Here is a 55739-nt window from a genome sequence, read left to right as displayed (position 1 = left end):
GGCCAGGTCACAGCGGTAAGCATGGGCGCGGCCACCGTCGGCGCGGATGTCGTCCACGGTGTCCTGCAGTTTGTCGAGGGAGCGGGCCACCAGAAGGACGGTGGCGCCGGCGCGGGCCAGGCGGTGGCTGAGTCCGGCGCCGATGCCGGAACTGGCGCCGGTGATCAGAACCACCTGGCCGGCGACGCGGCGGCGCAGCGCGCCACGGGGGGAGAAACGCTGCCGCCAGCGCCAGCCGGCGGCGGCGGAGATGCGTTTGATATGCGGCCGGAGGTCCGGCCGCTGCCATTCGATGTCGTTCATTGGAGGCACCCCACGAAGATGGAAGACCTCCTAAGATTGCATTCAAACAAGCGTTTGATCAATGACCGCCGTTGCCCGGCGGCCCGGTGTGGCCGGCTTACCAGTGAATCCCCTTGAACAGCCGGGAGAAGGCGGCCTGTTCGCGGCTGATTTTCTTCGGCGTTTTTTCCTTGCCGCCCATGGCGGCGGCGGAGTCCGAGAAGATCTTGTAGCCGGTGTTCATGATCGTTTCGGTGACCTTGGGTGTCAGGAAGTGCATCACCTGGCCCATGATGCCCAGGCTGGTGGCGATGCGCTTGGGGCGCCGCACGATGGCGTCGCAGATCATGTCCGCCGCCTGGTTGGGGCTGATCGTCGGCACATGGTTGTAGAGCTTGGTGGGCGCGATCATCGGCGTGCGCACCAGCGGCATGTTGATGGTGGTGAAATGGATCCCCAGGTGCGCCATCTCGCTGGCCGCGCAGCGAGTGAAGGAATCCAGCGCCGCCTTGGACGCCACATAGGCGGAGAAGCGCGGTGCGTTGGTCAGCACGCCGATGCTGGAGATGTTGATCACATGGCCGAAGCCCCGCTCGATCATGCCCGGCATCAGCCGCATGATCAGCCGCAGCGAACCGAAGTAGTTGAGCTGCATGGTGCGTTCGAAATCGTGAAAACGCTGGAACGAGTGCACCACCGAGCGGCGGATCGAATGGCCGGCGTTGTTGACCAGGATATCCACCCGGCCGTAATCGGCCAGCACCTGCTCGACCAGTTCGTCCACCGCTTCCAGATTGGACACGTCGCAGCGGTAGGCGCGGGCATTGCCGCCCACCTGCTTGATCTCATGGAGGGTCTCTTCCAGCTTTTCCGGGGTGCGCGCCACCACCAGCACGGTGGCGCCGGCGCGCGCCAGCTTGAGGGCCGAGGCCTTGCCGATCCCGGAGGTGGCGCCGGTGATCATCACGATCTTGTCTTCGGCGCGCTCCGGCAGGGAGGGCAGTGGCTGCAGTTCGTCCTCGCGCTCGTCGCGGTCCGGGTCCAGATGGTTTTCCCAGAAGTCCCACAGCTGCTGCACATAGCTTTCCAGCTCCGGCACCTCGATGCCGCTGCCTTCCAGCGCCGCGGCGGCGCGGCGGTTGTCGTATTCGGTGGGGAAGGTCAGGAACTTGATCAGCGACGGCGGAATGTCCAGGTTCTCCATCGCCTGATTGATCAGCAAGCGGGGCGTCATGGCGCTGACCCCGCGGCGCACGAAGCCGGGCACCGCGTCGAACATGCGCTGGTCGATGCGCACCGGCATGCGCGGCGCCTGGGCGGCGCTGGCGATGATGTCCATCACCTCACCCAGGTTGTAGCTGCGGTCGGCGGTGAGGTGGAAGCACTGGCCGTTGCCTTCCTCCTGGTGGGCGATGTGATCCAGCGCGTCGGCCACGAAGTCCACCGGCACGATGTTGAAGTGGCCGCTCTCCACGCCGATCAGCGGGATCCAGTTGGGCAGGAAGTCCTTGAGCTTCTGAATCAGCTTGAAGAAGTAGTAGGGGCCGTCGATCTTGTCCATCTCGCCGGTCTGGGAGTGGCCGACCACCAGTGACGGCCGGTAGATCCGCCAGGGGATGCGGCTTTCCTGGCGCACCAGGGCTTCCGATTCGTGCTTGGTGAGCAGGTAGGGGTCGTTCAGTTCGCCGGCTTCCTCGAACATGTCCTCGCTGAAGGTGCCCTCGTAAAGCCCGGCGGCGGCCACGGAAGACACATGGTGGAACGCCTTGGCGTTGACCTTCTCGGCCAGTTTCAGCGTTTGCCGGGTGCCCTCGATGTTGATGTAGCGCTGGGTGTTTTCATCGGCGCTCAGGTCATAGATGGCGGCGAGATGGAAGAAGTGGTCGATCTGGCCCACCAGATCGTCCTGGTCGCGCTTGCTGACACCGAGCAGCTTCTTGGTCAGGTCCCCGGTAATCGGCACCAGACGGCTCTCTTCCACGCACAGCCGCCGGCGCATGGCGTCCAGCTTGTATTCCGAACCGGGCCGCACCAGTGCGAACACCCGGGCACCTTCGCGCTTGAGCAAACGCGCCACCAAGAAGCGGCCAATGAAACCGGTCGCGCCGGTAACGAAGTAGTTCATGCGAAAACCCCTTTGCTGTCATCTCTGGTGGCCACGGCCGAGCCGGCACCGGGTATTGTTCTTGAATATGGCGACCGTTTGATAATGCGCCGCCAACGCCTAAAGGGCCAGTGTTGACGCCCTTTTTTGCCCGTTACAACTAACAAGTGTTCGGCATTCTGTTCTATGAACAGTTGTTAGTCAAACGGTTTTTGATCGCTTGCGCTGGGGTTGTTTTCTGTGGCTATATGCAAGGCCTCTGAACTAACGAGTGTTCGTGAAATGAGCGAAGGTGCCCGGCAGCAACAAAAAAAGCAGACCCGCGAGCGGATCCTGGACGCCGCCGGCCGTTTGATGGCCGACGGGCGCGGCCTGGACAGTCTGGGGCTGCGCGAGGTGGCCCGCGAGGCGGGGCTGGCCGCCACCTCCCTGTACAACCATTTTCCGGATATGGAGGCCCTGGGCCTGGCGCTGATCGACCGGGCCTGTTTCCACCTGCGCTCCTCCATGGCGGAGGGGCGGCGCAGCATGATCGAAGTGGGCGCGGCGCGCGCGGTGCGGGAACTGGTGGCGCGCTTCGTGCGCTTTCAACAGGACTATGAAAATGAGTTCCGCCTTCTGGTGCAGCAGCGCCTGGGGCGGCGATCCAGTTATCGCCGGCGCATCCACGGCGAGCTGCAGCTGATGGTCAACGAGCTCGCCGAGGACGTGCGCGAGGCGGTGGCCGCCCAGGACCGCCCGCCGGTGCCCGCCCAGCGCGAGGCGGAGGCGGCCATCGCGGTGATGTTCGGCCTCGGCATCGCCATGCTGGATGTGTCGCCGGCGCGGCGGCGCGAGCTGGCCGAGAACGCCGGTGATCAGGTGGAGATCATTGCCCTGGGCGGGCGTTGCTGGGCCGCCGGGGACCGTTTGTAGCCGCAAGGATCGAAATCCCCGACGTCAGGCGCTAGGATGGAACGCTATTCCATAAGTAGAAGGTAGGTTCATGAGCGCTGAAACCCAGTCCCTGGCCGACGCCCTCCGTTCGCGTCGCTCAGTGCGCGGCTTCCTGGATAAGCCGGTGCCGGAAGAAACCCTCAAGGCAATCTTCGAACTCGCCCAGCTGGCGCCCTCCAACTGCAATATCCAGCCCTGGAAGGTGTTCGTGGCCTCCGGCGAGGTGCGCGACGAATTGCGCCGCCGGATGGTGGAGAAAGTCACCGCCGGCGTGCCCATGGAGCCGGACTTCGAGCCCAACGCCGGCAAATTCAGCGGGGTCTATCGGCAACGGCAGGGGGATTGCGCGGTGGAGCTGTACAACAACATGGGCATCGCCCGGGACGACAAACCCGGACGCATGCGCGCGCAATTGCGAAACTTCGAGCTGTTCGACGCGCCCCATGTGGTGTTTATCGGCATGGAGCGGGAATTCGGCCCCACCGTGGCGCTGGACGTGGGCATGTACATCCAGTCCCTGATGCTGGCGATGACCGCTTACGGCGTCGGATCCTGCGCCCAGGGCAGCATGCGCTACTTCCCCAATGACGTGCGCGAGATCTTCGGCGAGCCGGCGTCCACCGCCATCCTGGTGGGCATCAGTTTCGGCTATGAGGATCCGGACGTGGCGGCCAACCGGACCCGCGTGGGGCGGGCCCCGCTGGCGGATTCGGTGGCCTTCAAGACGGCGCTCTAGGCGCTGTCCGGCCGCGCACCGGGGTGAGGAAGAGGGCCGTTCGTGTTATACTGGTCGGCTATTTTCCTACCCCCGGGGCAATATGGTCATCGTAAAAGGTGTGATTCCGGTCCGTGATACGTTGCGCGACAGCGCCGTGGCACTGGCCCAGGAGCTGGCCACCCAGGCCCGCGCTGAACATGGCTGTGTGTCCTACGAGGTGTACGTCAAGGCGGACACCCCCAGGGTGATCATGCTGTGGCAGCAATGGCAGACCCTGGACGATCTGGAGCGTCACTTCGATTCCGATCACCTGGACGCTTTCCTGGACCGGATTCCCGACATGATAGACGGCGAAGTGCATTCCATGCGCTTTGACGTTACCGACGAAGACGGCGAGCCGGTGGTGGAACCGCCCGCCGTGGAAGTGGCCGAAGGCACCACCCTGCACTGAGCCGGGCGCCGGCGGCCGGGAGCCTGACCCATCATGAAAACCCGAATCGATTCCCTCGACGACGTTATCTCCAGCTTCGCCGGGCAAGGCTACATCTGCGACCAGCGCACCGCCCTGGCGGTCTATCTGGCGGCGCAGCTGCACAAGCCGGTACTGGTGGAGGGCCCGCCCGGGGTGGGCAAGACGGAACTGGCGAAAGCCGCCTCCGCCTTCCTGGAAGCGCCGTTGATCCGCCTGCAGTGCTACGAAGGCCTGGACGAAAGCCGCGCGCTGTACGAGTGGAAGTACGGCAAGCAGCTGCTCTACACCCAGTTGCTGCGTGACAAGCTCAGCGGGATGCTGGCGGACACCGACAGTCTCGAGCAGAGCATGGAACGGCTCGGCGATCTCGGCGATGCCTTCTACAGCGACACCTTCCTCGAGCCGCGGCCGCTGCTGCGCGCCCTGCGCGCCGACGAACCCGTGGTGCTGTTGATCGATGAGATCGACAAGGCGGATCAGGAATTCGAAGCCTTTCTGCTCGAGCTGCTGTCCGATTTCCAGATTTCGATCCCGGAGATGGGCACCGTGAAGGCCCGGCATCAGCCGCTGGTGTTCCTCACCAGTAACGACCAGCGGGAGCTCTCCGACGCGCTCAAGCGGCGCTGTCTGCATCTCTATATTCCCTATCCCGACGCCGCCCTGGAGCGCCGCATTCTGGCCGAGCGCGTGCCGGAGCTGGGCGAGCAGCTGCGCGATCAGCTGGTGGCGTTTATCCAGCACCTGCGCGAGCAGGACATGAAGAAGCTGCCGGCGATCTCGGAAACCCTGGACTGGGCGCGCGCCCTGGTGCTGCTGCACGCGGACACCCTTGAGCCGGAGCTGGTGGAGCAGACCCTGGCGCTGGTGCTCAAGAACGAGCAGGACGTGGCGCTGGCCCGCGACCTGCTGCCGCACTGGTTCCGTAAACCCCGTTCCGCCTGAGGCGCCACCATGGCCGACCGCCGTTTGCATGAGTTCGTCCGCGCCCTGCGCGGCGCGGGCGTGCGCGTTTCGCCCACGGAGGCGGAAGAAGCGTTTCGCGCCGCCGCCCTGATCGGCTACCACCCCCGTGACCAGTTCCGCGAGACCCTGGCGCTCACCCTGGTGAAAAGCCAGCAGGAGCGCCCGGACTTCGACGCCTGTTTCGAGGCGTTTTTCCAGTTTGAATCCGCCGAGGACGAGGACGCCGGCGATCACGACGAGGCCGGCGAACCGCTCTCGCCCCAGGAAGGGCAGGGCCTGTCCGAGCAGGCCGCGGAGCTGGTGGCGCAGGACGCGGGGCAGCTGGAGCAGACCCTGGCACGCAACGCCGGTGAGATGGACTTCACCGATATGCAGGTGATCACCCAGCAGGGTCTTTACGCCCGCCGGCTGTTGATGAACATGGGCATGGGCGCGGTGGACGATGAGATCCTGCGGCTGGACGCTTCACCGCGCGGTGCCGACCAGCGCCGAGCCGGCGAGCTGCGTGAGTGGCGCCAGCAGGTTCGCGAGCTGGCGGTGCGCCATGTGCGGCGGCAGTTCAATTTGCACGGGCGCGCCCATGGACGCGCCCTGCGCGAACACACCATGCGCGCGGCCCCGTTCCGCGATCTGCGTGAGTTCAAACAGGTGCAGACCCTGGTGCGGCGCATGGCGCGCCGGCTCGCCAGCCTCCATCAGCGGCGCCAGAAAAAAGCCAAGCGCGGCACCCTGGATGCGCGCCGCACCCTGGCGTCCAGCCTGCGCTATAACGCCGTGCCGGTGCAGCTGCACTGGCGCCAGAAGCGCCGGCTCAAATCCAAGGTGCTGGTGATCTGCGATGTTTCCAGCTCGGTGCGGGACGCCGCCCGGTTTCTGTTGCAGTTCCTCTACGCGATGACCGATGTGCTGCCGCGGGTGCGCAGCTTTGCGTTCGCCGCCCGCTTCGACGAGGTCACCGATGATTTCGACCGCTATCCGCCGGACGTGGCGGTGGGCCGGATTCTCGACCGGGTGTCCGGCAGCGGCACCGATTACGGCACCATGTTCGAGGAGTTCGTGGCCTTGTGCGGGTCCGAGATCGACCGCCACACCACCGTGATCATTCTGGGCGATGCGCGTAACAACGATCTCCCCGCCGGTGAGCAACATCTGGCTGAGGTGTCGCGCCGTGCCAAACAGGTGTTCTGGCTGAATCCGGAGCCGCCTTCGCGCTGGAACAGCGGCGATGCCATCATGGCCCGCTACCAACCCTATTGCCGCGCCGCGCGGCGCTGCGCCTCGCTCAATGATCTCAGCCGCTTCACCGACTATCTGCTGAAAAGCGTCTAGCGGCTGTTCGCCATGCCCCTCAATGCACCGCTGAGGGCCTCGTCCAAGCGGCGCAGGTTCACCGGCTTGGCGATATGCCCGATCATGCCGGCGTCGTGGCAGGCGGCGATCTTGTCCGGCACCGCGTGGGCGGTCAGGGCGATCACCGGGATCACCGGCAGACGGCCCTGACGCTGCAGGCCCTGAATCGCGCGGGTGGTTTCGAAGCCGTCCATGTCCGGCATCTCGCAATCCATCAGAATAAGATCGAACTGCGCCGGCCGCGACAGCAATACCGCCAGCGCTTCGGCGCCGCTTTCCGCGGTTTCGCACTGGTGGCCGAGCTTGCGGCACAGCCCTTCGGCCACCAGCAGGTTGATGTGGTTGTCGTCGACAATCAGCAGCCGGGCGCCGACCACGCTGGCGGGTCGTTCCTGCTCCGGCACCGCGGCCTCCGCCTGGGCCTTGCCGGCGGGAAGCGGTAGCCGCACCCAGAAACAAGAGCCGCCCGCCTCGCTGCTCTGGAAGCCGATCTCACCGCCCATGATTTCCGCCAGCTGCCGGCAGATCGCCAGCCCCAGGCCGGTGCCGCCGTAGCGGCGCCGGCTGGTCTGATCGCCCTGGTGGAAATAGTCGAACAACCGCGACTGCTGGTCGGCGGGAATGCCGATGCCGGTGTCGGTGATTTCGAACAGGACATAGTCCCGGTTGGCCTCGTCCCGCCGCGCGGAGACCTGGATGCGGCCGTTCTCGGTGAACTTGACCGCGTTGCTGATCAGGTTGACCAGGATCTGGCGCAGCCGCACCGGATCGCCGACGCAATACTCACCGAGATCCGGGTCCAGGTTCTCGCTCAGGGCGTTGGCGTTGAGGCGGGCGCGGTGCTCGAACAGCGCCACGCATTCGCCGATCAGCGCCGGCAGATCCAGCCCGGTCTGCTCGATGGGCATCTTGCCTGCGTCCAGCCGGGAGTAGTCCAGCACGTCATTGATCAAATCCAGCAAGGTGTTGCCGGACTGCTCAATCACATGCAGCTGGCGCCGCTGCGCCTCGTCCAGATCTGAATCCCGCAACATATCCACGGTGCCGATAATGCCGTTGAGCGGCGTGCGGATTTCATGGCTCATAACCGCGAGGAACTCGCTGCGGGCGCTGAGGGCCGTGTTCAGTTCATGGGTGCGTTCCTCGACGCGGCGTTCCAGCGCTTCCTGGGCCTCCTTGTGGATGCGCTCGTTCTCCGACTTCAGGGTGGTCATGCGGTGGGCCAGCGCGAAGGAGAGTAACAGCGCCTCGGTCACGGTGCCCAGCTGCAGCGCGTTTTCGATCAACCAGCTGCCGCCGATCAGGTTGAAGGTTTTTAGAATATAGATCACCGAGGCCAGGCCCACGGCGGTGAACGCCAGCAAGAAGAAGCGCGCCGGCTGGTAACCCTGGCGGATCGACCAGATCGCCAGGGCGATGGCGATAAACGGCCAGGGGAAAATAATCGCCGAAGAAAACTGAATAAAAAACGTGAAGTTGAGCAGGGTGAAAGGGGCCAGCGCGATCAGTGCCAGGCCCACCAGCATGAGAACGCGGTTCAGCCCCGGGGCCGCTTTTTTGAGCTCCAGGAACGAGCAGGAAAAAAACATCGAAAAGGCCAGCGTCAGTAAATTCAGTACCGGCAAACTGCGATGGTTCCATTCGCTGGCGCCGGGCCAGAGCCACTGATAGGCGAGCCCCTCGCGGGCGAAAAGGTTCAAACCGAAAAAGCCCAAATAGAGGACGTAAAGCAGATAACTGGGCTCGCGGATGGAGAAAAAAATCAGCAAATTGAACAGGCACATGATCAGTACCGAGCCGAAATAAAAGCCGTAGCTGAGCTTCAGGTAGCCGTCATGCTGGTTGAATTCGTCCGGGGCGCGAATCGACAAGGGAAAGTCGATCACGTTGTCGCCACGGGCCCGGAACAGAACCGACCATTGCGCCTGCTGGGGAATGGCGAGCGGAAAAACCAGTTGGTGATGAGGGAAGGGGCGTTCCGCGAAGGGCACCCGGTCGCCGCTGCGTTGGTGGCGCAGCAGGGTGCCCGCGGTGTCATAGATATACAGGTCCAGATAATCCAGATGCGGCCGCCCGGCGCGCAGGTACCAGAGCCCGGTGTCGGACTGGTTGTCCAGGCTTAGCAGGAACCACTGGTCCTGTTCCCGAAACCCCATCGCCGGATAACGGCTGCCCAGCCGCTGGCCCTTGCCGCTGCGCAATGCTTCCAGGGCCTGCTCGGGCGACAGTTCACCGGGCGCCGCTTCCAGCCAGCGCAGGTCCGGTGACGCCTGATAATCAGAGCGCTGCTTCCCCAATTCCAGAGCCTGCACCGTGCCCGCGAAAAGAAGAAAGCAGAGCGCCGCCAACCATGAAGCTCCCTGCATTAGTGTTCCCCGTCGCAAAGCGTGAACTCCGTCACTGCCCTTTTACCGTATTTAACCGGGCCGGAGGAACAGCTCCAAGCGCCAATGTTCAAATTACTGACTTCTAACGCAAAGGAGAGGCACATGAAGATCCGAATCCTGAGTAGTGCAATGGTGTTGTCCTGTTCGGTGATGGCCGGCGGCGCTTTCGCGGCCGGGCCCTACATCGGCGCCAACTACAATCAGATTCAGTACGACAACGACGACGTCGATGAGGACACCCTGAAGGTGGACGGCGTCACGTTGCGGGCCGGCTTTGAGTTCAATGATTTTATCGCGTTGGAAGCGCGCGGCGGCACCGGTATTGACGGTGATTCCAAAAACGCGCCCCTGGGTACCTTCGAGTACGACATGGACCACATGTACGGCGGCTACCTGAAACTCTCCGCGCCGCTGTCCGATTCCATCCACCCCTATGTGATCGGCGGCTACAGCAAAATGAAAGCGGACGTTAAGTACACTGTGGCCGGTGTCAGCACGGACGAAAGCGAGCGGTTCGAGGACGAATCCTATGGCGCCGGCCTGGATTTCAATATCACCGACACCCTGGGCGCCAATCTGGAATACATGCGCTATTACGATCAGGACGAGGAGGAAATCTCCGGCGTCAGCGTGGGCCTGCGCTCCGCTTTCTGATCCTCTCTTACTCCGCCCCCGACAACGCCGGCGCAAGCCGGCGTTTTGCTGTCCGCGATAACGGTCAGCCCGCGCGGGTCAGCAATTTCTCCAGTCTTGGCCGGAAAGCGGTCGCCACGCCCAGGTTTTTCATGGTCCAGTAGTGGCCGCCCACCACCCGCTGTACCAGCAAGGTGCGTGAACTGGGCTGGAACTTGAGCATCTCTTCCAGCGGCGTGCGGCGAGCCTGCTGCACCACGTCCTGATGCAGGCTGGCCTGGGCGAAGTCGAAGGGGGTTTCGGCGAACGCCTTGAGCAGCAGTGGCACCCAGGCCTGGTAGAGACGGTCGGACACCTCGCTGTCGCTGCGCCGCGCGCCGATCGCCAGCAAGGCCCGGTCCAGGGCCCGCCAGTCCCCATCCAGTGAGGCGCGCACCAGGGTGGCCATCAGGCGCACGTCTTCTTTCGGCAGCCGTTTCACCGCGCCGAAATCGTACAACACGATGCTGCCGTCGGTGCGGAACGCGAAATTGCCCGGATGGGGATCGCAGTGCACGGTGCGCAGTTCGAAAATCTGCCGCCCGATAATATCGAACAGCCGCTCGCCCAGCCGGTTACGCAACGCCTGATCAAAGCCGTTGGCGTCGCTGACGTTCTCCAGGGGCACGCCGTCCTCGAAGCTCAACGTCAGTACCGTGGCGCCGGACAGGTCGGCGAACACGGTGGGGATCACCACATCGTCGTCCTCCGCATGGAACGCCTGGAACAGGCGCACGTTGTCCGCTTCGCGCAGGTAATCGAGTTCCTCTTCCAGCTGCGCGCGGATCTCCTTGAATACCGCGTCCAGCGCGCGCTCGTCGACGCGCAGCAAGCTGCCCAGTTTGAGGATGCGCTTGAGGTGCTTCATGTCCGAGTCGATCGAGGCCTTGACCGCCGGGTACTGAATTTTCACCACCACGTCGTCGCCGGCCAGCGTGGTGGCCCGGTGCACCTGGCCGATGGAGGCGGCCGCGAACGGCGCCTCGTCGAACATCTGGAAGTAGTCGCCCACCGGGCCGCCCAGCTCCTTCTCCAGTTGCCGGCGGATCACGTGGAAGGGCATCGGCGCCGAGGCGTTCTGCAGCACCGCCAGCTGCTCGCTGATCTCGCGGGGCAGCACGTCCTGCATCTGCGAGGCGATCTGCCCGACCTTCATCACCGCGCCTTTCATCTGCCCGAGCGTGGCGGCCACCTCCTGGCCGATATGGCGCATCAGCGCTTCGCGGCTGGTGGCGCGGTCCTGTTCCGACTGAAACAGCCCTTTCACCTGATGCGAGGCGACACGGGTGGCGATGGACGTCGTCATGCCGGTCAGTTTCCAGAGGCGCCCGGTGGTGGAAGCGGGGCGCCGTTCCCGTCCGCGTTTTGCCATGCTGCGTGGTCCCGTGGTCGAAAAAGCGGTGGCGGAATCGCACACCGTGCTGAAATGCAGAGACTAGTCCGCTGTCCGGTCCCTGTCATGGGGTATTCGGGCCAAAGCCGGGCAAAAAAAAGGGGCCCGGGAGGGCCCCATTAAAGGAGAGTAGGCAGAATTTCAGAAATCAGGCGCGCTCTTTCTCGCCGGTGCTGACCAGATCGTCGAACAGTTTCTGGCTCTGTTCGCGCAGGGTGCTCACGGCGCCCAGGCCGGCGAGCACGAATTCGTTGGTTTCCTCGGCTTTCTCGCCGCGCTCCTGCTTGCCGCTGGCGACGAACTGCTCGTACAGCTCATGGCGCTTCCGGGGCGCTTCGTCGATCAGTTTGCGAGTGCTTACTACCAGGCCACGGCTTGCCAGCAGGGCCTTGGATTTGCCTTCGGCGTCGTCGCCATAGGCTTCCTGGCCGGCTTGTACGTACTTGTCGTACAGCTCTTCGGAGCTGTCACCGGCTTTGCTGTAGGCACCCAGACCGGCCAGGTACAGTTTGTTGCCCAGGGCCTTGGCACGCTGAATCAGGTTGTCTTGCTGGTCGCGAATCTCTTTCAGTTCACCCATGATCGTTCCTCTCTCTTGCTGAGAATGTCGGCGACCCGGGAGGTCGCGCCTCGATGGACGGTATAGTAGGGCGCCGGGCCGGCGGCGGGCGGCACTACTGTCTGACAATAGGACAATCAGTGAGGGTGATGGATGTGACGTGCTGTGACGGAATTCCCAGCCGGGCCGCCAAGTCAAACGTGGCGGGAACCCATACCGAGCGCTTACACTCCATAGGAAAGTATTAATCGGCAGAGATACGAATTCATGATTGAGAAATTCATTGCCAAGGTGCCCAGCCGGATTTGGGCGGACGGGCGTCCGGCCAAAGCGCGGCAATGGGATGCCGAGTTCAATGTGGCGGCCTGGGCGCGAATCTCCGGGAAGCCGGGCACGGTCCAGTTGTTGGTGCGTTACCTGGACACCAACAACGACCAGGCCATTCTGGTCGATGCCGCCGAAGTGAACGGTGACGGCAGCGCCTTGCTGTCCGGGCTGGTTCGGCTGCGGTTCAATGACAGCGTCGAGCAGGTTCAGGTGTCCCTGCGGCTGTCGGATCCGGGCATGCGCTATGTGGTGGAAGAGCTGTACATGCAGCGGCGCGGCACGGCGCTGCGCCCCCAGGACAAGCTGATCTCCAACTACTGAGCCGGTCAGGCATGGCTTGCTGAAAAAAGGTCGCCGGGCCCGCTCCCCTTTCGCGGGCCCGGCTCCTTACCCCCCTTGATGGGCCCGCCGCCGTGGCGGCAAGGCCCGCTCCCCCCGACGCTTCGGGTTTTCGGTGCGGTCGTTTCCGGCGGTGACATCGTCGCCACACTCCAGCAGGGACTCCGGCCAGTCCTGAAAATCCAGGCCGGTGAGCCGGTTCAGGTTCTCCAGAGCGGTTTCCGGATGCCGCTTTTCAATTCTTATCACCTTGCTCATGACGCTTCACTCGTTGCCTGACTCAGAGGAAGCGAGAACCATGCCAAGGCATATAAAAATTTTTTTGCTGGAAAATCAGTCGGTTGGCGCAGCGGGGGTAGGGCGGCGGCGCGACCACCGGCGCGCGCCGGCAAGATGTGACAATCTTTGCCAGTGGCGCCGGCGGCCCGGACAGGGCGGTGGCGGCGGGGTTAATCGAGGAAGAAATCAGGCAGCAACTGGTCGTCGGAAAGCTGCGGGTCGACCTTGTACACCGACAGGTCGGTGACGCCGGCCTGGCGGACCACCTCGTCGTCGATAAAGAAGTTGCCGCTGCACTCCGCCTGCGGCCGGGTCAGGATCCAGTGCGCCGCGTCCGCCATGATCTCCGGCTGGCGCGCCGCCCGCACCGCCATCTCGCCGCCCAGATGGTTGCGCACCGCGGCGGTGTTGATGGCCGTGCGCGGCCAGAGCGCGTTCACCCCCACCTTGCCGGCGTATTCGTCCGCCATGCCCAGCACGCACAGGCTCATGCCGTACTTGGCCATGGTGTAGGCCAGATGGCGGCCGAACCAGGCCGGGTTCATGTTCAGCGGCGGCGACAGATTGAGAATGTGCGGGTTGTCCGCCCGGCGCAGCAGCGGCAGACACAGCTTGCTGGTCATGAAGGTGCCGCGGCTGTTGACCTGATTCATCAGGTCGTAGGACTTCATGGTGGTGCCTTCGGTGGGGGTCAGGGCGATGGCGCTGGCGTTGTTGACCAGAATGTCGATGCCGCCGAACTCGGCTTCGGCCTTGTCCACGGCGGCCTGGACCTGATCCTCGTAGCGGATGTCGCCGACGCACACCAGGGCCTCGCCGCCGGCCTCGCGGATTTCCTCGGCGGCGGTATAGAGCGTGCCCGGCAGCTTGGGGTGCGGCTCGGTGGTCTTGGCGAACAGCACCACCCGGGCGCCGTCACGGGCGGCGCGCACGCCGATGGCTTTGCCGATGCCGCGGCTGGCACCGGTGATGAACAGGGTCTTTCCTTTCAGGGTGGCGGCGGTCATGACCGTATCCTCGGCATGAAGAATGGAGATTCACGCTAGCAAGAGCGGGCCGGGGGCGGCAATACACAAACCTGCGGGTTATGGCTCCCGGCCGGCGAGGACTTGCTCCCGCGCTTGGGAAACGGGTATCTTGTGGCCTGTCTGGTCATTTTGGGCCATCGGTGCGAAGGCCCTAGGGCGGACAAAGACACAGGTTGGTGAAGACGGGCAAAACGTATGACGATTCTAAAAATGACGGCGGAGGACTACACCCTGTCCGCCGAATACCTGGGCCCGATGCTGGAGGCCCTGCAAAAACGGGGCATCGACGAACAGGAAGCGCTGGCCGGGCTGGACATCGAGCCGGGCTGCTGGCGCGATCCCAAGGCCCGTGTCACCGCCCTGACCTTCAAGCGCTTCTCCCGGCGGCTGGTGGAGCTGACCGGCGAGCCCTGGATCGGCTGGGAACTGGGCGCCTCCATGCCGCTGTCGTCGCACGGGTTTCTCGGCTACGCGGCGATGAGCAGCAATACCCTGGGCGACGCCATCGAGCTGGCGGTGAAGTTTTTCCGCACCCGCGGCACCATCGTCCAGCTGGAAGCTTTCGTGGAGGGCGAGTGGGCGGTGCTGCAGCTCAACGAGATGCTGTCGCTCGGCGAGCACGGACCGCTGCTCACCGAAAGCCTGTTCTCCAGCTTCCACTTCATGGGCCTGCAGCTGATGCCGGACATCGAGATCCTCGGCGAGCTGCGCTTCGCCTACCCGGAGCCGGCGTACTTTTCGCGCCTGCGGCCGATGATTCCGGTGCCGATCTATTTCGACTGCGCCTACAGCCAGATGCGCTTCCCCGCCGAGCGGCTGCAACGGCGGTTGCGCTTCGCCGACCCGCGCCTGGCGCAGATGGCCGCCGCCCAGTGCGAGCAGGAAATGGAGCAGATCAAGGCGCCGCCGGCGCTGCTGGGTCAGGTGCGGCGGGTGATGCTGGCGGGCTCCGGCGGGTTTCCGGGCGTCGAGGAGGTGGCGTCGGAGATGCACATGTCGTCGCGCACGCTCAAGCGCAAACTCCAGCAGCTGGGCACCAGCTATCAGAAGCTGCTGGATGATCTGCGCAAGGGGCTGGCGGTGGAGTACCTCACCCAGAGCGGGCGTTCGGTGGACGATATCGCCCTGGCGCTGGGCTATTCGGACGCCTCCAATTTTGCCCGCGCGTTCCGGCGCTGGACCGGCAAGAGCCCGTCGGACTACCGCTGAACGGCGCTACAACTTGGCGATCAGATCCGCCACGGCGCCGCCCAGGCCGCCCAGCAGCAGCGTCAGGGTGGCCAGGAAGCCGAGCAGAAAGCCGCGCCCCCGGTCCCGGGGCGACGCCAGATAGGCGTTGAAATAGAGCTGCCGGCCGATCACGAACAGGGCCCCCAGCGCCGCGGCGGCGCGCGGTTCCAGATACCAGGCGCACAGCCACAGACCGGGCAGGAACAGGATCAGCTGTTCCACCGTGTTGGCGTGCACGCGCAGGCTGCGCTCGAACAGTTCGTGGCCCTGCACCGCCGGCGCGCGGATCTGGTACTTGACCCGGGCACGGCCGACGACAAAGCTGAACAGCGCGCACTGCAGCAACGCCACGACGGTAATGATGGCAACCCATTCCATGACTTTCCCCCAAGCAGGTATGGTTAAGCCGGCGCCAGGCAGACGGCGCCGCTATATTCTTATTTTTGCGCATCATCCTAGAGCGTTTTTCGTACGATCGCATCTTTTGCCGCCGGGATCGGCCCGGTGGCGTGACCACGGAACCGAGAATGACGGAATTACACCCACGCCTGGCGGCGGACACCGGCGCCCTGGGCGAGACTGAACTGTGCTGGCTGCGCTGGATGCGTGATGCCCGTTTCCCCTGGCTGATCGTGGTGCCCAAGCGCGACGGTCTGCGCGAGTGGCACCACCTGCCGGCGGCGGACCAGCAGCGGCTATTGTCGACCGTGAACCACCTTGCCGGGGAGCTGGAGAGGGTCACCGGCGCCGATAAGATCAATCTCGGCGCCCTCGGCAATCTGGTGCCGCAGCTGCACGTGCACATCATCGCCCGCTTTCGCGATGACCCCTGCTGGCCCGGGCCGGTGTGGGGGCAGGGCCAGCCGGTGCCGGTGGACGGCACGCCGGACTGGCTGGCGCGGCTGGCGCTGCCCGAGGAGAGCTAGAGATGGAATTAATCGCGGTGGACGTGCAATGCCCCCACTGCTGGGAGCATTTCGAGGCCCTGGTGGATCCGTCCCAGGGGGATCAGGAGTATGTGGAGGATTGCCACATCTGCTGCCGTCCCCTGGTGCTCACCGTCGACCTCACCGACCCCGAGGCGCCCTCGGTGTCGGTGACGCCGGAAAACGACTGACGGACCCGCTCAGGGGTTGTCGTTGCCGGCCAGGAAGGCCTGCATTTCCGGGTCGTTGAGCATCCGCTCGATGGAACGGCTGAGGATGTCGTTGACCATTTCCTGGTTGCGCGCCGCCGACGGCGTAAAGGGCAGGTCGTGCTCGACGCTGCTCTTGTAGGTGCCCACATGGGTGGTGTCGCCGCGCCGGGCCTCGGCCACCAGCTCCAGGTTCAGGGTCACTTCGTTGACCACCGACCCCTCTTCGGGGATGTACTCCAGTTTTTCCAGGCGCACTTCCAGGGTGGTGGCCTCGTCGCCCGGGTTGAAGGCGTTGTAGCCCAGCGTCTGCAGCCCCTGGCGGACGGTCTCGGCGATCGCCGGGCGCAGGTCGTTGGCCGGCTGCACCAGGGAGGTGTCCTTGTACACACCGCCCCGCGAGCCGAACGCCTTGCTGTCCCGGGAATCCACCGCGATCACCTGCACCGGCTGGTTGTTGCCGCGGTTGGCGGGCTGCACTTCGGCGGTGGGTTTCACTTCGATCTGCTGGGGGCTGAGCGCGCAGCCGGTCAGCGACAGCGCCAGGGCGGCGCCGGTGAAAAGCGTGGCGAGGGTCGATTTCATCCGTGTGGTCTCCGTAAGGGCGTTCACTGAAACGGGGTCGTGGTTCGACTCCATCAATGCAGTTTAGTGCGTTCGCTTCAAGGATTCTTCCGCCAGATTGTGGAGCGCGTCCTTGTAGCGGGAAGCGGGCACCGGCGCCAGCGCATCCAGGGCCAGCCGGGTCTGCTCGGCGGCCCGCTCCACGGTGTAGCTGAGCCCGCCGCAGTCGTGCACGATCTCGACGATCTGTTCCAGCTGTTCCAGGCCGCCGGTGCGAATCGCGTCCTTGATCAGCCCGGCCTGCTCCGGGGCGCCGTGCTGGATGGCGTAAATCAGGGGCAGGGTGGGTTTGCCCTCGGCCAGGTCGTCGCCCACGTTCTTGCCGAGCTCATTGACGTCGCCCTGGTAGTCGAGCACGTCGTCGATCAGCTGGAAGGCGATGCCCAGATGGCGGCCAAAAGTGGCGAACGCCTGGGAAAAGTCCGTTTCCGTGCGGGCGCCCAGCACCGCGCCGGTCTCCGCCGCCGATTCGAACATCTTGGCGGTCTTGTGGTGGATCACGCGCATGTAGCTGGGCTCGGTGGTGCTCGGGTCACGGGTGTTGATCAGCTGCAGCACCTCGCCCTCGGAGATGGTGTTGGTGCTCTGCGAGAGAATCTCCAGCAGGCGCTGATCACGCAGCGCCACCATCAGCTGGAACGCCCGGGAAATCAGGAAGTCCCCCACCAGCACGCTGGCGGAGTTGCCCCAGACCGCGTTCACCGTGGGCCGGCCCCGGCGCAGGCTGGATTCGTCCACCACGTCGTCGTGGAGCAGGGTGGCGGTGTGCAGAAATTCGATCACCGCCGCCACATCCACGTGCTGGGCGCCGGTGTAGCCGGATGCTCGCGCGCTCAGCAGCCCCACCAGCGGGCGCAGGCGTTTGCCGCCGGAGTCGACGATGTACTCCCCCACCTCGCGGATCAGCGGTACCTCGGTGTCCAGGTGGTGGGTGATGAAGCGGTTCACCGCCTCGAAATCCTCGGCGACGACAGAGCTGATGGCCTTGAAATCCATGAAGTAGCTATCCGGCTAAAAAGGGGCGGTAAACAGCGGGCAATGCTAGCAGCGGGGCCCGGCCAGTCAAGAAAACCCGGCCACCGGAAGGTCGCTGTAAAAGCCGTGTCATGCGGGCTTGAGGCGCATCAACCTTTAGCGTACACTTCGCGACCCGATTTAATCATCCCACGGGCACCGAAAGCGACCGCCTGATTTCAGGGCCGGGTCCGCCCAAGAGGAACCATCTGGAGCAAGTAGATGTACGCAGTCATCAAAACGGGTGGCAAGCAGTACCGCGTTGAAGAGGGTGACACCCTGCGCGTGGAAAAGATCGAAGTGGCCACCGGTGAATCCGTGAACTTTGATCAAGTGCTGCTGGTCGCCGACGGCGACGACGTGAAGGTCGGCCAGCCGCTGCTGGAAGGCGCCAAGGTCACCGCCGAAGTGGTTGAGCAGGGCCGTCACAAGAAGATCAAGATTGTGAAGTTCCGCCGCCGCAAGCATTCCCGCAAGCAGCAGGGCCATCGCCAGTGGTACACTGCGGTGAAAATCACCGGGATCCAGGGCTGATCCGGACGCAACGAGAGGATTGAAACATGGCACATAAAAAAGCCGGTGGTAGTACTCGTAACGGTCGCGACTCGGAAAGTAAACGCCTTGGCGTGAAGCGCTTCGGCGGCCAGGTCGTTCAGGCCGGCGAAATCATCGTTCGCCAGCGCGGCACCCGTTTCCACCCCGGAGTGAACACCGGGATTGGCAAGGACCACACCATCTTCGCCAAGGAAGCCGGACGCGTTAAGTTCGAAGTCAAAGGCCCGCTCAGCCGCAAATACGTGGTGATCGAGCCCGTGGCCTGATCCCTCCGGGATCTGAAAAAGCCCCGCGAGGCTCGCGCCCGCGGGGCTTTTTTGTGACCGCCATCCCTGGCGGTCATCCTGCGGACCGTCGCTGGCGCGACGTCAAAAATCGCTCCTGGCGATTTTTTGTGAGCGACCGGGCGCCCTACGTTAGAATGCCTCCTTTAGCCGATATTAAGAGCCGCCATCATGCAATTCGTCGACGAAGCCACCATTGATGTCCGCGCCGGAAGCGGGGGGCACGGCTGCCTGAGCTTCCGTCGTGAAAAGTACGTGGAGTTCGGCGGCCCCGACGGGGGAGACGGCGGCGCCGGCGGGCACGTGTACGTGGAGGCGGACACCAACCTGAACACCCTGGTGGATTACCGCTACGAGCGCTCGTTCAAGGCGCGCAACGGCGAGCCCGGCAAGGGTCGCCAGATGACCGGTAAATCCGCCGAGGACGTGGTGCTGAAAGTGCCGGTGGGCACCACCGTGGTGGACGTGGACACCGATGAGGTGCTCGCCGATCTGACCGCCGCCGACCAGAAGGTGATGGTGGCGCGGGGCGGCCGCGGCGGGCTCGGCAACGTGCACTTCAAAAGCAGCGTCAATCAGGCACCGCGCAAGACCACCAACGGCACGCCCGGTGAAAACCGTCGTCTGCGCCTGGAGCTCAAGGTGCTGGCGGACGTGGGTCTGCTGGGCATGCCCAACGCCGGCAAGAGCACCCTGATCCGCGCCATTTCCGCCGCCAAGCCCAAGGTGGCGGACTACCCCTTCACCACCCTGATCCCCAACCTGGGGGTGGTGAAGGCGGACCGCTACCGCAGCTTCGTGGTCGCCGATATTCCCGGCCTGATCGAAGGGGCCGCCGAGGGCGCCGGCCTGGGTATCCGCTTCCTGAAGCACCTGGCGCGCACCCGGTTGCTGCTGCATGTGGTGGACATGGCGCCCCTGGACGGCAACCCGGCGGACCACATCGACGTCATCGCCGACGAGCTGGACCGGTTCTCCCCGGCGCTGGCGGAGCAGGAACGCTGGCTGGTGTTCAACAAGATCGACCTGTTGCCCGACGACGAGGCCGAGCAGCGGGTCGCTGAGATCGTCGACGAGCTGGGTTGGCAGGGGCCGGTGTTCCGTCTTTCCGCCGCCGCCGGCGTGGGCTGCGAAGAACTGGTCTACGCGCTGATGAACGCCATCGAAGAGCGCCGTCTGCGCGAACAGGAAGACCCGGACTACGCCGCCGAGCAGCGGGAACTGCGCGCGCGCCTGGAAGAAGAGGCCCGCGAGAAGATCCAGGAAATCAAGCGGGACCGCCGCGCGGCCCGCGACAATGACGACGACGATGATGATGACGATCACGACGTGGAGATCGTCTACGAACCCTGATCGGCCATCACTTTACTGAAAGCGGGAAAGGCACCATGGCGCAACGCGCACGCTGGGTAATCAAAATTGGCAGCGCTCTGCTCACCAACGACGGCCGCGGCCTGGACCGGGACCTGATGCAGGTCTGGGTGGACCGCATGGTGGCCCTGCGCGAGCGCGGCATCGACGTCATGGTGGTGTCCTCCGGCGCGGTGGCCGAGGGCATGACCCGGCTGGGCTGGGCGCGCCGCCCGGATTCCGTGCATCAGCTGCAGGCCGCCGCCGCCGTCGGCCAGATGGGGCTGGTGCAGGCCTGGGAATCCTGCTTCCAGAAGCACCGGCTGCACACCGCCCAGGTACTGCTCACCCACGACGACCTCTCCGACCGCAAGCGCTACCTGAACGCGCGCAGCACCCTGCTGACGCTGCTGGGCTTTTCCGTGGTGCCGGTGGTCAACGAAAACGACACCGTGGTCACCGACGAGATCCGTTTCGGCGACAACGACACCCTGGCCGCCCTGGTGGCCAACCTGGTGGAAGCCGAGCGGCTGGTGATCCTCACCGACCAGGACGGCCTGTTCGACGCCGACCCCCGCCAGAATCCGGCGGCGCGCCTGATTCCCAGCGCCCGCGCCTCCGACCCGGCCCTGGCCGCCATGGCCGGCGGTGGCGGCTCCGGGCTGGGCCGTGGCGGCATGACCACCAAGGTGCGCGCCGCCGCGCTGGCGGCGCGCTCGGGCACCATGACCACCATCGCCTCCGGGCGCCGCCCGGAGGTGCTCACCGAGCTGGTCGATGGCCAGGCCCCGGGCACCACGCTGTTGCCGGACACCTCGCCGATGAACGCCCGCAAGCAGTGGCTGGCGGGGCATCTGCGCATGCGCGGCCGGCTGATTCTCGACGACGGCGCCGCCCGGTGGCTGCGCGAGGCCGGCTCCAGCCTGTTGCCGGTGGGGGTGGTGGATGTGTTCGGCCAGTTCTCGCGCGGTGAGATGGTGGCCTGCGAGGACCGGCACGGCGAGCGCGTGGCCTGCGGTCTGGTCAACTACGACGCCGCCGACGCCCGCCGCCTGTGCGGCAAGAAGAGCCACCAGATCGCCGACGTGCTGGGCTTTATGAACGAGGAAGAACTGATCCACCGGGACAATATGGTGGTGCTGTAGTCCGGAGGCGGATCTTCAGGCATAAAAAAACCGGCCAGAGGCCGGTTTTTTTAGCGAACGCGTTCGAGCGATCAGGCCGCCATGGCCTTGATCTTGGCGTTCAGGCGGCTCTTGTGACGAGCGGATTTGTTCGGGTGGAACTTACCCTTCTGGGTGGCCTTATCCAGCACCGAGGTCGCCTTTTGGTACGCTTGCTGAGCGGCGCCTTGGTCGCCGGACGCAATGGCCGCGTTCACCTTCTTGAGGTACGTACGCACCATGGAACGCATCGCTGCGTTGTGCTTACGACGCTGTTCCGCCTGACGCGCGCGCTTGCGTGCTTGCGGTGAGTTAGCCAAGGTCCTGCTCCTATATATAAATCGGTAATTCGATGGTGATAATCGATTAGGACCGGGCGGATGCTGCCATTGGCCGGTCCTGAAGACGCGCAACTATGCCGATCCGGGTGCCGATTGTCAATCCCCGGGGCGGGCCTGTGGCGGTGACGGCGGGCTTTGGTTACTCTTGGCCGGTTTTTCGGAGGCGCCGGGATGGACGAGCAGGAAACAGCGGGTAAAAAGGGCGGTTTGCTGGCTTCGACCCTGGTGGTGAGCAGCATGACGCTGCTGTCCCGGGTGCTGGGGCTGGTCCGCGACGTGGTGCTGGCACGGCTGCTGGGCGCCTCGGCGGGCACCGACGCTTTCTTCGTGGCGTTCCGCATCCCCAATTTCCTGCGCCGCCTGTTCGCCGAGGGCGCCTTCAACCAGGCCTTCGTGCCGGTGCTCAGCGAATACCGCACCCGCCAGCGTGACGAGGGCAGTGCGGCCGCCACCAAGGCGTTGATCGACCGGGTCGCCGGCACCCTGGGCGGCTCCCTGGCGCTGATCACCCTGGTCGGGGTGCTGGCGGCGCCGCTGCTGATCTGGCTGTTCGCCCCGGGTTTCGGCGACGACCCGCACAAGCGCGCCCTGGCGGTGGAAATGCTGCGGCTCACCTTCCCGTACCTGTTTTTCATCTCGCTGACCGCCTTCGCCGGCGCCATTCTCAACACCTGGAACCGCTTCGCGGTGCCCGCCTTTACCCCGGTGCTGCTCAATCTCAGCCTGATCGGCAGCGCTCTCTACCTGGCGCCGCAGTTCGCCGAGGGGCGCATGGCGGTGGCGCTGGCCTGGGGCGTGCTGATCGCCGGCACCGTGCAGTTGCTGTTCCAGCTGCCGTTCCTGGCCCGTCTCAATTTGATGCCGGTGCCGCGCATGGCCTGGCGCGACGAAGGCGTGCGCCGCATCCTGCGCCTGATGGCGCCGGCCATGTTCGGGGTGTCGGTGAGCCAGATCAATCTGCTGCTGGACACGGTGCTGGCGTCCCTGTTGCAGACCGGCTCGGTGACTTGGCTGTACTACTCCGACCGGCTGGTGGAGTTGCCCCTGGGCGTGTTCGCCATCGCCATCGGCACGGTGATCCTGCCCAGCCTGTCCGGCAAGCACGCCGGGGACGATCCGCAAGCGTTCAGCCGCACCCTGGACTGGGCGCTGAAACTGGTGCTGCTGATCGGCGTGCCGGCGGCGCTGGCGCTGGCGGTGATCGCCGAGCCGCTGCTGGCGACCCTGTTCAACCACGGCGAGTTCGGCGCCAACGACGTGCTGCGCTCGGCGGAATCCCTGCGCGCTTACAGCGCCGGGCTGGTGGCGTTCATGCTGATCAAGATTCTGGCGCCGGGCTATTTCGCCCGCCAGGACACCCGCACGCCGGTGAAAATCGGTATTATCGCCATGGTCGCCAATATGGCCCTGAACCTGGCGTTGATCTGGCCGCTTCAGCACGCCGGCCTGGCGCTGGCGACCTCGCTGTCCGCCTGGCTCAACGCCGGTCTGCTTTATATAGGGTTGCGCCGCGGCGGCGTGTACCGGCCGATGAAGGGCTGGTGGCAGCACGGCCTGCGGCTGGCTCTGGCCGGCGGTGCCATGGCCGGGGCGATCTACTGGCTGGCACGGCAGGCCACGGTGTGGCTGAATGGGGCGCTGTGGGATCGCATCCTCTGGCTGGGCCTGATCGTGGTGGCGGGATTGGCGGTTTATCTGCTCGCCTTGCTGATTCTTGGCCTCAGACCTCGCCACTTGCGCCGATGATTCCTATAATCGGCCCTCTTTTCTCCCGCGTGCCGGCATAAAGCCGGCCGGGCGGGAACCTGACGAGGGCGGAATGCGACTGATTCGCGGCATTCACAATCTGCGGGCGAGCCACCGGGGCTGCGTCGCCACCATCGGCAACTTCGATGGCGTCCATCTGGGGCATCAACGGATTCTCGATCAGGTGATCGACGAGGCCAGGGCGCGTGGCAAGCTGGCCACGGTGATGCTGTTCGAACCTCAGCCGCAGGAATTTTTCTGCCCGGACCAGGCACCGGCGCGGCTTAACAGCCTGCGTGACAAGTTGATCGCGCTGCGCGACTACGGCGTCGATCAGGTGTTGTGCGCCCGGTTCAACGAGTCGTTCCGCAGCCTCACCGCCGAGGCGTTCGTGCGCGATCTGCTGGTCGAGGGCCTGGGCATCGACTACCTGGTGGTGGGTGATGACTTCCGTTTCGGCCGTGGCCGTGACGGTGATTTCGATTACCTGCAGCAGGCCGGCGAGCGGTTCGGTTTTCAGGTCACCGACACGCCGACCTGCGAAGTCGACGGCGAGCGGGTGTCCAGCACGCGGGTACGCGCGGCGCTGGAGCAGGGGAATTTCCGCCTGGCCGAGCGCCTGCTGGGTCGCCCTTATACGATCAGCGGCCGCGTGCGCCACGGCGACAAGCTGGGCCGCACCCTGGATGTGCCGACGGTGAATCTGGCCCTGAAGCGGCCGGTGTCGCCGCTGCACGGGGTGTTCGCGGTGCGGGTGTCCGGCGCCGGCCTCGAGGGCCATCCGGGCGCGGCCAATATGGGCACGCGGCCGTCGGTGGACGGCCAGGAAAACCGCCTGGAAGTGCATCTGCTCAATTTTCAGGGTGATCTGTACGACGCGCACCTGAGCGTCGCGTTTCATCATTTCGTGCGGCCGGAAGAGAAATTCGACGGCCTCGACGAACTCAAGGCCGCCATGTGGCGGGATCTGGAACAGGTACAAGCCTTTTTGGACCAAGACGACGGACTATGACGGATTACAAGGCGACGCTTAATCTTCCCCACACCGACTTCCCGATGAAGGCCGGTCTGTCCCAGCGCGAACCCAAGCGTCTGGACCAATGGCAGCAGCGCGATCTGTACCGCCGGATTCGCGAAGCGTCCGCCGGACGTCCCAAGTTCATCCTTCACGATGGCCCCCCGTACGCCAACGGCGACATTCATATCGGCCACGCGGTGAACAAGATCCTCAAGGACATCATCGTCAAGGCGCGCACCCTGGACGGCTATGATGCCCCCTATGTGCCCGGCTGGGACTGCCATGGCCTGCCCATCGAGCTGAAGGTGGAGCAGAAGGTGGGCAAGGCCGGCCACAAGGTGGACGCCGCCACCTTCCGCAAGAAGTGCCGGGAGTTCGCCGCCAAGCAGGTGGCAGGCCAGAAGCGTGACTTCCAGCGCCTGGGTGTGTTCGGGGACTGGGACAGCCCCTACCTGACCATGGACTACGACACCGAGGCGAACATCATCCGCGCGCTCGGCAAGATCGCCGCCGGCGGCCACCTGACCAAGGGCTTCAAGCCGGTGCACTGGTGCCTGGACTGCGCCTCCGCCCTGGCGGAAGCGGAAGTGGAATACCAGGACAAGCAGTCGCCGGCCATCGACGTGGCGTTCGCCGTCACCGACCCGGCGGATTTCAACAGCCGCACCGGCGTCGAGGCCGCATCCCCGGCCCTGGTGATCTGGACCACCACGCCCTGGACGCTGCCCGCCAACCGGGCGGTGGCGGTGCATCCGGAGCTGGACTATGTGCTGCTCAGCGGTGAGCAGAACGGCGCCGCCGTGGCACTGGTGGTGGCCGAAGATCTGGCGGACACCGTCAGCGAGCGCTTCGCGCTCACCGGCGCCGAGCGGTCCGCGTCGTTCAAGGGCGCGGCCCTGGAACACCTCACCCTGCGGCACCCGTTCCTGGACCGCCAGGTGCCGGTGATTCTTGGTGACCACGTCACCACCGACGCCGGTACCGGCTGCGTGCATACCGCGCCGGGCCATGGTGAAGACGACTTTATCGTCGGCAAGCAGTACGGCCTGGAAGTGGACAGCCCGGTGCAGGACAACGGTCTGTTCCGTGACGATCTGCCGGTGGTCGGCGGCCTGCACGTGAGCAAGGCCAACCAGCCGGTGATCGACGCCCTCAAGGAAGGCGGCACCCTGGTGGCGCTGGAGACCATCACCCACAGCTACCCGCACTGCTGGCGCCACAAGACGCCGATCATTTTCCGCAGCACCGCCCAGTGGTTCATCCCCATGAGCGAGGGTGGCCTGCTGGCCCAGGCCCGCGCCGAAGTGGACAAGGTGCAGTGGCTGCCGGAGTGGGGCAAGGCGCGCATCGAAGGCATGCTGCGCGATCGCCCGGACTGGTGTATCTCCCGGCAGCGCACCTGGGGCGTGCCGATCGCCCTGTTCGTGGACCGCGCCACCTCCGAACCGCACCCGGACACGCCGCGGTTGATCGAGGAAGTGGCCAAGCGGGTGGAGCAGAACGGCATCGACGCCTGGTTCGACCTGGAGGCCGAGGAGCTGCTCGGCGACGACGCGGAGCGCTACACCAAGGTCACCGACATCCTCGACGTCTGGTTCGACTCCGGCGTCACCCACTATTCGGTGCTCGAGCAGCGCGACGAGCTGGCGGTGCCCGCCGACCTCTACCTGGAAGGCTCCGACCAGCACCGCGGCTGGTTCCAGTCCTCGCTGCTGACCAGCACCGCGATCCGTGACGCGGCGCCCTATAAAAGCGTGCTCACCCACGGCTTCACGGTGGACGAGCAGGGCCGCAAGATGTCCAAGTCGATCGGTAACGTGATCGCCCCGCAGGAAGTGTGGAACGACCTGGGCGCGGACATCCTGCGCCTGTGGGTGGCGGCCACCGATTACCGCGGTGAGATGAGCGTGTCCAAGAACATTCTCAAGCAGATGGCGGACAGCTACCGGCGCATCCGCAACACCGCCCGCTTCCTGCTCTCCAACCTGAACGGCTTCGACCCGCAGCGCGACGCGGTGGCCCCGCACGACATGATCGCCCTGGACCGCTGGGCGGTGGGCCGCGCCGACGCCTTGCAGGCGGAGCTGCGCGAGTTGTACGACGGCTACCATTTCCATCTGGTCTACCAGCGCCTGCACAACTTCTGCGGCAACGAGCTGGGCGGCTTCTACCTGGACATCATCAAGGACCGCCAGTACACCACGCCGGCGGATTCGCTGGCGCGGCGCTCCTGCCAGACCGCGCTGTATCACATCGCCCAGGCCCTGGTGCGCTGGATGGCGCCGATCCTCAGCTTCACCGCCGAGGAAATCTTCGAGCTGCTGCCCGGCGAGCGCCCCGAGTCCGTGTTCCTGACCACCTGGTACGACGGCCTCTTCCCGCCGGCGGACGACGCGGACATGGATCTGGCGTTCTGGGAGCAGGTGCAGGCCGTCAAGCAGGCGGTCAACAAGGCCATCGAAGAGGCCCGCAACCGCAAGGAACTGCGCGCCAACCTGGCCGCCGACGCCACCCTCTACGTGGACGAGCGGCTGGCCGGCCTGCTCGGTCGCCTGGGCGACGAGCTGCGCTTCGTCACCATCACCTCCACCGCCACCCTGGCGCCGCTGGCGGACGCCCCGGCGGAGCTGCCGGACAGCGCCGTGGCCGGGCTCAAAGTGCGGGTGGCGCCGTCGCCGCACGACAAATGCGTGCGCTGCTGGCACCACCGCCCGGACATCGGCACGCACCCCGAGCACCCGGAGCTGTGCGGCCGCTGCGTGACCAACCTGGACGGTGACGGCGAGGAACGCCACTATGCGTGAGCAACAAGGCGCCCAGAGCCAACTGGTCTGGCTGTGGCTCACCGGCCTGATGATCGTGCTGGATCAGGTCAGCAAGCACTGGGTGGTGGCCCGTTTCGACCTCTATGAGCGGCTGGAGGTGCTGCCGTTCTTCAACCTGACCCTGGCCTACAACTCCGGGGCCGCGTTCAGCTTTCTGGCCGGCGCCGGCGGCTGGCAACGCTGGTTCTTCGCCGCCGTGGCGGTGATCGCCGTGGTGCTGATCCTGGGCTGGATGCGCAAACTGCGTGACGAGCGCATGCAGGGCGCCGCTCTGGCACTGATCCTCGGCGGCGCCGTCGGCAACCTCTACGACCGGGTGGTGCTCGGCCATGTGGTCGACTTTCTCGACTTCTATTGGGGCGATTACCACTTCCCGGCCTTTAATATCGCCGATACCGCCATCACTATTGGGGCAGCCTTGATCATTCTCGACATGCTGCTGGGAGGCCGTCGCGGCCATGACTGACACCTTGCGCGCGGGTCCGCAGACCCGCATCACCCTGCATTTCGCCGTGCGTCTGATGGACGGCACCGAAATGGACAGCACCTACGGTGGCGAGCCGGCCGCCTTCTCCTGGGGTGACGAATCCCTGCTGCCCGGCTTCGAGCGCGCCATCCTCGGCCTCAAGGCCGGCGACAAGCGCAGCGTCTTTATCGACGCCGCCTCCGGCTTCGGTGAATACAACGAACAGAACCGGCAGCACTTCAAGCGCAGCACCTTCAGCGCCGACGACGTGGAAGTGGGCACGGTGATGAATTTCGCCGATGCCGCCGGCGCCGAACTGCCCGGCGTGATCGCCGAACTGGACGACGACTGGGTCACCGTGGACTTCAATCACCCGCTGGCCGGCCGCGACCTCACCTTCGAGGTGGAGATCATCAACGTCGAGCACGACGCCCCGGAGCAGGCCGTCCGCCTGAACTGACCTTCTGGCCGGCCACCGCTGGTGGCGCGTATACTCAGGATACATTTCAAGCAGGTTCCGATATGCAAATCCGTCTCGCCAACCCCCGTGGCTTCTGCGCCGGCGTCGATCGGGCCATCGATATCGTCAATCGGGCCCTGGACGTGTTCGGGCCGCCGGTCTATGTGCGCCACGAAGTGGTCCATAACCGCTATGTGGTGGACGGCCTGCGCGAGCGCGGCGCGGTGTTCGTCGACGAGCTGGAAGAAGTGCCCGACGACGCCATCGTCATCTTCAGCGCCCACGGTGTCTCCAAGGCGGTGCAGGACGAGGCCGAGCAGCGCGCCCTGCAGGTGTTCGACGCCACCTGCCCGCTGGTCACCAAGGTGCACATGGAGGTGATTCGCTACGCCCAGGAGGGCCGCGAGGCGATTCTGATCGGCCACCAGGGCCACCCGGAAGTGGAAGGCACCATGGGCCAGTACGACACCAGCAAGGGCGGGCGCATGTATCTGGTGGAAGACGAGGCCGACGTGGCCCGCCTGGAAGTCACCGACCCGGACAATCTTGCGTTCGTCACCCAGACCACCCTGAGCGTGGACGACACCGCCCGCATCATCGACGCCCTGCGCCAACGCTTCCCCAATATCCTCGGCCCCAAGCGCGAGGATATCTGCTACGCCACCACCAACCGCCAGGACGCGGTGCGCCAGCTCGCGCTGGAATGCCAGCTGGTGCTGGTGGTGGGGTCGGTGAACAGCTCCAACTCCAACCGCCTGCGCGAACTGGCCGAGCGCTGCGGCACCCCCGCCCACCTGCTCGACGACCCGGCCATGATCGACCCGGCCTGGCTCAAGGGTAAGAAGGCCGTGGGCGTCACCGCCGGCGCCAGCGCCCCCGAGGAGCTGGTCCACCAGGTGATCGCCCGCCTGCGCGAACTGGGCGGCGAAGACGCCCACGAGATCCCCGGCCGCGAAGAGAACATCCGCTTTTCCATGCCCCGCGCCCTGCGGGCCTGATCCCTCCGCTCCCTGGAAGCCGCTGTCCCCACCGCCCGCCCGGGGCGAGTGGGGCGGCTTGTCCGCGTGCCGCGCTTGCCATGTAAAAGACTGGCTCTATAGCTAATGAAAAAGTGTGAATAGCGTCACAGCCTATCTTCGTAAAAATCCCCGCTTATCAACCGCTTATGCCGTTTATTGCCGCCAAGTGACCGCTCGTCTAAGTCTCATTGTCGACGGTTTTACAATTGCTAGAGTGTCTGCTCACAAGAATGAAAGTGGAGTGCATCGTGGTGTCTGACACCCGGTTCGGAAGCGGGGGCTTTACCCTTATTGAGTTGATGCTAACGCTGGCTCTGGTGGCGATCGTCCTCGGTTTCGGAGTGCCTAGCATGACCCAGTTAATACGAAGCAATCAGGTGATCAACCAAACCAATAGCGTTCTGGGTGGCATTCAACTGGCGCGGGCCGAGGCCGTTAAACGGGGTGTCGGCATGGCCGTGTGCGGCAGCAGCGATCAGGCTTCATGCGACGGACAGTGGGGCCAGGGGTGGCTTGTCTACGAAGATTCCGACGGCTCCGGGTCCCCGACCTCCACCAACATTGTCCGTGTGGCCGACGGCAGTGCGGAGGTGGATAACACCAGCGGGGGCGTGGTGCGCTTCGATCACCAGGGTCTGCGCCGCGATACATCGGAGGCTACCGTGACGATCAAGCGCAGTGCTTGCGGCTCCGAGAAAGCCCGGCAGATCAGTATTGCGAGAGGCGGCAGAGCGGCTTCGGAGAAGGTGTCATGTTGAGTCGGCGGCGATATCACGGACGCGGTTTTACCCTGATAGAAGTGCTCGTAACCATGCTCATTCTGTCAATCGGTTTGATGGGGATGGCGGGGTTGCAAGCGGTCAGTCTGAAGATGAATCAGAGCGCGCACTTATCCTCCCAGGCCACCTTTCTGGCCTACGACATCATTGACCGAATGCGCGCCAACCGCAGCGCCGCCCTGAAAGGCGATTATGAGATGACGTTGGGATGCACCGCGCCTACGGCCACCGGGGTCGTGCAAGACGATCTCGAAAACTGGCTGGAGACGCTTTGCGGTATCGAGGGGGAACAAAGCGCGCCGGGCGTCCTGCCGCAGGGTGACGACGGGAAAACCGGTGCGGAGATCGAAGTGGATGACGAAGGGCGGGTTGTCGTGACTCTCGCCTGGTACGACGCCCGCTGGCAGGAGCAGGGCGATAACGGCGAGGAAGACGCCGATCCGATCAAAACCGTCCGTGTCAGTGCAGAACTATAGGAGCTCCCCATTGTGACCCTGTTATCAAGGCAAAGACGTCAGGCCGGCATCGGGCTTGTGGAGATCATGGTCGCACTGGTCGTCAGCTCTCTGCTGATCGGCGGGTTGATACAGATCTTCAGCAGCAACAAGCAGGCTTATGTTCTTCAAGACGAAATGTCGCGTCTTCAGGAAAACGGTCGTTTTGCCTTCCATTTTTTGATGAAAGATCTGCGAATGGCGGGCTACTTCGGTTGCCGTAACAATGTTCCGGTCCAGAATAATCTGGACAGCAGCAGTAGCGATTACGATTTTTCCTATGATTTCGCCGGTTCCCCGCTGATGGCTTACAACGCCAACGACAGCGGAGGATGGAGTCCGGCGTTGCCGGCCTCCATTCAGGCCTTGGAGCCGCTCCCTGGCAATGACATCGTGTTGATCCGCAGCGCGGACGCCAGTTCGGTAAGCCTTACGCCTCCCTACCAGTCCGGCGACGCCAGCAAAGCCAGTATTCATCTGGAGAAGGGCCATGGTCTAAGTAAAGGAGACATCGCGGTGGTGTCCGATTGCTCTCAAGCAACTGTGGTGCAGATTACTGGCGAAGGCGGTGGTGGAACGTCCGCAGCCGTCACCAATAATACTGGCAACTCGGCATCCCCGGGGAACACGACGTCATCGCTGGGTCATAACTATGGCCAGGGTGCCATCATTTCCAAAATCCAAAGTAACGTTTTTTACGTGGCTAACAACGTAGCAGGCGTGCCATCTCTATTCCGGAAAAAGCTGACTGCCGGCGAGAACGCGGAAGAGCTGGTCGCGGGCGTGGATCAGCTCAGTTTTCGTTATGGCCTGGATAGCAATGAAGATCGCGAGCTGGACAGCTACACCGAGGCGCCTACAACGTCGCAACTCAACAGGATTATGGCTGTTCGGACATCCATGCTTCTGCGCGGGGAGCGCCAGAATATCGTCGACGGTGAGCAAGGGTTTGTTCTCGATGGTGACGTCATAAACCGTGACGACGGAAGGCTTCGGTACGTGATGAGCAGCACGGCCACGGTGCGGAACCGAGCACCTTAAACCGAATATCCGAACGACATAACGAAGAGAAAGACCATGAAGAAGCAGGTGCGTTTCCATACACATCAGAGCGGGGCTGCGCTGGTAATCGGCCTGATACTGCTTCTGGTGATGACCTTGCTCGGAGTGACCGCGATGCGAGGAACGACATTACAGGAACGAATGTCCGGCGCACTGTCTGATCAAAACACCGCGTTTCAGGCCGCGGAGACCGCGCTGCGTCAAGGCGAGAGTGTTCTAAGCTCGATTACGGCTCCCAATTTCAACGCAACCGGATGGTATGACCAGGGTGACGGTAAGACACGACCGGATTGGCCGGATAACGCCTCCGATCCCGGCGATACCGGCGACGGTGTCGTGACCTACAGCGTCTCTTCCGGTGGTGGTACCGGCCAGGATATGGAATGGAGCGAGCCACCCGAGTTTTATATCGAGAGGATGCCGCCCGTTGTGATTACAGGCTCATCCGGTGCCTCTAAGGCGATCGGTGACGGTACGGTCAAAGAAGAATATGAGCTTTACCGCGTTGTGGCGCGCGGGTTTGGCAAAAATCAGACAACAGTGGCGATAGTGGAAAGCATATACCGCCGTTGAGCAGGAACTATAACCCTTTGGGGGTAATGTGATGAACGGAGTAAAACTAAACCGTCGTTTTCTTCACGTTGGTATATTCGTGGCGGCGATACTGGCTACAGGGCATCTGCGCGCAGACGTTTCCATCTCGCAGATTCCGCTGTTCGTCATCGGTGGCGTAAGCCCGAACCTCATGTTTGTTCTGGATGACTCTGGGTCCATGACCTGGGGGTTTATGCCCGATGACCTAGTTGACCGGTTCTCAGTTAGTGAACAGATAGTTTATTACTACAGAAATTCTATTGGCGACTGTGATGGCGGCGTGTTCTGGTTCGGTGATGACAGATTATGTGCTCGGGGCATTGACAACGTAAAATATTTGGCCTCACCTAAGCTCAATAACCAATATTTCGATCCAGGAAAAACTTATACACCACCGCCTAAAGCAGATGAATCCCGTTATCCATCAGTGGATTTCAATAAGGCGCCCATCAATGGCTACGATACGAATCCTGACGAAGCTGAATATGTGAATCTGAGCACGAATTATCGAGCCGTTATGGATGACTACTATTATTACGGGGATTGTGGCTATAATTGCGAAGAGAATGGCTTTTCGATCAGTCCAAACGGAGAGGCCGGTGCTGCGTTTTATTATGAGTATGACGCAGGAAAATACGGATGTGGATCGGTGTATGATGACGCTTGTTACGAAAGTGTTAGCCCCATCCCCGACGCGGAAAAACAAAACTTTGCTAACTGGTTCAGCTACTATCGTACCCGAATGATGACAGCCAAGGCGGGCGTAGGGATCGCGTTTTCGGAGCAGCCGGAATCGCTGCGTGTCGGCTTCGGCACTCTCAACCAGGGGTTTCACAACGTTGACGGGCAGAATACAGGTACGCTGCGTCGCGGAGTCCGTAACTTTCAGGGTGATGACCGCGGTGAGTTCTTCCGGCTTTTGTATGCTTCCGAACCGGGTGGCAGTACACCGTTAAGAGGCGCGCTCAAGGACGTGGGGGAGTATTACGAGCGGAGCGACAGCCAGGGCCCCTGGAGCAGCACGCCGGGTTCGGGCGGCGGCAGTGACTACGCCTGCCGGAGAAGCTTCTCTGTTTTGATGACCGATGGCTATTACGGCGGCAATAGCCCTGGTGTCGGCAACACGGACAACGAAGCGGGCCAGGTGATTACCGGCCCTGGTGGGAAAAGCTATCAGTACGACCCGGCCGTCACGCCACTGTACAGAGATGGGCACAGCAATACGCTGGCTGATGTGGCCATGGACTACTGGAAACGTGATCTGCGCACCGACATGGACAACATCGTCGGCACCGACGAGCGCGATCCGGCCTTCTGGCAGCACATGGTGACCTACGGTGTCGGTCTCGGCGTCGATGGGAGCCTTCCTTCTATAGAAACTCTGGCTAAAGAGCCTGATGAAACCGTTGACTGGCCCGATCCTAACAGCGGCAATTCGGCCAAGATCGATGACTTGCTCCATGCTGCGGTGAATGGTCGGGGCGAGTTCTTCGGCGCCGACGATCCGGAGACGTTTACCCGCGAAATGACCTCCATGCTTTCCGACATCGTCAATAGAGGGACCGGCTCATCGTCTTCCATTGCCGCTAATTCGACCCGGCTGGACACAGACAGCGCCATCTACCAGGCCCTGTTCGACAGCGACAGCTGGGAGGGCGATCTGATTTCCTATGAGGTGAATACCGATGGTGAGATAGAGGGTGTTGGTTGGAAGGCCGCGAGCCAGCTGGATAAAGCCAGCGATGACGACATTATGAACGTTAATGGGTCCAGAGAAATTTACACTTACTTCGATGACCCCACCGATAATCTTGATCCCGTGCTCACGGAGTTTTTCTGGGATAATTTGTCCGCCGACCAGAAAGATGCGCTGGATGGCGCCGACAACAATGCCACTCTAGGTCAGCAGCGTGTCAGATATCTGCGCGGTGACCGGCGCCTGGAAATGCGTAACGGTGGTGCGTTCCGTAATAGAGATTCCCGTCTGGGCGACATTATTAATTCAAATCCGGCGTTCAGTGGTTCGGAGGGCTACGGCTATCAGCTGCTGCCCAACGAGGCGGGCCGTAAGTACACCACTTATCTTGACGATAAGGAAAACCGTAATGAAATGATCTACGTTGGCGCCAACGATGGCATGCTGCATGCGTTTGACGCTGACGATGGTGATGAAGTCTTTGCCTATATCCCGAGCATGCTTTTCGACAAGCTGCCAGCGCTTACCGATCCCAATTATGCCCACAGCTTTTATGTGGACGGCGCGCCGATCGTTACCGATGCGTATATCGGCGGCGGCTGGAAGACCATTCTGATTGGAAGCCTCAACGCCGGCGGCAAGGGCCTTTTCGCGCTTGATATCAGTAATCCGGACAATCCCACACTGATGTGGGAATTCACCCATCCGGAGCTTGGGGAGGGTGTGAAAGAAGTCTCGGTGGTTCCGGTCAATGAAAGTGCCTCCGAGTGGCACGTTGTCTTTGGCAACGGCTATAACAGTGACAGTGGCAAAGCCGCGCTGTTCGCCCTGGATCTTTCGGACGGCTCACTGGTTGGCGATGCGCCGGTTATGGTCGGTACCAGCACTGAGAACGGCATGGCCGGTGTCACTGCCATCAACAGCGGTGACGGCTATTTCGCGAATGTCATATACGCCGGCGATTTGCGTGGCAACTTGTGGAAGTTCGAGCCTGGTAACAACGGCTGGAAATCCGCTTTCGGAAACGCCAACAGTCCCGATCCCATGTTCATCGCCACCGATGGAAGCAATCGTCAGCCGATCACGTCACGACCGGAAGTGACCGTCACCGAAAATGATCAGAATGTAGTGGTCTTCGGCACCGGGAAGTACCTGGAGAACGGCGACGTCAGCGATACCAGCGTTCAAAGCCTGTATGGCATTTTCGATGACGACCTAAAAGGCACCGTGAGTCGGGGTGATCTCCTGGAGCAGCGGATTAACTCCGAAGGGGAACTGACCATCAGTGGTGAGTCGCGCCCCTACCGGATCTTCTCCGATAATGAAATATCTGATGGTGATGCTGGCTGGCGTATCGATCTGATATCGCCGAACACCGGCAGCGAGGGCGAGCGTGTCGTGGTTCGCCCCACCATTCGTGGTGAAGCCGTTGTGTTCGTGTCTCTTATTCCTTCCGTAAGCCCTTGTGACGGCGGCGGCAGCAGTTGGTTGATCGCCATTAGTAAGAATAATGGAGGTCAGATCGACGGCGGTGTCATTGACGTCAACGAGGATGGGAAGATCGATGAAGAGGACTATGTCAACGACGGCGGCGTTAAAGTGCCTGCCTCTTCAATCGGCTTTGACAGCATTTTGAGCCGCGTTAATTTCATCAGTGGTGCGGCGAATGTCGATCAGGGTTATGGCAGCACCTCGGATGGCGATATAGCCAGGGTTGGCCTGAAGGGCCTGGGTGGCTTGCTGGGCCGACAATCCTGGCGGCAGCTGCGCTGAACAGTGAAGCGCCGGCTCCGCATCTTGGAGCCGGCTCATACACCGGATGGGTTATGAAAAAAACCATGCAATCTCACAAACAGGTTGGGTTCACGCTGATCGAACTTATGATCGTGGTGGTCATTGTGGCGATTCTTGCCGCTGTCGCTTACCCCAGCTATCAAGAGCAGGTTGAGCGTGGCCGATTGGCGGAAGGGAAAGCCGTACTGACCCAGGCGGCCACACGAATGGAGCGCTGCTATTCCACCAAGGGCACCTATAAAAACTGCATTTCGTCGGCCGTGGACTCAGAGACAGGTATGTATGCAGTATCGGTGAAAGCCCCAGCGGCGGATAACACCTTCACTCTGGTGGCGACACGAAAGAAGGCAACGGGCGCGAATCAGTGCGGCAACCTGACGCTTACCCAGACAGGTAAGACTGATGTGGAAAGCGCCACCAAAACCGCGGCCGAATGCTGGCGCTGATATGGTGCCTGCGTCCTCTCTGTAAGCCACCCCACAAGATCATTTCCGAAAACGCCGACAGACTCTGTCGGCGTCCTCTTATTGTGACTCTCTCCCCATCATTTAGTCTGAAGGCACCTTCCATACACAAGGATGTGAGTGATGGGTGTAGTAAAGCGGACCCCGAACAGGGGACTTCAGGGCTTTACGCTAGTCGAACTGCTTACCACGGTCTTGGTTGTCGCTGTATTGCTGGTCATGGTGGCCCCTTCCATGAGCGCGCTGATAAAGCGGAATAGTCTGGTGGCATTGCATGGGAGCTTGCGCGCTTCGCTGAGTGTGGCGCGGACCCAGGCGGTTGAGACCGGGCAGGCTGTCTCGGTCTGTCCTATGGGTCGCAACGGTGGATGTGCTTTCCCTTCCGGCGACTGGTCGCGGGGATGGATGGTGTTCGAGGACCCGGACCATACTGGCCGTTGTGATAATCCGGCTAAGACGGGTTTTTGCCATGGAACACGGAACCGGGTTCTCGAAATCCGCTCTCCTGTGAAACCGGGCTACGTCATACGCAGTAACCACCACGTTTCCCGGCGGGTACGTTTCGCCGCTACCGGGATGAGCTACGGGCACAATGGACGGTTCACGCTGTGCGCCCTGAGCGGTGCGGTACAGCCCGTTGGTCTGGTGGTGGCGGCTACCGGCAGGGTGCGTCGTGCCCGTGGCTCTGATTTACTCCCGTGCCCCTAGGCGGAGCGGTGAGGAGGACGAGCCTGTGTTATTGTTGCTCCCCTTCCTGTCATCCAACTCCCACGATTTGCTATGGCTGATGTACTCGTTGTCGGTGGTGGAATTGTCGGTTTGCTGAGTGCGCTCAATCTCAGCGACCGCGGTTTGAGTGTCACCGTGATCGACGCCGGCGGGCAGCGTCCGCCGGCGTCCTGGGCCGGTGGCGGTATTCTGTCGCCGCTGTTCGCCTGGCGTTACCCCGATCCCATGAACCGGCTGAGCCACGACGCCACGGCGCGCTACCGGGGTCTGGTGGAGCGTCTGCGGGGCAAGGCTGGGTTGCGTGCTTCGGACCTGAACGAGAGCGGCCTGTGGGCGGCGGTGGACGGCGATGAGCGCCGGGATGCGTTGCGCTGGGCGTCGTCCTGGGGGGTGCGATGCCAGGCGGCGCCGCTGAGCCAGCATTTGTCGGCGGCGCCGGAGCGTGACGGGCTGTGGTTTCCCGACATTGGCAATCTGCGTAATCCGCGCCTGTTGAAAGCACTGCGGGCGGCACTGGTGGCGCAGCGGGTTGAGTTCGTCAACGCGTCGGTGGAGGCTGTGCGGCCCGGCGCCATCGGCGCCGAGCTGGCCCTGAGTCATGGCGGCCGGGTGACCGCCCCTCGCGTGCTGATCGGCGCGGGCGCCTGGACGTCGACGCTGCTGGAACCGCTGGGCGTGGACCTGCCGCTGTTTCCCGCCAAAGGCGAGATGTTGCTGTACCGTTTGCCGCCCGGGCGGGTGCGCAGCATTGTGCTGACTGACGAGGGCTATTTGATTCCCCGGGCCGATGGCGCGGTGCTCGCGGGCTCCACGCTCAAAGCCGGCGATGCCACCACTTATCCCACGGTGACTGGGCGTTGGGCCTTGCAGGCCATGGCGGCGTCGCTGCTACCGGAGCTGGCGTCGGTGACCCCGTCCTATCATTGGGCCGGGGTGCGGCCAGGTAGCGACCGCGACTGGCCCTATCTGGGGCCGGTGCCCGGCACCCGCGGGGTGTTCGCCGCCGCCGGGCTGCATCGCAATGGGTTGGTGGCGGCGCCGGCCAGCGCCGAGCTGCTGGTGCGCCTGATGTGCGGGGAAACGCCGTCGCTGGATCCGGCGGCTTATTCGCTGTCCGGGGCGCCGTCCTGATCCAGTTCCAGCTTCTTTAGCCGGTAGCGCAGCGAGCGGAAGGTCATGCCCAGCTTCTTGGCGGCCGCGGTGCGGTTCCAGTGGGTGGTGTCCAGCGCGCGCAGGATTTCCTGTTTCTCGATCTCCTGCAGATAGTCTTCCAGCGGCAGCTGCGGGTGGCGGCCGCCGCCGTTGCCGGCGGCCGGCTGCGGCCCGTCGTCGCTGGGCAGGTGCAGATGCTCGGGTTCGATCATCTCGCCGTCGCAGAGGGTGAGGGCACGCTCCAGGGTGTTTTCCAGTTCGCGCACGTTGCCGGGAAAGCGGTAGCCGGCGAGGGCGGACATAGCCCGCTCGCTGACCGCCGGCGGCCGGGTCTCCCAGGCTTCGCCGAGACGCTCCAGGATGTGTTCCACCAGCACCGGGATGTCCTCGTGCCGTTCGCGCAGCGGGGGGACGTGCGCTTCGATCACGTTGAGCCGGTAGTAAAGATCCTGGCGGAAGCGGCCGGCGCTCATTTCCTCGCCCAGATCCCGGTGGGTGGCGCAGAGAATGCGCAGGTTAACCGCGAACTCCTTGGACTCGCCCACCGGGCGCACCGTCTTTTCCTGAATCGCGCGCAGCAGTTTCACCTGCATGTGCAGCGGCAGGTCGGCCACTTCGTCGAGGAACAGGGTGCCGCCGTCCGCTTCGCGGAACAGGCCTTTGCGGTCTTCCACGGCGCCGGTGAAGCTGCCCTTGCGATGGCCGAAGAACTCGCTCTCCATCAGTTCCGAGGGGATCGCGCCGCAGTTGACCGCGACGAAGGGCTTTTCACGACGCGGACCCAGCGCGTGGATCAAGCGCGCCACGCGCTCCTTGCCGCTGCCGGACTCGCCACTGATGTAGATCGGCGCCTGGCTGCGCGCCAGTTTGCGGATCTGCTGCTTGAGGCGCTGCATGGCCGGCCCCTGGCCGACCAGGGTGTCTTCTTCCTCGCCGCCGTCGCCGGTCTTCTCGGCGCGGCTGATGCCCAGGCCGTCCTCGATCAGCTGCCGCAGGCGGTCCAGCGCCACCGGTTTGGCGATGAAGTCGTAGGCGCCCAGCTTCATCGCTTCGGTGGCCACGTCCATATTGCCGTACGCGGTGATCACCGCCACCGGCATCTCCGGGGCGGTCTGGGCGGCGTGGCGCAGCAGGTCCAGGCCGGTGCCGTCGCCCAGGTTCATATCGGTCAGGCAGAGGTCGAAGCGGTCGCTGTCGAGCAGGCGCCGCGCGGCGCCGAGCGAGTCGGCCGCGGTGGCATCCAGTTTCATCCGCCCCAGGGTGATGACGAGCAGTTCGCGCAGATCCGCTTCGTCGTCAACAACCAGAACACGAGGAGTCTTATCGGTCATCATTATTGGAACTGTCGGTCCGGGTGAGCACAGGTTAGCACAAAGCGAGCGCCGGGTTGGGCGTCCTCATAGTCCAGGGTCGCCTGGTTCGCCTGGCACAGCTGCCGGCACACGTACAGCCCCAGCCCGTTGCCGCCGTCGCTGGTGGTGTAGAAGGGTTCGAACAGGTGGGCGGCGGCGTCCTCGGGGATGCCGTCGCCGTTATCGGCCACCGAGATCCACGGCAGCCGGGTCTGCGGGTGGCGGCCATAGGCCACGGTCACCCGGCAGTCCGCGCCGCCATGGTCGAAGGCGTTGCCGATCAGGTTGTCCACCACCTGTATCAGCTGGCTGCGGTCGAAGCGCACTTCCAGGCCCTCGTCGCGGTGCTGCAGGCGCAACCGCTCGCGGGGGATGCCGCGCTGGTGCCAACTGGCGGTGACCTCCTCCAGGACCGGTGCCACATCGAAGCGCGCCGCCTGGCTGCGTGGCCGCCGGGACAAGTCCAGCACATCGGAAATGATGCCGTTCACCCGTTTCACATGGTTGCGGATAATGCCCAGAAGATGGCTGTCTTCCGGCTTCTCCATGTCTTCGTCCAGCAGCTCGGTGGCGTGGCTGATGGCGCTCAACGGGTTGCGGATTTCATGGGCCAGGGTGGCGGACAGGCGGCCCAGGGAAGCCAGGTTCATTTGCTGGGCTTCCTGGGCCACGCGGGCGGTGTCTTCCAGGAACACCAGGGTGAGGTCCTCATGGCCGGTGTCCAGGTCGGCGAAACGGGCGCTCACCTGCGGCGACTGGCGCGACACCCGCAGCGGGCTCTGCGCCATGTGCGGCGCCTGCCGCCAATGCTGATGCCGCTCCACCAGCGCCGCCGGCAGATGCTGGCCGACCATGGGGATGGCGAAAAAGCCGTCCGCGGACGGGTTGGACTGCAGAATCCGGTGCTCGTTGTTGAACACCATCACGCCGGTGCGCATGCGGGCCACGATCTGCCGGTTGAGCGCCTCCAGCCGCTCGATCGCCACGCGCTGGCTGGCGGCGATGGACTCGCTGCGCTCCAGCCGCTCGGCGATCTGCTGGATGATCAGCGACACCATGAAGAAGGCGATGCCCAGCAGGCCCGCCTCGGTGAGCTGGAACGGGTCCTTGTCGCCGGTCTGGGTGGCGAAGTAGAACTGCTCGAACATCACCGTCAGTGTGGCCAGCGCGGCGATCAGGAAACCCATGCGGCCGCGCAACAGAATATTGCCGGCGGCCACGTTGACCAGCAGCAGCACCGCCAGGCCGCCTTCCAGGCCGCCGTTGGCGTGCACCACCAGACCCAGCACCAGCACATCGATAACCAGCGCCAGCGGCTGCGCGAAGCCCGGCTTGCGCAGCCGCTCGCTGTAATCCATCGCCGAGGACACCAGCGTCAGCAGCAGATAGCCCGACACCGTGCCTTCGAACAGAGCCGGCATGTACTGGCCGATCAGCCGCTGCTCGCTCACATAGAACAGCGTCAGCAGCACCGTGGCGATGGTGATGCGGTAGAGGTTGTAGATACGGCTTGGTGTCCAGCTCTGGCTAGGGCTCATGGTGCTCCAGGTATTGGCGCTGATGGTCCTGGCTGCAGAACGCCATGTTGTTGTGTTGGAACGCTTCGTTTTCCGGCACATGCACGCCGCATTGCCGGCACTTGACCATCTTCTGGCTGAGCGAAGCCGGCCCGTCGGCCGGGTCGTCATGCCGGCGGCGTTCACCCAGCAGGCCTTTCACGACCCGCCAAACCAGATAAATCAGAGCCGCTATGATAAGCAGCCGTATCAGCCCCATAAGGATCTCCCCGACGCCTGTGCAAGGGCAGGCGGCTACAGAGTACAATCAGCGCTCCATGGAGAAAAGGCTGGTGATATGCGAGTAGTGATGGCCCAGCGCAACCCGCTGGTCGGGGATATCGAGGGCAACGCGGATGCGGTGGTGGCCGCCGCTCGTGAGGCGCGCAATTTGCTGGGCGCCGAGTTGGTGGTGTTCCCCGAACTGGTGCTCACCGGCTACCCGCCGGAAGACCTGTTGTTGCGCCCCAGCCTGAACGGCCGCGTCGACGACGCGCTGGCGCACATCGGCGAACGTATCGAGGTACCGGTGGTGCTGGGCTATCCGGCGGTGCGTAATGGCGTGCGCCGCAATGCCGCCGGCGTCCTGTTCCCGGGGGACAGCCGCCCCCGGCATGAGTATTTCAAGCAGTGCCTGCCCAATTACCGGGTTTTCGATGAAAAGCGTTACTTCCAGCCCGGAGATCAAAGCTGTGTGTTCGAGTTGGGCAGGGAGCGCCTGGCCATCACCATTTGCGAGGACATCTGGTTCGAGGGGCCGGCGGCCCAGGCCGCCCGCGACGGCGCCACCTGCATCGTCAACCTGAATGCGTCGCCGTTCCGCGCCGGCAAGCCCGGTGAGCGCCGCGACCAGGTCTGCGCCCGCGCCCGGGAAACCGGTCTGCCGGTGCTTTACTGCAATCTGGTGGGCGGTCAGGACGAGCTGGTTTTCGACGGCGCCTCCTTCGTGGTGGACGGCGAAGCCGGTGTCTGTGTGCAGGGCGCCAGCTTCGAGGAAGCGCTGGTCCCGGTGGACCTGGGCCGCGAAGGCGGCGCGCTGAAAGTGCGCGGTGAAGTGCTGCCGGTGCCGGAAGACGAGGAAAGCCTGTACCGGGCCCTGGTGCTGGCAACCCGTGACTACGTCAACAAGAACGGCTTCAAGGGCGCGCTGCTGGGCTTGTCCGGGGGCATCGATTCCGCCCTGACCCTGGCGGTGGCGGTGGACGCTCTCGGCCCGGACCGGGTGGAGGCGGTGATGATGCCGTTCCGCTATACCGCCGACATCAGCATCGAAGACGCGGAGCAGCAGGCCAAGGCACTGCGGGTGCACTACCGGTCGCTGCCCATCGAGCCGGCCTTCAACGGCTTCATGTCGATCCTCGAGGAGGCGTTCGCCGACCACCAGCCGGACACCACCGAGGAAAACCTGCAGGCGCGCTGCCGTGGCGTGTTGCTGATGGCGCTGTCCAACAAGAACGGGTCGGTGGTGCTGACCACCGGCAACAAGAGTGAGATGGCGGTGGGCTACGCCACCCTCTACGGCGATATGGCCGGCGGTTTCTCGGTGCTTAAGGACGTGTTCAAGACCTGGGTGTACCGGGTGGCGCGCTGGCGCAACCAGAAGGCGGGCAGTGAGATTATCCCCGAGCGGGTGATCACCCGGCCGCCGTCGGCGGAGCTGGCGCCGGATCAGGTGGATTCGGATTCGCTGCCAGGTTACGACGAGCTGGACGCCATTCTGGAACGCTACGTGGAACAGGACATGAGCGCCGAGGCGGTGATTCGCGACGGCTTTGACCGCGACACCGTGTACCGGGTGGTCAAGCTCACCGACCGCAACGAATACAAGCGGCGTCAGGCGGCGGTGGGGCCGCGGGTCAGCCGCCGCGCCTTCGGTAAGGATCGCCGCTACCCGATCACCAACGGCTGGCGACCGGGGGACTGACAGCGGTTAAAGCAGGTCGAACGTGAGCAGGCTCAGCAGGCCCTTGTTCTCGTTCGGCCACCAGGCCAGATCCACCTGGTCGTCGTCTTCCAGGAATTCGCTGTCCGGCCAGTTGGTGGCCAGGATGCGGCGGCTTTTATCCGCCAGCGCCGGGCGGTCCAGGCGCTCGTAGCCTTTCACCATGATGGCCAGGGCTTCCGGCACCAGCGGCGTCTGCTGGTAGTGCTGCACCACGTACTGGGCGCGCCCGATGGCGGCAATGTAGGCGCCCCGGCGGGCGTAGTAACGGGCCGCGTGCAACTCGTGGCGGGCGAATTCATTGCGGATGAACACCATGCGGGCGCGGGCGTCCTCGCTGTACTCGCTGTCCGGGAAGCGGGTCACCAGGCGCTCGAAATCCTCGAAGGCGTCGCGCGCGGACGACAGGTCGCGGGCGGACTTGTCGGTGTTCATCATGGAATCGAAGAAACCCCGTTCCATGTAGAAATTGGCCAGGCCGCGCATGTAGAGCGCGTAGTCCAGGCGCGGGTGGGCCGGGTAGCTGCGCATGAAACGCTGGGCGGCGACCACGGTTTGCGGGTAATCCTGAAGGCGGAACTGGGAGTAGATCAGCTCCAGTTGCGCCTGCTCCGCGTAGCGGCCGTAGGGGAAACGGGCCTCCAGCTCCTTGAGCCGGTCCACGGCGGTCACGTAGTTATTCGACTCCATGGACTCGCGGGCTTCGCGGTACTGTTCCGCTTCGGTGCGCTCCGGGGCCTCGTCAGGTTTGCTGGCGCAGGCGCTGAGCAGCGCGGCGATCAACAGGGTCGAAAGCAATCGTGGCATTTTATCCTCGGTGCGACAGGGTACAATGGTGCGCCTATTCTACGCACAGGTCGGACCATGGGACATCTTGGCGGTGAGAAAATTCAGCGCACTGAGCAGGTTGATGCGCAATACGCCGGTATCCGGCTGGACCAGGCGGCCGCCGAATTGTTCGACGGCTTCTCCCGGTCGCGCCTGCAGAACTGGATCAAAGAAGGCGTGCTGACGGTGAACGGGCGCGCCGCGCGGCCCAAGGACAAGCTGCTGGGCGGCGAGGCGCTGACCCTGGCGGTGGAACTGGCCCCGGAAATCGACGATCAGCCGGAAGCCATTGAATTGCCGGTGATTTATCAGGATCAGGACCTGATCGTGATCAACAAACCCGCCGGCCTGGTGGTGCACCCGGCCGCCGGCCACGCCGACGGCACCCTGCTCAACGGCCTGCTGCACCTGGACGACCGCCTGTCCAGCCTGCCCCGGGCCGGCATCGTCCACCGCCTGGACCGGGACACCACCGGCCTGATGGTGGTCGCGCGCTCCGTGGAGGCGCACACCGGGCTGGTGGCGCAGCTGCAGGACAAGAGCCTGTACCGGGAGTACCAGGCCATCGCCATGGGCGTGATGACCGGCGGCGGCACCGTGGACGCGCCCATGGGCCGGCACCCGGTGGACCGCAAGCGCCAGGCGGTGGTGACCCACGGCGGCAAACCGGCGGTCACCCACTACCGGGTGCTGGACCGCTACCGGGCCCACACCCGCGTGCAGGTGCGCCTGGAAACCGGCCGCACCCACCAGATCCGCGTGCATCTGGCCCACCGCCGTTATCCGCTGGTGGGCGACCCGCTTTACGGCGGCCGGCTCAAGCAGCCCGCCGGCGCCACCGAGGCGCTGCGCGAGGCCCTGCGCGGGTTCCGCCGCCAGGCTCTGCACGCCTTCAAGCTCGGGCTGGTGCACCCGGCCAGCGGCGAGTACATGGAATTCGAGGCGCCCCTGCCCGAGGATTTCCAGACCCTGATTCAGGTCCTGGAGGCGGACCGGGAGGCACAATGACCCTTCCCGATATCAGCCAGTGGCTGCGGCCCGACTGGCAGCCCCATCCCCGGGTTCGCGCTCTGGTGACCACCCGTCTGGGGCGTCACTCGCCGCCGCCGTGGCACGGTTTCAACCTGGGCATGAACTGCGGCGACGACCCGGCGCGGGTGGAGCAGGCCCGCCGCCATGTGCACAAGATGCTGGCGGTGGACCATCCGCCGGCCTGGCTGGAGCAGGTCCACGGCGACCGCATCATCCAGGCCGGCGACGGCGACACCCGCGCCGACGGGGTCTGGACCGGCGAACCGGGCTGGCCCTGCGTGGTACTTACCGCCGACTGCCTGCCGGTACTGCTGGCACGCCAGGACGGCAGCGCGGTGGCGGCGGTGCATGCCGGCTGGCGCGGCCTGCACGGCGGTATCCTGGGCCGGGCGGTGGCAACGCTGGCGCCCGGCGGTGAGCCGCTGTCCGCCTGGCTGGGCCCGGCGATCTCCGCGCGCGCCTACCAGGTGGGCGAGGACGTGCACCGTGCCTTTGTGTCTCTGGGGCCGGAGTATCAGGCCGCCTTCAGCCGCGACAGCCAGCCCAACCATTGGCGCTTCTCCCTGGCCCACGCCGCCACGCTGGCGCTGAACGCCGCCGGTGTGTTCGAGGTGGCGGGGGGCGACCACTGCACCGCCAGTGATCCGGTCCACTTCTACTCTTACCGCGCCGAAGGCCAGACCGGCCGCTTTGCCACCATGGTGTGGCTGGAACCCGCCCCGGCTTGATCCAGATCAACAATCCCCTCTTGAATCGCTTCACGTCAGTCCGCATTTAAAGCTCAGTTTTTAAACAACCGATAACGCGCCGGTGCCGTGGTCCGGGCCGGCCGTTAGGCGTGATCAGGAGAGTGGAAAATGCGAATGGACAAATTTACCGCGCGCTTGCAGGAAGCGTTGGGCGAAGCCCAATCCCTGGCCGTGGGCCAGAGCCACAGTGCGATCGAACCGGTGCACTTACTGTTGGCATTGCTGCAGCAGAGTGGCGGGGTGGCGGCGCCGTTGCTGGAGAAGGCCGGCGCCAACCCGGCGGATGTCATCACCGCCTTGAAAATGGCCATGGATAAACTGCCGACGGTGGGACAGTTCAACGGTGACGTGCAGCTGTCCCAGGGTTTGGCGCGGCTGCTCAACCTGGCGGACCGCGAGGCCCAGCAGCGTGGCGATCAGTACGTGTCCACCGAGGCGCTGTTGCTGGCGGCCTGCGACGACGGCGGGGAACTGGGCAAGCTGTTCAAGAACGCCGGCATCAAGAAGAAGGTGCTGGCGGAGAAAATCCAGGAAGTCCGCGGCGGTGAAGCGGTCACCGACCCCAACGCGGAAGACAAGATGGAAGCGCTGAAGAAGTACACCCAGGATCTCACCGAGCGGGCCGAGAGCGGCAAGCTGGATCCGGTGATCGGTCGCGATGATGAGATTCGCCGCACCATCCAGGTGCTGCAGCGCCGCACCAAGAACAACCCGGTGCTGATCGGCGAGCCCGGCGTCGGCAAGACCGCCATCGTCGAGGGGCTGGCCCAGCGCATCGTTAACGGCGAGGTGCCGGAAGGGCTCAAGGATAAGCGCGTGCTGGCCCTGGACATGGCGGCGCTGATCGCCGGCGCCAAGTATCGCGGCGAGTTCGAGGAACGCTTGAAAGCGGTGCTGAATGAACTCGCCAAGCAGGAAGGGCGCATCATTCTGTTCGTCGACGAGCTGCACACCATGGTCGGTGCCGGCAAGGCCGACGGCGCCATGGACGCCGGCAACATGCTCAAGCCGGCGCTGGCCCGGGGCGAACTGCACTGCGTGGGCGCCACCACCCTGGACGAGTACCGCCAGCACATTGAAAAGGACGCGGCACTGGAGCGGCGCTTCCAGAAGGTGCAGGTGGACCAGCCCTCGGTGGAGGACACCATCGCCATCCTGCGTGGCCTGAAAGAGCGCTACGAGGTGCACCACGGCGTGGACATCACCGACGGCGCGATCATCGCCGCCGCCCGGCTCAGCCACCGCTACATCACCGACCGGCAGTTGCCGGACAAGGCCATCGACCTGATCGACGAGGCGGCCAGCCGTATCCGCATGGAGATCGACTCCATGCCCGAGGAAATGGACCGTCTCGACCGTCGCCTGATCCAGCTCAAGATGGAGCGTGAGGCGCTGCGTAAGGAAGACGACGAGGCCAGCAAGAAGCGGCTCGACAAACTGCAGGACGACATCGGCGCGCTGGAAAAAGAGTACGCCGACCTGGAGGAAATCTGGAACGCCGAGAAGGCGGCCCTGCAGGGCGCCCAGCAGTACAAGGCGGAGCTGGAACAGGCCCGGGTGGACATGGAGCAGGCGCGCCGCGCCGGCGACCTGAGCCGCATGTCCGAGCTGCAATACGGGGTGATCCCGGATCTGGAGAAGAAGGTGCAGACCGCCCAGGAGGCGGAAGAGTCCGCCCAGGTGGAAACCAAGCTGCTGCGCAACAAGGTCACCGAGGAAGAGGTGGCCGAAGTAGTCTCCAAGTGGACCGGCATTCCGGTGTCCAAGATGCTGGAAGGCGAGCGCGACAAGCTGCTGCGCATGGAAGAGGCGCTGCACGCCCGGGTGGTCGGCCAGGACGAGGCGGTGACCGCGGTGTCCAACGCGGTGCGCCGCTCACGGGCCGGGCTCTCCGACCCCAACCGCCCGAACGGCAGCTTCCTGTTCCTGGGCCCCACCGGGGTGGGCAAGACCGAGCTCTGCAAGGCGCTGGCCGGGTTCCTGTTCGACACCGAAGAGGCGATGGTGCGCATCGATATGTCCGAGTTCATGGAGAAGCACTCCGTGGCCCGGCTGATCGGCGCGCCCCCGGGTTACGTGGGCTATGAAGAGGGCGGCTACCTCACCGAAGCGGTGCGGCGTAAGCCTTACTCGGTGTTGCTGCTCGACGAGGTGGAGAAAGCCCACCCGGACGTCTTCAACATCCTGCTGCAGGTGCTTGAGGACGGCCGTCTCACGGACGGCCAGGGCCGCACCGTGGACTTCCGCAACACGGTGGTGGTGATGACCTCCAACCTGGGCTCCGATCTGATCCAGCGCATGGCCGGCGAGGGCGACTACGACGCCATGAAAGACGCGGTGATGGAGGTGGTCGGCCAGCACTTCCGGCCCGAGTTCATCAACCGCGTGGACGAGACAGTGGTGTTCCACCCCCTGGCCCGGGATCAGCTCAAGGGCATCGCCGCGATCCAGCTCGACTACCTGCGTCAGCGGCTGGTGGACCGGGATATGGGGCTGCGGCTGTCGGACAAGGCGCTGGAGAAGCTGGTGGAGGCCGGTTTCGATCCGGTCTACGGCGCCCGGCCGCTGAAACGGGCGATCCAGCAGCAGCTGGAAAACCCGCTTGCCCAGGCGTTGCTCAAGGGTGAGTTCGGCCCCGGCGACACCATCGAAGTGGATGTCGCCGGCAGTGAGATGGTGTTCCGCAAAGGCTGATCAGCAGTTCTCGAGCGCCGCGCGGGTGGTTTCGATCATCTCGTCGCGGCGCGCCTGGTCGATCACTTCCATTTCTCCGGTCTGCGGGTTTTCCACCCGCACCACCGGCTTGTTCTCAAGGATCTCCAGGTTGGCGCGGTGCTCTTCGCAGCGCTCCTTGGCCACGGCCTCCGGCTCCTCGGCCGCGCGTTCGGCCTCGCGGGCCCGCTCTTCCGCCTGTTCACGGGCGCGGGCGGCGGCTTCGCGCTGCTCCTGCAACGCCTTGATCTCCTTGCCCTGGTCGGAGCTGGGCCCGTAGGTGCGCACCGCTTCCGAGCCGCCGTCCTCCGGCGGCGCGGTGCCGTAGTGCGTGACCCCGTTGTCGTCCACCCATTTGTAGTATTTGTCCGCCATGGCGGGTGCGGCGCTGCCCAGCAGGGCGAGCGCCAGCAGTGGCGTGAGTGTTCTGGCGATGCTGGTTCGGATCATTGTTTGCCCCCTTGGTCGGCGAATCAGAATGCCCGCGACGGTCCCCGCTGTGCAAGTGCCCCTAAGCGTCCCTATTGTGTAAGAAAGGGCCCGCCAGGGGTTTGAAAGCGCCCGCATTTCTGACAATATTGCAGTACTTTCCGGAGATCGGAACCCGCAGGCGCTTACCGGCACCTGTGTGGCCGGGACCCGGGGCGCCGTTACCGCGACGTCCTAACGCAGCATCACTGCAAGCATGTCCCGCTGGTGAAGCCTCTGGAGGATTCCGGCGCGGGTATGTGCCCCCTCCGAGCTTCCCAACCTGTGTTCGCCGTCGGCCACCTCCACGCGGACTTCGGGATGCCTAAATACGGCGTCCGTTCCACAGGTAAACGCAACACCCTCCCGTTCCGCCGGTTTTCGGCGGGGTGAACGCTATTTTTAATTTCGAGGTAGCAATCGTGGAAATGTTATCCGGCGCGGAAATGGTGGTCCGCGCTCTGCAAGACGAGGGAGTGGAGTACATCTTCGGGTATCCCGGGGGCGCGGTACTGCACATCTATGACGCGTTGTTCCAGCAGGACAAAGTCAATCACATTCTGGTGCGCCACGAGCAGGCCGCCACGCATGCCGCGGACGGCTATGCCCGCTCCACCGGCAAGCCCGGCGTGGTGCTGGTGACCTCCGGCCCCGGCGCGACCAATGCCATCACCGGCATTGCCACCGCCTTCATGGACTCCATTCCCATGGTGGTGCTGTCCGGCCAGGTGCGCTCCGACTGGATCGGCGACGACGCCTTCCAGGAGACCGACATGATCGGTCTGTCGCGGCCGATCGTGAAGCACAGCTTCATGGTCCGCGACCCCAGTGAGATCCCGGAGATGGTCAAAAAGGCCTTCTACATCGCCAGCACCGGCCGTCCCGGCCCGGTGCTGATCGATATTCCCAAGGACCACACGGCGCCCAACAAGACCTTCCCGTACGAGTACCCGAAGAAGGTCAAGATGCGCTCCTACATGCCGGTCTCCCGGGGGCACTCCGGGCAGATCCGCAAGGCGGTGGACGAGCTGCTCAAGGCCAAGCGCCCGGTGATCTACTCCGGCGGCGGCGTGGTTCAGGGGGACGCCAGCGAGGCGCTCACCGCGGTGGCCCGCAAGCTCAACTATCCGGTCACCAACACGCTGATGGGGCTGGGCGCCTATCCGGGCACCGACAAGCAGTTCCTCGGCATGCTCGGTATGCACGGCACCTACGAAGCCAACATGTCGATGCACAACGCCGACGTGATTCTGGCCGCCGGCGCGCGCCTGGACGACCGGGTCACCAACGACGCCAAGAAGTTCTGCCCGGGCGCCAAGATCATCCATATCGATATCGACCCGGCCAGCATCTCCAAGAACGTCACCGCCCACATTCCCATCGTCGGGCCGGTGAAGCAGGTGTTGGAAGAGATGCTCACCATGATCGACGAGCATGACAGCGGCCCGGACCACAAAAGCGTGGAGCGCTGGTGGCAGGAAATCGACGGCTGGCGCCAGGTGCACGGGCTGCGTTACGAGGTCAACGAAAACGGCCCGATGAAGCCGCAGCAGGTGGTGCAGGCGCTCTACAAGGCCACCAACGGCGAGGCGTTCGTCACCTCCGACGTGGGCCAGCACCAGATGTTCGCCGCCCAGTACTACCTCTATGACCGGCCGCGCCAGTGGATCAACTCCGGCGGCCTGGGCACCATGGGCTTCGGCCTGCCGGCGGCCATGGGCGTGCAGTTCGCCTACCCGGACGGCGTGGTGGCCTGCGTCACCGGCGAAGGCTCGATCCAGATGAACATTCAGGAGCTCTCCACCTGTCTGCAGTACGGTCTGCCGATCAAGATCATCAACATCAACAACCAGGCCCTGGGCATGGTGCGCCAGTGGCAGGACATGCAGTACGGCGGCCGTCACAGCCAGTCGTACATGGAATCCCTGCCGGACTTCGTCAAGCTGGCGGAGTCCTACGGGCACGTGGGCATGTTGGTGGAAAAGTTCGAAGACCTGCAGCCGGCCATGGACGAAGCCTTCGCGCTCAAGGACCGCCTGGTATTCATGGATATCTACGTGGACTCCACGGAACACGTTTACCCCATGCATATCGCTGACGGCGCCATGCGGGACATGTGGCTGAGCAAGACGGAGCGCACCTGATGAGACGCATTATTTCGATTCTGATGGAAAACGAGCCGGGTGCGCTGTCCCGGGTGGTGGGGCTGTTCTCCCAGCGCGGCTACAACATCGAGACCCTGACGGTGGCGCCCACCGAGGACGACACCCTGTCCCGGCTGACCATGACCACCACCGGCGACGACAAGAAGATCGAGCAGATCACCAAGCACCTCAACAAGCTCATCGAGGTGGTCAAGCTGGTGGATCTCACCGAAGGTGCCCACATTGAGCGCGAGATCATGCTCATGAAGGTGAAGGCCACCGGCGCCCAGCGCGCCGAGGTCAAGCGCACCGTGGACATCTTCCGGGGCCAGATCGTCGACGTCACCAGCACCGTGTACACGGTGCAGCTCACCGGCACCACCGACAAGCTGGAGGCGTTCATCAACGCCGTCGGCGAAGCGCAGGTGCTGGAAGTGGTGCGCTCCGGCGTGTCCGGCATCTCACGGGGCGAGAAAGTCCTCAGCCTCTGAGTCGCCTTTACACTGTGAGTCCCAAAGAACCCCGCCTCGTGCGGGGTTCTTTCGTATATAGCGCTGGGAATGGCGATTCGATGTTGGTTTCTTGAGCGTTGAAATGGATGTACGTATTTTAAAGACTAGTCATCGGACGTCATTTCCGGGGGAAAGACTATGCGTGGAGTATTGGGCGGCTTGGCTTTAATTTGGGGGATATGGTCGGGCCTGGCCGGCGCGCAGCAGCACCCGGCGCGCATGGTGGGGAAGTGGTGTGAGTCCGACGACGGTGGTCAATCGTGTAGTGGATATACCTCGTATTTTCCGGACGGTAGTGCCTATGCTTATACAACAAGCGTTGAAGGTAACCGGCTGGAGATAGTGGGAATGTGGGGCCATATTGGGCGTTACTCCTGCTTCACCCATATCGCTTTCGAGGAATACGATGAGAATACCAACTTGCTGGTTAACTGGGGGAGCCGGAGAGATTTCTGCAACAAAATTATCGGTTTAGGGTTGTCTGAGTTCGTTTACGAAGACTATGAGGGTGAGCGCCACTCAATCTATCGTCTTTCGGATACCCCCGACCGGTCAGTGTGGCCGCCGGTCTCTGGTGAATAGCGCAACTGTCTCCGCAGAGCCGATCCGCAGGCTCTAGGCTCGCCATGTCTTATATCCATAGCTTCCCACCGGTGTCCGGGCCCGCCGCCGACCGGCTGATTCTCGGCTCCATGCCCGGCAAGGCGTCGCTGGCGGCGAATCAGTATTACGCCCACCCGCGCAACCTGTTCTGGCCAATCGTCGAAACCCTTTTCGACATCCGAGCCGATCTCCCTTACGCGGAACGTTGCCGGCAGCTGGCGGAGCAGGGCGTGGCCCTCTGGGACGTGCTGCGAGCCTGCACACGCTCGAGCAGCCTCGACTCGGATATCCTTGAAGCGTCGATCGTGCCTCAGGATTTCGAGGGTTTTCTGCGTGCCCATCCGCGCATCGGCGTGATCTTTTTCAACGGCGCCAAGGCGGAGAGCGTCTGGCGGCGTCACGTGGGGCCCACACTACCCGCCGATCTTGCCGCGATCCCTACTTCTCGCCTGCCGTCCACCAGCCCGGCGAACGCGTCGATTCCCTATCCGGTGAAGCTGCGGCAATGGCGGGCGGTGACTACGCCTCTATAGGAAGGGCGGTGGTTCGCTGAGTCAACGCAGCTGCGACCAGAACGCCTGGATCACCGGGTCGGTGAGGCGCTTTTCCAGCGTGAACAGGCCCACTTCGTAGTCCTCCAGGGCCGGTTCCACTTCCAGGGGGCGGGTGCGCTCGGCCAGCGGGCTGTTCTCCAGCACGATGCGGGGCGCCACGCCGACCCCGAAGCCCAGGCTCACCATGCTGACGATGGCTTCGTTGCCGCTCACCTGGGCGTAGATGCGCGGCGTGACGCCCAGGGCCCGGAACCACTGGTCCAGGCGCTGCCGGGACAGGCCCTCCTCGGAAAGAATCATCGGCACGTCGCGCCAGGCGTCGGCCCGGGCGGGGCCGTTCAGGGCGCCGGCCAGGTCGGGCTGGTCGGAGGGGGCGATGAACAGCAGCGGCGAGCGCAGTATCGGCCGGAACGCCACGCCCCGGGGCAGGGTGTCCGGGCGGGCGCCGATGGCGATGTCTTCCCGTCCGGTGGTCACCCGTTCCACCGCCTGGGCCGGGTCGCCGGTGTGCAGCTTGATCTCGATGCCGGGGTAGTCGTTACGGAAGTGGCTGAGAATGTCGTAGAGGAAGCTGTAGCTGGCGGTCACCGAGCAGTACAGGCTCAGCTCGCCCTGCAGCACGCGGCTGCTCTCCTGCATGGAGTGTCGCAGGCTGTCCCACTGGGCCAGGGCTTCGCGGGCGTACTGCTGGAAACGCCGGCCTTCCGGGGTGAGGTTGACACTGCGGTTGTCGCGCCGGAACAGGGTCACGCCCAGCTCTTCTTCCAGGTGCCGGATGGTGCGGCTCACCGCCGAGGGGCTCATATGGCAGCGGTCGCCGGCGCGGCCGAAATGCAGGGTGTCGGCGAGCGCCAGAAACAGGCGAAGCGGGCGGGTATCCATGCGGGCGTCTTCCAATCCGGTATTTCAATAGTCGGCATACTGTGTTGCGAATATATCATTTTACGCAATACCGGGTATGGCCTATGGTAGCGACCATTCGTTAACCGTCATTGGGATACAACCATGCAAGTGTACTACGACAAAGACTGCGACCTTTCCATCATCCAGGGTAAGAAAGTGGCCATTATCGGCTACGGCTCCCAGGGCCACGCCCACGCCAACAACCTGAAAGAGTCCGGTGTGGACGTCGTGGTGGCGCTGCGTGAGGGCTCCAGCTCCGCGGCCAAGGCCGAGGCCGCCGGCCTCACCGTGCAGAACGTGCCCGAGGCCGTGAAGGCCGCCGACGTGGTGATGGTGCTGGCCCCGGACGAGTACCAGGCCGCCATCTACCAGAACGAGATCGAGCCGAACCTGAAGCAGGGTGCCACCCTGGCGTTCGCCCACGGCTTCTGCATCCACTACAACCAGATCGTGCCGCGCCAGGACCTGGACGTGATCATGATCGCGCCCAAGGCGCCGGGTCATACCGTGCGCACCGAGTTCACCAAGGGCGGCGGCATCCCCGACCTGGTGGCGATCTTCCAGGACGCCTCCGGCCAGGCCAAGGATCTGGCGCTGTCCTACGCCTGCGGCATCGGCGGCGGCCGCACCGGCATCATCGAAACCACCTTCAAGGACGAGACCGAAACCGACCTGTTCGGTGAGCAGGCCGTGCTGTGCGGCGGCACCGTGGAGCTGGTGAAGGCGGCGTTCGAGACCCTGACCGACGCGGGCTACGCGCCGGAAATGGCGTACTTCGAGTGTCTGCACGAGCTCAAGCTGATCGTCGACCTGATGTACGAGGGCGGCATCGCCAACATGAACTACTCCATTTCCAACAACGCCGAGTACGGTGAATACGTGACCGGCCCGGAAGTGATCAACGACGAGTCCCGTGCCGCCATGCGCAACGCGCTCAAGCGCATCCAGACCGGCGAGTACGCGAAGATGTTCATCAACGAGGGTAACTCCAACTACCCGAGCATGACCGCCCGCCGCCGACTCAACGCCGAGCACCCCATCGAGCAGGTGGGTGAGAAGCTGCGTGGCATGATGCCCTGGATCAAGGCCAACCAGATCGTCGACAAGAGCAAGAACTGATGATCCGCGACTGAGGTCGCTTGTGTAGGCCGCTGATTCAGTCCGCGGCATCGAAAAACGCGCCCTCCGGGGCGCGTTTTTTGTGCCCGCCATCCCTGGCGGTCATCCTTCGGACCGTCGCTACGCGACGTCAAAAATTTCTCCCGGAAATTTTTTGTTGGCGGGGCCTGAGTTAGACTGGGGTTCACACAATGACCGGCGAGGAATCATGGCCGAACACGACAGCACCACAGAGCAGCCCCAGAGCGACCCCTTCGAAGTGGTGGAGGCGGAGCACCGCACCGGTGCCCGGCACAAGGGGGTGTATTTGCTGCCCAACCTGTTCACCACCGGCGCCCTGTTCGCCGGCTTCTACGCCATCGTGGCGGCGATGAACGGCCTGTTCGAAGCGGCGGCGGTGGGGATTATCGTCGCCGGCATCCTGGACGGCCTGGACGGTGGCGTCGCCCGCCTTACCAACACCCAGAGCAAGTTCGGCGCGGAGTACGATTCGCTCTCCGACTGTGTCGCCTTCGGCGTGGCGCCGGGGCTGGTGGCCTACTCCTGGGCGCTCACCGAGCTCGGCAAGTTCGGCTGGATGGCCGCCTTCATCTATCTCGCCTGTGCCGCTCTGCGTCTGGCGCGCTTCAACGTGCAGGCGGAAAGCACCGACAAGCGCTTCTTTATCGGCCTGCCCAGCCCCACCGGCGCCGGCCTGGTGGCCACCATGGTATGGCTGGGGGCCAGCCGCGGCATCGACGGCAACGAGGTCTCCTGGCTGGTGGCCCTGGTGGTGGCCGGTGCCGGCCTGCTGATGGTGTCCTCGGTGCGCTACCACTCGTTCAAGGAGTTTCATATCGGGCGGGTGCCGTTCAAGGTGCTGCTCGGGGTGATCGTGGCGTTCGCTATCGTTTTCCTGGACCCGCCGCTGGTGCTTCTTACCGTGGCGGTGATCTATGTCGCCGTGGGGCTGTTGCTGAGCCTCTGGCGGATACGCAAGGGCACGCCGCAAGCGTGAACAGAGAAAGGCGCCGCGAGGCGCCTTTCTTGTCTCCGGAGTGCGCCTCCGGCCGATTCTTTTTGTCCTTGATCGGTTCTTGATCAGGGCTTGCAAGTCTTTGTTTTTAATGGGTTTATTGTTGCCGCTCTTGCGGAGGCAACCAGTGTCCGCTCAAAAGGTGACCGTTTGATAAAGAACTCATGAAAAAAGTGTTGACGGGTCACCGCAAATCTCTAGAATGCGCCCCCACAACGACGGCACACGGCGAAACGCCAAAGGCCAGTCGGGAAGCGAAACGAACCGCTTCCAACGTTCTTTAACAATCAGGCAAGCAAACGTGTGGGACCTGTTTGGAGTAGGTATCTAAAAAAGATATCGGCTTTGAACAAGTCAACCTAGTTGAATTTGTTTCGAGCTGAGCATGATTTAAGTGCGCAGGCACTTTAAACGCTTTTTTGAACTGAAGAGTTTGATCATGGCTCA

The 55739-nt window shown here is 63.9% G+C and carries 55 protein-coding genes and 1 pseudogene (1 of these 56 running past the window's edge); 39 read left to right on the top strand and 17 right to left on the bottom strand.

The genetic code is table 11. The annotated features are described in order from the left end of the window. Together ISO4_RS11785 and ISO4_RS11780 are read right to left on the bottom strand one after the other, a co-directional pair. On the bottom strand, nucleotides 1-303 hold the 5' end (the start) of the coding sequence (locus tag ISO4_RS11785) for an SDR family NAD(P)-dependent oxidoreductase (protein ID WP_142949806.1). Its footprint begins 594 nt before the window's first position; 303 of the gene's 897 nt are visible here — the first part of the coding sequence; it begins with the start codon at nucleotides 301-303; the stop codon falls past the left edge of the window. A gap of 97 nt (nucleotides 304-400) precedes the next feature. After that, on the bottom strand, nucleotides 401-2407 hold the full coding sequence (locus ISO4_RS11780) for an SDR family oxidoreductase (RefSeq protein ID WP_142949805.1): 2007 nt from the start codon (nucleotides 2405-2407) through the stop codon (nucleotides 401-403). Between the two features lie 261 nt (nucleotides 2408-2668). Here ISO4_RS11780 and ISO4_RS11775 point away from each other — a divergent pair, with 261 nt between their 5' ends. The 5 genes from ISO4_RS11775 to ISO4_RS11755 all read left to right on the top strand — a co-directional run bounded on the left by ISO4_RS11775 (nucleotide 2669) and on the right by ISO4_RS11755 (nucleotide 6804). After that, complete coding sequence (locus tag ISO4_RS11775) at nucleotides 2669-3301, top strand: TetR family transcriptional regulator (protein ID WP_142949804.1); 633 nt, start codon at nucleotides 2669-2671, stop codon at nucleotides 3299-3301. A 70-nt stretch (nucleotides 3302-3371) separates the two neighbouring features. Further along, nucleotides 3372-4058, top strand: coding sequence for a nitroreductase (locus ISO4_RS11770; protein WP_194856341.1), 687 nt, complete (start codon nucleotides 3372-3374; stop codon nucleotides 4056-4058). An 82-nt stretch (nucleotides 4059-4140) separates the two neighbouring features. Beyond that, nucleotides 4141-4491: a putative quinol monooxygenase gene (locus ISO4_RS11765; protein WP_142949802.1), complete on the top strand. Its 351-nt coding sequence runs from the start codon at nucleotides 4141-4143 to the stop codon at nucleotides 4489-4491. A gap of 33 nt (nucleotides 4492-4524) precedes the next feature. Next, complete coding sequence (locus tag ISO4_RS11760) at nucleotides 4525-5454, top strand: AAA family ATPase (RefSeq protein ID WP_194856340.1); 930 nt, start codon at nucleotides 4525-4527, stop codon at nucleotides 5452-5454. Nucleotides 5455-5463: 9 nt separating this feature from the next. Beyond that, nucleotides 5464-6804 carry a VWA domain-containing protein gene (locus tag ISO4_RS11755; protein WP_194856339.1) on the top strand — a complete coding sequence of 447 codons (1341 nt, stop codon included), beginning with the start codon at nucleotides 5464-5466 and terminating at the stop codon, nucleotides 6802-6804. Here ISO4_RS11755 and ISO4_RS11750 read toward each other — a convergent pair. Next, a complete protein-coding gene (locus ISO4_RS11750) occupies nucleotides 6801-9191 on the bottom strand; it encodes a hybrid sensor histidine kinase/response regulator (protein ID WP_194856338.1) in 2391 nt (796 codons plus the stop codon). The genes ISO4_RS11755 and ISO4_RS11750 overlap by 4 nt on opposite strands. A gap of 123 nt (nucleotides 9192-9314) precedes the next feature. On the opposite strand from ISO4_RS11750, the gene ISO4_RS11745 reads away from it, so the two are divergent. Then, on the top strand, nucleotides 9315-9866 hold the full coding sequence (locus ISO4_RS11745; RefSeq protein WP_142949798.1) for a porin family protein: 552 nt from the start codon (nucleotides 9315-9317) through the stop codon (nucleotides 9864-9866). Between the two features lie 64 nt (nucleotides 9867-9930). On the opposite strand, the gene ISO4_RS11740 is transcribed toward ISO4_RS11745, so the two are convergent. Next, entirely contained in the window at nucleotides 9931-11256 is a 1326-nt protein-coding gene (locus ISO4_RS11740) for an ABC1 kinase family protein (protein WP_194856337.1), read from the bottom strand. A gap of 169 nt (nucleotides 11257-11425) precedes the next feature. After that, nucleotides 11426-11857 carry a phasin family protein gene (locus tag ISO4_RS11735; protein WP_142949796.1) on the bottom strand — a complete coding sequence of 144 codons (432 nt, stop codon included), beginning with the start codon at nucleotides 11855-11857 and terminating at the stop codon, nucleotides 11426-11428. Nucleotides 11858-12103: 246 nt separating this feature from the next. Between ISO4_RS11735 and ISO4_RS11730 the strand changes: the two genes are divergently transcribed. After that, on the top strand, nucleotides 12104-12484 hold the full coding sequence (locus ISO4_RS11730; RefSeq protein WP_142949795.1) for a hypothetical protein: 381 nt from the start codon (nucleotides 12104-12106) through the stop codon (nucleotides 12482-12484). 66 nt (nucleotides 12485-12550) lie between these two features. On the opposite strand, the gene ISO4_RS11725 is transcribed toward ISO4_RS11730, so the two are convergent. Continuing rightward, a complete protein-coding gene (locus tag ISO4_RS11725) occupies nucleotides 12551-12760 on the bottom strand; it encodes a hypothetical protein (protein WP_194856345.1) in 210 nt (69 codons plus the stop codon). Between the two features lie 191 nt (nucleotides 12761-12951). After that, nucleotides 12952-13788 (bottom strand): SDR family oxidoreductase, encoded by an 837-nt coding sequence (locus ISO4_RS11720; RefSeq protein ID WP_142949793.1) that lies wholly within the window; start codon nucleotides 13786-13788, stop codon nucleotides 12952-12954. A 216-nt stretch (nucleotides 13789-14004) separates the two neighbouring features. Here ISO4_RS11720 and ISO4_RS11715 point away from each other — a divergent pair, with 216 nt between their 5' ends. Continuing rightward, complete coding sequence (locus ISO4_RS11715) at nucleotides 14005-15018, top strand: AraC family transcriptional regulator (RefSeq protein ID WP_142949792.1); 1014 nt, start codon at nucleotides 14005-14007, stop codon at nucleotides 15016-15018. Nucleotides 15019-15024: 6 nt separating this feature from the next. Here ISO4_RS11715 and ISO4_RS11710 read toward each other — a convergent pair whose 3' ends face one another. Then, entirely contained in the window at nucleotides 15025-15417 is a 393-nt protein-coding gene (locus tag ISO4_RS11710; RefSeq protein WP_194856336.1) for an MAPEG family protein, read from the bottom strand. 149 nt (nucleotides 15418-15566) lie between these two features. On the opposite strand from ISO4_RS11710, the gene ISO4_RS11705 reads away from it, so the two are divergent. Both ISO4_RS11705 and ISO4_RS11700 read left to right on the top strand, forming a co-directional pair. After that, on the top strand, nucleotides 15567-15965 hold the full coding sequence (locus ISO4_RS11705; protein ID WP_194856335.1) for an HIT domain-containing protein: 399 nt from the start codon (nucleotides 15567-15569) through the stop codon (nucleotides 15963-15965). 2 nt (nucleotides 15966-15967) lie between these two features. Then, nucleotides 15968-16156 carry a CPXCG motif-containing cysteine-rich protein gene (locus ISO4_RS11700; RefSeq protein WP_142949789.1) on the top strand — a complete coding sequence of 63 codons (189 nt, stop codon included), beginning with the start codon at nucleotides 15968-15970 and terminating at the stop codon, nucleotides 16154-16156. 9 nt (nucleotides 16157-16165) lie between these two features. Here the strand turns inward: ISO4_RS11700 and ISO4_RS11695 are convergent, their stop codons facing one another. Both ISO4_RS11695 and ISO4_RS11690 read right to left on the bottom strand, forming a co-directional pair. Then, nucleotides 16166-16759 (bottom strand): YajG family lipoprotein, encoded by a 594-nt coding sequence (locus ISO4_RS11695; RefSeq protein WP_142949788.1) that lies wholly within the window; start codon nucleotides 16757-16759, stop codon nucleotides 16166-16168. A gap of 63 nt (nucleotides 16760-16822) precedes the next feature. Further along, complete coding sequence (locus ISO4_RS11690) at nucleotides 16823-17794, bottom strand: polyprenyl synthetase family protein (RefSeq protein ID WP_142949787.1); 972 nt, start codon at nucleotides 17792-17794, stop codon at nucleotides 16823-16825. A 240-nt stretch (nucleotides 17795-18034) separates the two neighbouring features. On the opposite strand from ISO4_RS11690, the gene rplU reads away from it, so the two are divergent. The 4 genes from rplU to proB all read left to right on the top strand — a co-directional run bounded on the left by rplU (nucleotide 18035) and on the right by proB (nucleotide 21146). Further along, the gene (rplU, locus tag ISO4_RS11685; RefSeq protein WP_194856334.1) at nucleotides 18035-18346 is read left to right on the top strand and encodes a 50S ribosomal protein L21; all 312 of its coding nucleotides are present in this window, start codon (nucleotides 18035-18037) and stop codon (nucleotides 18344-18346) included. Nucleotides 18347-18372: 26 nt separating this feature from the next. Beyond that, a complete protein-coding gene (gene rpmA, locus ISO4_RS11680; protein WP_067608563.1) occupies nucleotides 18373-18633 on the top strand; it encodes a 50S ribosomal protein L27 in 261 nt (86 codons plus the stop codon). A 189-nt stretch (nucleotides 18634-18822) separates the two neighbouring features. Next, the gene (cgtA, locus tag ISO4_RS11675) at nucleotides 18823-20004 is read left to right on the top strand and encodes an Obg family GTPase CgtA (RefSeq protein ID WP_194856333.1); all 1182 of its coding nucleotides are present in this window, start codon (nucleotides 18823-18825) and stop codon (nucleotides 20002-20004) included. A gap of 35 nt (nucleotides 20005-20039) precedes the next feature. Beyond that, nucleotides 20040-21146 carry a glutamate 5-kinase gene (gene proB / locus ISO4_RS11670; protein WP_194856332.1) on the top strand — a complete coding sequence of 369 codons (1107 nt, stop codon included), beginning with the start codon at nucleotides 20040-20042 and terminating at the stop codon, nucleotides 21144-21146. 71 nt (nucleotides 21147-21217) lie between these two features. On the opposite strand, the gene rpsT is transcribed toward proB, so the two are convergent. Beyond that, nucleotides 21218-21484 (bottom strand): 30S ribosomal protein S20, encoded by a 267-nt coding sequence (gene rpsT, locus ISO4_RS11665; protein WP_067608555.1) that lies wholly within the window; start codon nucleotides 21482-21484, stop codon nucleotides 21218-21220. 192 nt (nucleotides 21485-21676) lie between these two features. Here rpsT and murJ point away from each other — a divergent pair, with 192 nt between their 5' ends. From murJ to ISO4_RS11595, 15 genes and pseudogenes are all read left to right on the top strand, one after another. After that, nucleotides 21677-23251 (top strand): murein biosynthesis integral membrane protein MurJ, encoded by a 1575-nt coding sequence (gene murJ / locus ISO4_RS11660; protein ID WP_194856331.1) that lies wholly within the window; start codon nucleotides 21677-21679, stop codon nucleotides 23249-23251. Nucleotides 23252-23324: 73 nt separating this feature from the next. Continuing rightward, on the top strand, nucleotides 23325-24263 hold the full coding sequence (ribF, locus tag ISO4_RS11655) for a bifunctional riboflavin kinase/FAD synthetase (RefSeq protein WP_194856330.1): 939 nt from the start codon (nucleotides 23325-23327) through the stop codon (nucleotides 24261-24263). Beyond that, nucleotides 24260-27073, top strand: coding sequence for an isoleucine--tRNA ligase (gene ileS, locus ISO4_RS11650; RefSeq protein WP_194856329.1), 2814 nt, complete (start codon nucleotides 24260-24262; stop codon nucleotides 27071-27073). Before ribF ends, ileS begins: the two co-directional genes overlap by 4 nt. Beyond that, nucleotides 27066-27560: a signal peptidase II gene (lspA, locus tag ISO4_RS11645; protein ID WP_194856328.1), complete on the top strand. Its 495-nt coding sequence runs from the start codon at nucleotides 27066-27068 to the stop codon at nucleotides 27558-27560. The genes ileS and lspA overlap by 8 nt, the downstream gene beginning before the upstream one ends. Then, on the top strand, nucleotides 27553-28020 hold the full coding sequence (fkpB, locus tag ISO4_RS11640) for an FKBP-type peptidyl-prolyl cis-trans isomerase (RefSeq protein ID WP_142949780.1): 468 nt from the start codon (nucleotides 27553-27555) through the stop codon (nucleotides 28018-28020). Before lspA ends, fkpB begins: the two co-directional genes overlap by 8 nt. Before the next feature lie 62 nt (nucleotides 28021-28082). Next, nucleotides 28083-29018 carry a 4-hydroxy-3-methylbut-2-enyl diphosphate reductase gene (gene ispH / locus ISO4_RS11635; protein ID WP_194856327.1) on the top strand — a complete coding sequence of 312 codons (936 nt, stop codon included), beginning with the start codon at nucleotides 28083-28085 and terminating at the stop codon, nucleotides 29016-29018. A 251-nt stretch (nucleotides 29019-29269) separates the two neighbouring features. After that, nucleotides 29270-29377, top strand: a pseudogene (locus ISO4_RS17305) (pilus assembly FimT family protein); the annotation flags it as partial. Nucleotides 29378-29389: 12 nt separating this feature from the next. After that, nucleotides 29390-29797, top strand: a complete 408-nt coding sequence (locus tag ISO4_RS11630; RefSeq protein ID WP_228548085.1) for a GspH/FimT family protein — start codon at nucleotides 29390-29392, stop codon at nucleotides 29795-29797. After that, nucleotides 29791-30294, top strand: a complete 504-nt coding sequence (gene pilV, locus ISO4_RS11625; RefSeq protein WP_194856325.1) for a type IV pilus modification protein PilV — start codon at nucleotides 29791-29793, stop codon at nucleotides 30292-30294. The genes ISO4_RS11630 and pilV overlap by 7 nt, the downstream gene beginning before the upstream one ends. A gap of 12 nt (nucleotides 30295-30306) precedes the next feature. Continuing rightward, nucleotides 30307-31353: a PilW family protein gene (locus ISO4_RS11620; RefSeq protein ID WP_194856324.1), complete on the top strand. Its 1047-nt coding sequence runs from the start codon at nucleotides 30307-30309 to the stop codon at nucleotides 31351-31353. Nucleotides 31354-31389: 36 nt separating this feature from the next. Next, nucleotides 31390-31947 carry a pilus assembly PilX family protein gene (locus ISO4_RS11615; protein WP_194856323.1) on the top strand — a complete coding sequence of 186 codons (558 nt, stop codon included), beginning with the start codon at nucleotides 31390-31392 and terminating at the stop codon, nucleotides 31945-31947. 31 nt (nucleotides 31948-31978) lie between these two features. Then, nucleotides 31979-35437, top strand: coding sequence for a pilus assembly protein (locus tag ISO4_RS11610; protein ID WP_194856322.1), 3459 nt, complete (start codon nucleotides 31979-31981; stop codon nucleotides 35435-35437). 53 nt (nucleotides 35438-35490) lie between these two features. Beyond that, nucleotides 35491-35904 carry a type IV pilin protein gene (locus ISO4_RS11605; protein ID WP_323745375.1) on the top strand — a complete coding sequence of 138 codons (414 nt, stop codon included), beginning with the start codon at nucleotides 35491-35493 and terminating at the stop codon, nucleotides 35902-35904. 141 nt (nucleotides 35905-36045) lie between these two features. Next, nucleotides 36046-36630, top strand: coding sequence for a GspH/FimT family pseudopilin (locus tag ISO4_RS17300; RefSeq protein ID WP_194856343.1), 585 nt, complete (start codon nucleotides 36046-36048; stop codon nucleotides 36628-36630). A gap of 72 nt (nucleotides 36631-36702) precedes the next feature. Further along, a complete protein-coding gene (locus tag ISO4_RS11595; protein WP_194856321.1) occupies nucleotides 36703-37782 on the top strand; it encodes an NAD(P)/FAD-dependent oxidoreductase in 1080 nt (359 codons plus the stop codon). Here ISO4_RS11595 and ISO4_RS11590 read toward each other — a convergent pair. The 3 genes from ISO4_RS11590 to ISO4_RS11580 are packed head-to-tail and all read right to left on the bottom strand — an operon-like array spanning nucleotide 37755 to nucleotide 40931. Next, entirely contained in the window at nucleotides 37755-39134 is a 1380-nt protein-coding gene (locus ISO4_RS11590; RefSeq protein ID WP_194856342.1) for a sigma-54-dependent transcriptional regulator, read from the bottom strand. The genes ISO4_RS11595 and ISO4_RS11590 overlap by 28 nt on opposite strands. A gap of 2 nt (nucleotides 39135-39136) precedes the next feature. Beyond that, a complete protein-coding gene (locus tag ISO4_RS17170; protein WP_194856320.1) occupies nucleotides 39137-40693 on the bottom strand; it encodes a sensor histidine kinase in 1557 nt (518 codons plus the stop codon). Further along, nucleotides 40683-40931, bottom strand: a complete 249-nt coding sequence (locus tag ISO4_RS11580; protein WP_142949769.1) for a PP0621 family protein — start codon at nucleotides 40929-40931, stop codon at nucleotides 40683-40685. Before ISO4_RS11580 ends, ISO4_RS17170 begins: the two co-directional genes overlap by 11 nt. A gap of 78 nt (nucleotides 40932-41009) precedes the next feature. Between ISO4_RS11580 and ISO4_RS11575 the strand changes: the two genes are divergently transcribed. Next, nucleotides 41010-42635, top strand: coding sequence for an NAD+ synthase (locus tag ISO4_RS11575; protein WP_194856319.1), 1626 nt, complete (start codon nucleotides 41010-41012; stop codon nucleotides 42633-42635). A 6-nt stretch (nucleotides 42636-42641) separates the two neighbouring features. Here ISO4_RS11575 and ISO4_RS11570 read toward each other — a convergent pair whose 3' ends face one another. Beyond that, nucleotides 42642-43460, bottom strand: a complete 819-nt coding sequence (locus ISO4_RS11570) for an outer membrane protein assembly factor BamD (RefSeq protein ID WP_194856318.1) — start codon at nucleotides 43458-43460, stop codon at nucleotides 42642-42644. 57 nt (nucleotides 43461-43517) lie between these two features. On the opposite strand from ISO4_RS11570, the gene rluD reads away from it, so the two are divergent. The 3 genes from rluD (at nucleotide 43518) to clpB (ending at nucleotide 47956) form a co-directional block, all read left to right on the top strand. Next, complete coding sequence (rluD, locus tag ISO4_RS11565; protein WP_194856317.1) at nucleotides 43518-44489, top strand: 23S rRNA pseudouridine(1911/1915/1917) synthase RluD; 972 nt, start codon at nucleotides 43518-43520, stop codon at nucleotides 44487-44489. Continuing rightward, a complete protein-coding gene (gene pgeF, locus ISO4_RS11560) occupies nucleotides 44486-45241 on the top strand; it encodes a peptidoglycan editing factor PgeF (RefSeq protein WP_194856316.1) in 756 nt (251 codons plus the stop codon). The genes rluD and pgeF overlap by 4 nt, the downstream gene beginning before the upstream one ends. A 129-nt stretch (nucleotides 45242-45370) precedes the next feature. Beyond that, nucleotides 45371-47956 carry an ATP-dependent chaperone ClpB gene (gene clpB / locus ISO4_RS11555; protein WP_142949764.1) on the top strand — a complete coding sequence of 862 codons (2586 nt, stop codon included), beginning with the start codon at nucleotides 45371-45373 and terminating at the stop codon, nucleotides 47954-47956. On the opposite strand, the gene ISO4_RS11550 is transcribed toward clpB, so the two are convergent. Beyond that, nucleotides 47957-48424 carry a DUF4124 domain-containing protein gene (locus ISO4_RS11550; protein ID WP_194856315.1) on the bottom strand — a complete coding sequence of 156 codons (468 nt, stop codon included), beginning with the start codon at nucleotides 48422-48424 and terminating at the stop codon, nucleotides 47957-47959. Nucleotides 48425-48864: 440 nt separating this feature from the next. Here ISO4_RS11550 and ISO4_RS11545 point away from each other — a divergent pair, with 440 nt between their 5' ends. The 4 genes from ISO4_RS11545 (at nucleotide 48865) to ISO4_RS11530 (ending at nucleotide 52234) form a co-directional block, all read left to right on the top strand. Continuing rightward, complete coding sequence (locus ISO4_RS11545) at nucleotides 48865-50586, top strand: acetolactate synthase 3 large subunit (RefSeq protein WP_142949762.1); 1722 nt, start codon at nucleotides 48865-48867, stop codon at nucleotides 50584-50586. Then, nucleotides 50586-51077: an acetolactate synthase small subunit gene (gene ilvN, locus ISO4_RS11540; protein WP_067609676.1), complete on the top strand. Its 492-nt coding sequence runs from the start codon at nucleotides 50586-50588 to the stop codon at nucleotides 51075-51077. Before ISO4_RS11545 ends, ilvN begins: the two co-directional genes overlap by 1 nt. Nucleotides 51078-51236: 159 nt before the next feature. Beyond that, on the top strand, nucleotides 51237-51680 hold the full coding sequence (locus ISO4_RS11535; protein WP_194856314.1) for a hypothetical protein: 444 nt from the start codon (nucleotides 51237-51239) through the stop codon (nucleotides 51678-51680). Between the two features lie 44 nt (nucleotides 51681-51724). Further along, nucleotides 51725-52234: a DNA-deoxyinosine glycosylase gene (locus ISO4_RS11530; protein WP_194856313.1), complete on the top strand. Its 510-nt coding sequence runs from the start codon at nucleotides 51725-51727 to the stop codon at nucleotides 52232-52234. Nucleotides 52235-52255: 21 nt separating this feature from the next. Here ISO4_RS11530 and ilvY read toward each other — a convergent pair whose 3' ends face one another. Next, a complete protein-coding gene (gene ilvY, locus ISO4_RS11525; protein ID WP_194856312.1) occupies nucleotides 52256-53137 on the bottom strand; it encodes an HTH-type transcriptional activator IlvY in 882 nt (293 codons plus the stop codon). 123 nt (nucleotides 53138-53260) lie between these two features. Here ilvY and ilvC point away from each other — a divergent pair, with 123 nt between their 5' ends. Continuing rightward, a complete protein-coding gene (gene ilvC, locus ISO4_RS11520; RefSeq protein WP_142950220.1) occupies nucleotides 53261-54277 on the top strand; it encodes a ketol-acid reductoisomerase in 1017 nt (338 codons plus the stop codon). 208 nt (nucleotides 54278-54485) lie between these two features. Further along, nucleotides 54486-55274: a CDP-diacylglycerol--serine O-phosphatidyltransferase gene (pssA, locus tag ISO4_RS11515; protein WP_194856311.1), complete on the top strand. Its 789-nt coding sequence runs from the start codon at nucleotides 54486-54488 to the stop codon at nucleotides 55272-55274. Nucleotides 55275-55739 lie beyond the last annotated feature (465 nt).

Source organism: Alloalcanivorax venustensis ISO4 (assembly GCF_015356855.1).
GTDB classification, from domain to species: Bacteria; Pseudomonadota; Gammaproteobacteria; order Pseudomonadales; family Alcanivoracaceae; genus Alloalcanivorax; species Alloalcanivorax venustensis.
Note: the sequence above shows the minus strand (reverse complement) of the source record. Positions and strands in the feature narration are given on the sequence as shown.

Coding starts and splice junctions, on each gene's coding strand:
- rluD (WP_194856317.1), top strand. CDS start 43,518: ATGGGACATCTTGGCGGTGAGAAAATTCAGCGCACTGAGCAGGTTGAT.
- ISO4_RS11765 (WP_142949802.1), top strand. CDS start 4,141: ATGGTCATCGTAAAAGGTGTGATTCCGGTCCGTGATACGTTGCGCGAC.
- ISO4_RS11590 (WP_194856342.1), bottom strand. CDS start 39,134: ATGACCGATAAGACTCCTCGTGTTCTGGTTGTTGACGACGAAGCGGAT.
- pgeF (WP_194856316.1), top strand. CDS start 44,486: ATGACCCTTCCCGATATCAGCCAGTGGCTGCGGCCCGACTGGCAGCCC.
- ISO4_RS11740 (WP_194856337.1), bottom strand. CDS start 11,256: ATGGCAAAACGCGGACGGGAACGGCGCCCCGCTTCCACCACCGGGCGC.
- ISO4_RS11755 (WP_194856339.1), top strand. CDS start 5,464: ATGGCCGACCGCCGTTTGCATGAGTTCGTCCGCGCCCTGCGCGGCGCG.
- ISO4_RS11535 (WP_194856314.1), top strand. CDS start 51,237: ATGCGTGGAGTATTGGGCGGCTTGGCTTTAATTTGGGGGATATGGTCG.
- ISO4_RS11615 (WP_194856323.1), top strand. CDS start 31,390: ATGAAGAAGCAGGTGCGTTTCCATACACATCAGAGCGGGGCTGCGCTG.
- rpmA (WP_067608563.1), top strand. CDS start 18,373: ATGGCACATAAAAAAGCCGGTGGTAGTACTCGTAACGGTCGCGACTCG.
- cgtA (WP_194856333.1), top strand. CDS start 18,823: ATGCAATTCGTCGACGAAGCCACCATTGATGTCCGCGCCGGAAGCGGG.
- ISO4_RS17300 (WP_194856343.1), top strand. CDS start 36,046: ATGGGTGTAGTAAAGCGGACCCCGAACAGGGGACTTCAGGGCTTTACG.
- ISO4_RS11690 (WP_142949787.1), bottom strand. CDS start 17,794: ATGGATTTCAAGGCCATCAGCTCTGTCGTCGCCGAGGATTTCGAGGCG.
- ISO4_RS11780 (WP_142949805.1), bottom strand. CDS start 2,407: ATGAACTACTTCGTTACCGGCGCGACCGGTTTCATTGGCCGCTTCTTG.
- ISO4_RS11770 (WP_194856341.1), top strand. CDS start 3,372: ATGAGCGCTGAAACCCAGTCCCTGGCCGACGCCCTCCGTTCGCGTCGC.
- ISO4_RS11605 (WP_323745375.1), top strand. CDS start 35,491: ATGAAAAAAACCATGCAATCTCACAAACAGGTTGGGTTCACGCTGATC.
- lspA (WP_194856328.1), top strand. CDS start 27,066: ATGCGTGAGCAACAAGGCGCCCAGAGCCAACTGGTCTGGCTGTGGCTC.
- ISO4_RS11595 (WP_194856321.1), top strand. CDS start 36,703: ATGGCTGATGTACTCGTTGTCGGTGGTGGAATTGTCGGTTTGCTGAGT.
- ispH (WP_194856327.1), top strand. CDS start 28,083: ATGCAAATCCGTCTCGCCAACCCCCGTGGCTTCTGCGCCGGCGTCGAT.
- ISO4_RS11705 (WP_194856335.1), top strand. CDS start 15,567: ATGACGGAATTACACCCACGCCTGGCGGCGGACACCGGCGCCCTGGGC.
- ilvY (WP_194856312.1), bottom strand. CDS start 53,137: ATGGATACCCGCCCGCTTCGCCTGTTTCTGGCGCTCGCCGACACCCTG.
- ISO4_RS11720 (WP_142949793.1), bottom strand. CDS start 13,788: ATGACCGCCGCCACCCTGAAAGGAAAGACCCTGTTCATCACCGGTGCC.
- ilvN (WP_067609676.1), top strand. CDS start 50,586: ATGAGACGCATTATTTCGATTCTGATGGAAAACGAGCCGGGTGCGCTG.
- ISO4_RS11700 (WP_142949789.1), top strand. CDS start 15,968: ATGGAATTAATCGCGGTGGACGTGCAATGCCCCCACTGCTGGGAGCAT.
- ISO4_RS11570 (WP_194856318.1), bottom strand. CDS start 43,460: ATGCCACGATTGCTTTCGACCCTGTTGATCGCCGCGCTGCTCAGCGCC.
- ISO4_RS11550 (WP_194856315.1), bottom strand. CDS start 48,424: ATGATCCGAACCAGCATCGCCAGAACACTCACGCCACTGCTGGCGCTC.
- ISO4_RS11750 (WP_194856338.1), bottom strand. CDS start 9,191: ATGCAGGGAGCTTCATGGTTGGCGGCGCTCTGCTTTCTTCTTTTCGCG.
- clpB (WP_142949764.1), top strand. CDS start 45,371: ATGCGAATGGACAAATTTACCGCGCGCTTGCAGGAAGCGTTGGGCGAA.
- ileS (WP_194856329.1), top strand. CDS start 24,260: ATGACGGATTACAAGGCGACGCTTAATCTTCCCCACACCGACTTCCCG.
- pssA (WP_194856311.1), top strand. CDS start 54,486: ATGGCCGAACACGACAGCACCACAGAGCAGCCCCAGAGCGACCCCTTC.
- ISO4_RS11530 (WP_194856313.1), top strand. CDS start 51,725: ATGTCTTATATCCATAGCTTCCCACCGGTGTCCGGGCCCGCCGCCGAC.
- ilvC (WP_142950220.1), top strand. CDS start 53,261: ATGCAAGTGTACTACGACAAAGACTGCGACCTTTCCATCATCCAGGGT.
- ISO4_RS11735 (WP_142949796.1), bottom strand. CDS start 11,857: ATGGGTGAACTGAAAGAGATTCGCGACCAGCAAGACAACCTGATTCAG.
- ISO4_RS11745 (WP_142949798.1), top strand. CDS start 9,315: ATGAAGATCCGAATCCTGAGTAGTGCAATGGTGTTGTCCTGTTCGGTG.
- ISO4_RS11695 (WP_142949788.1), bottom strand. CDS start 16,759: ATGAAATCGACCCTCGCCACGCTTTTCACCGGCGCCGCCCTGGCGCTG.
- ISO4_RS11730 (WP_142949795.1), top strand. CDS start 12,104: ATGATTGAGAAATTCATTGCCAAGGTGCCCAGCCGGATTTGGGCGGAC.
- proB (WP_194856332.1), top strand. CDS start 20,040: ATGGCGCAACGCGCACGCTGGGTAATCAAAATTGGCAGCGCTCTGCTC.
- ribF (WP_194856330.1), top strand. CDS start 23,325: ATGCGACTGATTCGCGGCATTCACAATCTGCGGGCGAGCCACCGGGGC.
- ISO4_RS11760 (WP_194856340.1), top strand. CDS start 4,525: ATGAAAACCCGAATCGATTCCCTCGACGACGTTATCTCCAGCTTCGCC.
- ISO4_RS11710 (WP_194856336.1), bottom strand. CDS start 15,417: ATGGAATGGGTTGCCATCATTACCGTCGTGGCGTTGCTGCAGTGCGCG.
- fkpB (WP_142949780.1), top strand. CDS start 27,553: ATGACTGACACCTTGCGCGCGGGTCCGCAGACCCGCATCACCCTGCAT.
- ISO4_RS11775 (WP_142949804.1), top strand. CDS start 2,669: ATGAGCGAAGGTGCCCGGCAGCAACAAAAAAAGCAGACCCGCGAGCGG.
- ISO4_RS17170 (WP_194856320.1), bottom strand. CDS start 40,693: ATGAGCCCTAGCCAGAGCTGGACACCAAGCCGTATCTACAACCTCTAC.
- ISO4_RS11610 (WP_194856322.1), top strand. CDS start 31,979: ATGAACGGAGTAAAACTAAACCGTCGTTTTCTTCACGTTGGTATATTC.
- murJ (WP_194856331.1), top strand. CDS start 21,677: ATGGACGAGCAGGAAACAGCGGGTAAAAAGGGCGGTTTGCTGGCTTCG.
- ISO4_RS11715 (WP_142949792.1), top strand. CDS start 14,005: ATGACGATTCTAAAAATGACGGCGGAGGACTACACCCTGTCCGCCGAA.
- ISO4_RS11580 (WP_142949769.1), bottom strand. CDS start 40,931: ATGGGGCTGATACGGCTGCTTATCATAGCGGCTCTGATTTATCTGGTT.
- rplU (WP_194856334.1), top strand. CDS start 18,035: ATGTACGCAGTCATCAAAACGGGTGGCAAGCAGTACCGCGTTGAAGAG.
- ISO4_RS11575 (WP_194856319.1), top strand. CDS start 41,010: ATGCGAGTAGTGATGGCCCAGCGCAACCCGCTGGTCGGGGATATCGAG.
- ISO4_RS11725 (WP_194856345.1), bottom strand. CDS start 12,760: ATGAGCAAGGTGATAAGAATTGAAAAGCGGCATCCGGAAACCGCTCTG.
- pilV (WP_194856325.1), top strand. CDS start 29,791: ATGTTGAGTCGGCGGCGATATCACGGACGCGGTTTTACCCTGATAGAA.
- ISO4_RS11630 (WP_228548085.1), top strand. CDS start 29,390: ATGACCCAGTTAATACGAAGCAATCAGGTGATCAACCAAACCAATAGC.